This is a genomic window from Bradyrhizobium sp. 76 (assembly GCF_023073025.1).
Taxonomy (GTDB): Bacteria; Pseudomonadota; Alphaproteobacteria; order Rhizobiales; family Xanthobacteraceae; genus Bradyrhizobium.
Genome location: NZ_JADPIS010000109.1, coordinates 112,904 through 169,208, shown reverse-complemented (window position 1 = coordinate 169,208; position 56,305 = coordinate 112,904). Strand labels below are relative to the sequence as shown.

52 protein-coding genes (1 of these 52 only partly in view) are annotated in these 56,305 nt (G+C 63.3%); 24 read left to right on the top strand and 28 right to left on the bottom strand.

The window, feature by feature from the left end; translation table 11 throughout:
* Positions 1 to 155, bottom strand: the start of a protein-coding gene (locus tag IVB48_RS30545) for an MBL fold metallo-hydrolase (protein ID WP_247405949.1). Its footprint begins 619 nt before the window's first position; only the first 155 of its 774 coding nucleotides appear in the window; its start codon is at positions 153 to 155; its stop codon lies beyond the left edge, outside the window.
* 12 nt (positions 156 to 167) lie between these two features.
* Positions 168 to 1,079, bottom strand: coding sequence for a DMT family transporter (locus IVB48_RS30540; protein ID WP_247405948.1), 912 nt, complete (start codon positions 1,077 to 1,079; stop codon positions 168 to 170).
* Between the two features lie 99 nt (positions 1,080 to 1,178).
* Here IVB48_RS30540 and IVB48_RS30535 point away from each other — a divergent pair, with 99 nt between their 5' ends.
* Positions 1,179 to 2,042 (top strand): LysR family transcriptional regulator, encoded by an 864-nt coding sequence (locus IVB48_RS30535; RefSeq protein WP_247405946.1) that lies wholly within the window; start codon positions 1,179 to 1,181, stop codon positions 2,040 to 2,042.
* Here the strand turns inward: IVB48_RS30535 and pdeM are convergent.
* The 4 genes from pdeM to IVB48_RS30515 all read right to left on the bottom strand — a co-directional run bounded on the left by pdeM (position 2,039) and on the right by IVB48_RS30515 (position 7,715).
* A complete protein-coding gene (gene pdeM / locus IVB48_RS30530) occupies positions 2,039 to 2,710 on the bottom strand; it encodes a ligase-associated DNA damage response endonuclease PdeM (protein ID WP_247283134.1) in 672 nt (223 codons plus the stop codon). The genes IVB48_RS30535 and pdeM overlap by 4 nt on opposite strands.
* Before the next feature lie 53 nt (positions 2,711 to 2,763).
* A complete protein-coding gene (locus tag IVB48_RS30525; protein ID WP_247405944.1) occupies positions 2,764 to 5,340 on the bottom strand; it encodes a ligase-associated DNA damage response DEXH box helicase in 2,577 nt (858 codons plus the stop codon).
* 104 nt (positions 5,341 to 5,444) lie between these two features.
* Positions 5,445 to 6,674 (bottom strand): ABC transporter substrate-binding protein, encoded by a 1,230-nt coding sequence (locus tag IVB48_RS30520; RefSeq protein WP_247405942.1) that lies wholly within the window; start codon positions 6,672 to 6,674, stop codon positions 5,445 to 5,447.
* 114 nt (positions 6,675 to 6,788) lie between these two features.
* Positions 6,789 to 7,715 (bottom strand): methyltransferase domain-containing protein, encoded by a 927-nt coding sequence (locus tag IVB48_RS30515; protein WP_247405940.1) that lies wholly within the window; start codon positions 7,713 to 7,715, stop codon positions 6,789 to 6,791.
* Positions 7,716 to 7,781: 66 nt separating this feature from the next.
* Here IVB48_RS30515 and IVB48_RS30510 point away from each other — a divergent pair, with 66 nt between their 5' ends.
* From IVB48_RS30510 to IVB48_RS30490, 5 genes are all read left to right on the top strand, one after another.
* Positions 7,782 to 8,819, top strand: a complete 1,038-nt coding sequence (locus IVB48_RS30510; protein ID WP_247362990.1) for a ligase-associated DNA damage response exonuclease — start codon at positions 7,782 to 7,784, stop codon at positions 8,817 to 8,819.
* Entirely contained in the window at positions 8,816 to 10,474 is a 1,659-nt protein-coding gene (locus IVB48_RS30505; RefSeq protein WP_247362991.1) for a cisplatin damage response ATP-dependent DNA ligase, read from the top strand. Before IVB48_RS30510 ends, IVB48_RS30505 begins: the two co-directional genes overlap by 4 nt.
* Positions 10,475 to 10,595: 121 nt before the next feature.
* On the top strand, positions 10,596 to 10,898 hold the full coding sequence (locus IVB48_RS30500; RefSeq protein WP_247362992.1) for a DUF6460 domain-containing protein: 303 nt from the start codon (positions 10,596 to 10,598) through the stop codon (positions 10,896 to 10,898).
* 78 nt (positions 10,899 to 10,976) lie between these two features.
* Positions 10,977 to 11,711 carry an MBL fold metallo-hydrolase gene (locus IVB48_RS30495; RefSeq protein ID WP_027570008.1) on the top strand — a complete coding sequence of 245 codons (735 nt, stop codon included), beginning with the start codon at positions 10,977 to 10,979 and terminating at the stop codon, positions 11,709 to 11,711.
* Position 11,712: 1 nt separating this feature from the next.
* Positions 11,713 to 13,044 (top strand): MATE family efflux transporter, encoded by a 1,332-nt coding sequence (locus IVB48_RS30490; protein ID WP_247405937.1) that lies wholly within the window; start codon positions 11,713 to 11,715, stop codon positions 13,042 to 13,044.
* A 100-nt stretch (positions 13,045 to 13,144) separates the two neighbouring features.
* On the opposite strand, the gene IVB48_RS30485 is transcribed toward IVB48_RS30490, so the two are convergent.
* Positions 13,145 to 14,242, bottom strand: coding sequence for a quinone-dependent dihydroorotate dehydrogenase (locus tag IVB48_RS30485; protein ID WP_247405935.1), 1,098 nt, complete (start codon positions 14,240 to 14,242; stop codon positions 13,145 to 13,147).
* Positions 14,239 to 14,583 carry a DUF952 domain-containing protein gene (locus tag IVB48_RS30480; RefSeq protein WP_247405932.1) on the bottom strand — a complete coding sequence of 115 codons (345 nt, stop codon included), beginning with the start codon at positions 14,581 to 14,583 and terminating at the stop codon, positions 14,239 to 14,241. Before IVB48_RS30480 ends, IVB48_RS30485 begins: the two co-directional genes overlap by 4 nt.
* Before the next feature lie 289 nt (positions 14,584 to 14,872).
* On the opposite strand from IVB48_RS30480, the gene IVB48_RS30475 reads away from it, so the two are divergent.
* Positions 14,873 to 15,526, top strand: coding sequence for a helix-turn-helix transcriptional regulator (locus IVB48_RS30475; RefSeq protein ID WP_247405930.1), 654 nt, complete (start codon positions 14,873 to 14,875; stop codon positions 15,524 to 15,526).
* 127 nt (positions 15,527 to 15,653) lie between these two features.
* Here IVB48_RS30475 and IVB48_RS30470 read toward each other — a convergent pair whose 3' ends face one another.
* The 5 genes from IVB48_RS30470 to IVB48_RS30450 all read right to left on the bottom strand — a co-directional run bounded on the left by IVB48_RS30470 (position 15,654) and on the right by IVB48_RS30450 (position 20,080).
* Positions 15,654 to 17,297 (bottom strand): lysine--tRNA ligase, encoded by a 1,644-nt coding sequence (locus IVB48_RS30470; protein WP_027570003.1) that lies wholly within the window; start codon positions 17,295 to 17,297, stop codon positions 15,654 to 15,656.
* A gap of 171 nt (positions 17,298 to 17,468) precedes the next feature.
* Positions 17,469 to 18,404, bottom strand: coding sequence for a transporter substrate-binding domain-containing protein (locus IVB48_RS30465; protein WP_027570002.1), 936 nt, complete (start codon positions 18,402 to 18,404; stop codon positions 17,469 to 17,471).
* 92 nt (positions 18,405 to 18,496) lie between these two features.
* Positions 18,497 to 19,087 (bottom strand): SCO family protein, encoded by a 591-nt coding sequence (locus IVB48_RS30460; RefSeq protein WP_247283115.1) that lies wholly within the window; start codon positions 19,085 to 19,087, stop codon positions 18,497 to 18,499.
* A gap of 23 nt (positions 19,088 to 19,110) precedes the next feature.
* Positions 19,111 to 19,305 (bottom strand): hypothetical protein, encoded by a 195-nt coding sequence (locus IVB48_RS30455; protein WP_027570000.1) that lies wholly within the window; start codon positions 19,303 to 19,305, stop codon positions 19,111 to 19,113.
* A 304-nt stretch (positions 19,306 to 19,609) separates the two neighbouring features.
* On the bottom strand, positions 19,610 to 20,080 hold the full coding sequence (locus tag IVB48_RS30450) for a hypothetical protein (protein ID WP_027569999.1): 471 nt from the start codon (positions 20,078 to 20,080) through the stop codon (positions 19,610 to 19,612).
* A 292-nt stretch (positions 20,081 to 20,372) separates the two neighbouring features.
* Between IVB48_RS30450 and IVB48_RS30445 the strand changes: the two genes are divergently transcribed.
* The 4 genes from IVB48_RS30445 (at position 20,373) to IVB48_RS30430 (ending at position 23,942) form a co-directional block, all read left to right on the top strand.
* Complete coding sequence (locus tag IVB48_RS30445; protein ID WP_247406462.1) at positions 20,373 to 22,031, top strand: FAD-binding dehydrogenase; 1,659 nt, start codon at positions 20,373 to 20,375, stop codon at positions 22,029 to 22,031.
* The gene (locus IVB48_RS30440) at positions 22,032 to 22,952 is read left to right on the top strand and encodes a PHB depolymerase family esterase (RefSeq protein WP_247283113.1); all 921 of its coding nucleotides are present in this window, start codon (positions 22,032 to 22,034) and stop codon (positions 22,950 to 22,952) included. It abuts the gene before it with no gap.
* Positions 22,953 to 23,067: 115 nt separating this feature from the next.
* Positions 23,068 to 23,418, top strand: a complete 351-nt coding sequence (locus IVB48_RS30435) for a RidA family protein (protein ID WP_007599359.1) — start codon at positions 23,068 to 23,070, stop codon at positions 23,416 to 23,418.
* A gap of 158 nt (positions 23,419 to 23,576) precedes the next feature.
* Positions 23,577 to 23,942 (top strand): nuclear transport factor 2 family protein, encoded by a 366-nt coding sequence (locus IVB48_RS30430; RefSeq protein ID WP_027569996.1) that lies wholly within the window; start codon positions 23,577 to 23,579, stop codon positions 23,940 to 23,942.
* A gap of 72 nt (positions 23,943 to 24,014) precedes the next feature.
* On the opposite strand, the gene IVB48_RS30425 is transcribed toward IVB48_RS30430, so the two are convergent.
* Together IVB48_RS30425 and IVB48_RS30420 are read right to left on the bottom strand one after the other, a co-directional pair.
* On the bottom strand, positions 24,015 to 24,935 hold the full coding sequence (locus tag IVB48_RS30425; protein WP_247405924.1) for an amino acid ABC transporter substrate-binding protein: 921 nt from the start codon (positions 24,933 to 24,935) through the stop codon (positions 24,015 to 24,017).
* Between the two features lie 12 nt (positions 24,936 to 24,947).
* Positions 24,948 to 26,243 (bottom strand): dicarboxylate/amino acid:cation symporter, encoded by a 1,296-nt coding sequence (locus IVB48_RS30420; protein WP_027569994.1) that lies wholly within the window; start codon positions 26,241 to 26,243, stop codon positions 24,948 to 24,950.
* 208 nt (positions 26,244 to 26,451) lie between these two features.
* Between IVB48_RS30420 and IVB48_RS30415 the strand changes: the two genes are divergently transcribed.
* From IVB48_RS30415 to IVB48_RS30400, 4 genes are all read left to right on the top strand, one after another.
* Entirely contained in the window at positions 26,452 to 27,453 is a 1,002-nt protein-coding gene (locus tag IVB48_RS30415) for an NADP-dependent oxidoreductase (protein ID WP_247405921.1), read from the top strand.
* A 152-nt stretch (positions 27,454 to 27,605) separates the two neighbouring features.
* Complete coding sequence (locus tag IVB48_RS30410) at positions 27,606 to 28,460, top strand: cysteine rich repeat-containing protein (protein WP_247405919.1); 855 nt, start codon at positions 27,606 to 27,608, stop codon at positions 28,458 to 28,460.
* A 267-nt stretch (positions 28,461 to 28,727) separates the two neighbouring features.
* Positions 28,728 to 29,867, top strand: a complete 1,140-nt coding sequence (locus tag IVB48_RS30405; protein ID WP_027515222.1) for an FAD-dependent monooxygenase — start codon at positions 28,728 to 28,730, stop codon at positions 29,865 to 29,867.
* Entirely contained in the window at positions 29,864 to 31,477 is a 1,614-nt protein-coding gene (locus IVB48_RS30400; RefSeq protein WP_247405916.1) for a benzoate-CoA ligase family protein, read from the top strand. Before IVB48_RS30405 ends, IVB48_RS30400 begins: the two co-directional genes overlap by 4 nt.
* Before the next feature lie 167 nt (positions 31,478 to 31,644).
* Here IVB48_RS30400 and IVB48_RS30395 read toward each other — a convergent pair whose 3' ends face one another.
* The gene (locus IVB48_RS30395; RefSeq protein ID WP_247405913.1) at positions 31,645 to 32,154 is read right to left on the bottom strand and encodes a MarR family transcriptional regulator; all 510 of its coding nucleotides are present in this window, start codon (positions 32,152 to 32,154) and stop codon (positions 31,645 to 31,647) included.
* Entirely contained in the window at positions 32,144 to 32,776 is a 633-nt protein-coding gene (gene maiA, locus IVB48_RS30390; protein ID WP_247405910.1) for a maleylacetoacetate isomerase, read from the bottom strand. Before maiA ends, IVB48_RS30395 begins: the two co-directional genes overlap by 11 nt.
* An 89-nt stretch (positions 32,777 to 32,865) precedes the next feature.
* Between maiA and gtdA the strand changes: the two genes are divergently transcribed.
* Entirely contained in the window at positions 32,866 to 33,906 is a 1,041-nt protein-coding gene (gene gtdA, locus IVB48_RS30385) for a gentisate 1,2-dioxygenase (protein ID WP_247405907.1), read from the top strand.
* Positions 33,907 to 34,014: 108 nt separating this feature from the next.
* Here the strand turns inward: gtdA and IVB48_RS30380 are convergent, their stop codons facing one another.
* From IVB48_RS30380 to IVB48_RS30365, 4 genes are read right to left on the bottom strand one after another with little or no spacing between them, the layout of a single operon-like run.
* A complete protein-coding gene (locus IVB48_RS30380; protein WP_247405903.1) occupies positions 34,015 to 34,839 on the bottom strand; it encodes an ABC transporter permease in 825 nt (274 codons plus the stop codon).
* Positions 34,832 to 35,605: an ABC transporter ATP-binding protein gene (locus IVB48_RS30375; protein ID WP_247405900.1), complete on the bottom strand. Its 774-nt coding sequence runs from the start codon at positions 35,603 to 35,605 to the stop codon at positions 34,832 to 34,834. Before IVB48_RS30375 ends, IVB48_RS30380 begins: the two co-directional genes overlap by 8 nt.
* A gap of 16 nt (positions 35,606 to 35,621) precedes the next feature.
* Positions 35,622 to 36,626 carry an ABC transporter substrate-binding protein gene (locus tag IVB48_RS30370; RefSeq protein ID WP_247405897.1) on the bottom strand — a complete coding sequence of 335 codons (1,005 nt, stop codon included), beginning with the start codon at positions 36,624 to 36,626 and terminating at the stop codon, positions 35,622 to 35,624.
* Positions 36,627 to 36,659: 33 nt separating this feature from the next.
* A complete protein-coding gene (locus IVB48_RS30365; protein WP_247405894.1) occupies positions 36,660 to 38,024 on the bottom strand; it encodes an FAD-dependent oxidoreductase in 1,365 nt (454 codons plus the stop codon).
* Between the two features lie 112 nt (positions 38,025 to 38,136).
* Between IVB48_RS30365 and IVB48_RS30360 the strand changes: the two genes are divergently transcribed.
* Positions 38,137 to 39,021 (top strand): LysR family transcriptional regulator, encoded by an 885-nt coding sequence (locus IVB48_RS30360; protein WP_247405892.1) that lies wholly within the window; start codon positions 38,137 to 38,139, stop codon positions 39,019 to 39,021.
* Positions 39,022 to 39,067: 46 nt separating this feature from the next.
* Here IVB48_RS30360 and IVB48_RS30355 read toward each other — a convergent pair whose 3' ends face one another.
* From IVB48_RS30355 to IVB48_RS30345, 3 genes are all read right to left on the bottom strand, one after another.
* Positions 39,068 to 41,104: a HAMP domain-containing methyl-accepting chemotaxis protein gene (locus IVB48_RS30355; RefSeq protein ID WP_247405890.1), complete on the bottom strand. Its 2,037-nt coding sequence runs from the start codon at positions 41,102 to 41,104 to the stop codon at positions 39,068 to 39,070.
* A gap of 16 nt (positions 41,105 to 41,120) precedes the next feature.
* Positions 41,121 to 42,107: a TRAP transporter substrate-binding protein gene (locus IVB48_RS30350; protein WP_027569980.1), complete on the bottom strand. Its 987-nt coding sequence runs from the start codon at positions 42,105 to 42,107 to the stop codon at positions 41,121 to 41,123.
* 162 nt (positions 42,108 to 42,269) lie between these two features.
* On the bottom strand, positions 42,270 to 43,073 hold the full coding sequence (locus IVB48_RS30345) for an enoyl-CoA hydratase-related protein (RefSeq protein ID WP_247405888.1): 804 nt from the start codon (positions 43,071 to 43,073) through the stop codon (positions 42,270 to 42,272).
* Positions 43,074 to 43,227: 154 nt separating this feature from the next.
* On the opposite strand from IVB48_RS30345, the gene IVB48_RS30340 reads away from it, so the two are divergent.
* The gene (locus IVB48_RS30340) at positions 43,228 to 44,202 is read left to right on the top strand and encodes a ketopantoate reductase family protein (RefSeq protein WP_247405886.1); all 975 of its coding nucleotides are present in this window, start codon (positions 43,228 to 43,230) and stop codon (positions 44,200 to 44,202) included.
* 4 nt (positions 44,203 to 44,206) lie between these two features.
* Here the strand turns inward: IVB48_RS30340 and IVB48_RS30335 are convergent, their stop codons facing one another.
* Positions 44,207 to 44,884 (bottom strand): alpha/beta family hydrolase, encoded by a 678-nt coding sequence (locus IVB48_RS30335; protein WP_247363021.1) that lies wholly within the window; start codon positions 44,882 to 44,884, stop codon positions 44,207 to 44,209.
* A gap of 126 nt (positions 44,885 to 45,010) precedes the next feature.
* On the opposite strand from IVB48_RS30335, the gene IVB48_RS30330 reads away from it, so the two are divergent.
* Positions 45,011 to 46,156 (top strand): acyl-CoA dehydrogenase family protein, encoded by a 1,146-nt coding sequence (locus tag IVB48_RS30330; protein ID WP_247405884.1) that lies wholly within the window; start codon positions 45,011 to 45,013, stop codon positions 46,154 to 46,156.
* A gap of 26 nt (positions 46,157 to 46,182) precedes the next feature.
* Here IVB48_RS30330 and IVB48_RS30325 read toward each other — a convergent pair whose 3' ends face one another.
* Complete coding sequence (locus IVB48_RS30325; protein ID WP_247405882.1) at positions 46,183 to 47,322, bottom strand: amidohydrolase/deacetylase family metallohydrolase; 1,140 nt, start codon at positions 47,320 to 47,322, stop codon at positions 46,183 to 46,185.
* Between the two features lie 346 nt (positions 47,323 to 47,668).
* Between IVB48_RS30325 and IVB48_RS30320 the strand changes: the two genes are divergently transcribed.
* From IVB48_RS30320 to IVB48_RS30300, 5 genes are all read left to right on the top strand, one after another.
* The gene (locus IVB48_RS30320) at positions 47,669 to 49,006 is read left to right on the top strand and encodes a site-specific integrase (protein WP_247405880.1); all 1,338 of its coding nucleotides are present in this window, start codon (positions 47,669 to 47,671) and stop codon (positions 49,004 to 49,006) included.
* Complete coding sequence (locus tag IVB48_RS30315) at positions 49,003 to 49,527, top strand: hypothetical protein (RefSeq protein WP_247405877.1); 525 nt, start codon at positions 49,003 to 49,005, stop codon at positions 49,525 to 49,527. Before IVB48_RS30320 ends, IVB48_RS30315 begins: the two co-directional genes overlap by 4 nt.
* 576 nt (positions 49,528 to 50,103) lie before the next feature.
* On the top strand, positions 50,104 to 50,943 hold the full coding sequence (locus tag IVB48_RS30310; RefSeq protein WP_247405875.1) for a nucleotide kinase domain-containing protein: 840 nt from the start codon (positions 50,104 to 50,106) through the stop codon (positions 50,941 to 50,943).
* Between the two features lie 174 nt (positions 50,944 to 51,117).
* The gene (locus IVB48_RS30305) at positions 51,118 to 51,384 is read left to right on the top strand and encodes a hypothetical protein (protein ID WP_247405874.1); all 267 of its coding nucleotides are present in this window, start codon (positions 51,118 to 51,120) and stop codon (positions 51,382 to 51,384) included.
* A gap of 466 nt (positions 51,385 to 51,850) precedes the next feature.
* On the top strand, positions 51,851 to 53,854 hold the full coding sequence (locus tag IVB48_RS30300) for an alpha/beta fold hydrolase (protein ID WP_247405873.1): 2,004 nt from the start codon (positions 51,851 to 51,853) through the stop codon (positions 53,852 to 53,854).
* 436 nt (positions 53,855 to 54,290) lie between these two features.
* Here IVB48_RS30300 and IVB48_RS30295 read toward each other — a convergent pair whose 3' ends face one another.
* A complete protein-coding gene (locus IVB48_RS30295; RefSeq protein WP_247405872.1) occupies positions 54,291 to 55,685 on the bottom strand; it encodes a DUF5906 domain-containing protein in 1,395 nt (464 codons plus the stop codon).
* Positions 55,685 to 56,101, bottom strand: coding sequence for a PriCT-2 domain-containing protein (locus tag IVB48_RS30290; RefSeq protein ID WP_247406460.1), 417 nt, complete (start codon positions 56,099 to 56,101; stop codon positions 55,685 to 55,687). Before IVB48_RS30290 ends, IVB48_RS30295 begins: the two co-directional genes overlap by 1 nt.
* Positions 56,102 to 56,305: the final 204 nt, after the last annotated feature.

Here is a 56,305-nt window from a genome sequence, read left to right as displayed (position 1 = left end):
TCTGCCTTCAGCGCGGGTCCAATCGTCTTCTCCAGCTTCACGTGCGGCAGTTGATAGGCGCCCGGCGCATCGAAGGTCGGATCAGTGAGCAGGCGAAAGCCATCGATCTCGATCAGGGCAGTGGGACCGCCGATCAGGGTGATGGAAATGGGCATGATGGACTCCTGTTACGAGACGGATTTGGCGGGCCGCGTCACCAGGTAGATGCCGAGTGCGACCGGAATGATTCCGAGCAGATCGCGCGCCTCGACGTGCTCGCCGAGCACGAGATACGCAAACAGCATGCCGAGCGGCGGCATCAGGAAATGATAGGCACTCGCAGCCGTCGCGCCACACACTTTCAGGAGATGAAACCAGAGCCAGTACGCCAGGATCGAGCCACCGAGCACGAGGAAAGCAAAGGCGCCGATCAGGCCCGACGTGAAGTCGATGGCATGAACATCGGCGAAGGTCACCGCGACCGGCGTCAGCACGATGCCGGCGGCGAGATTCTGCACGCCATTGCCGATCCACAACGAGCCTTTTGGCGCGAGCAGCTTGAACAAAATGGTGCCGGCGACGAGGGAGGCGAGCGAGGCCAGCGTGAACACGATGCCGTGTAATGAGTCTGTGCCGACAGACAGCCTGTGCCAGACGATCAAGGTCACCCCGATGATGCCGAGCAGGAGGCCGCTCGCCTTGCGCCACGTCATGCCTTCGCCGAGCAGCAGCGCGGCGAGGCCGGCCGTGAACACCGGATTGGCCGACACGATCAGGCCGCCGAGGCCGGCCGAAACCGACTGCAGGCCGGTGTAGCCGAGCCCGAGATAGAGCGCGTTGTTGGCGACGCCGAGCACGGCGAAGATCGCGGCATCGCGCCACGACAGCGACCAGTCATCGCCGCGAACCAGCGTGGCGCCGAGGATCAGGATGCCGGCCAGCGAGAAGCGCGCGGCGAGCAGGATCAGCGGCGGGCAATGGGTCACGCCGATCTTGCCGGCGACGAAGGCGTAGCTCCAGAGCAGGCAGAACAGGCCGATCGCAAGCGGCAGCGTGTTGAAGCGACTGCGGGGAACGGAGATCGAAGGGGCGAGCGACATGAGGGACATTCTCCTAGCCCTCGATCTAGAGAGCCCGCTTGCCATTTGGAAATTAAATGATTAACTACCGATCAGTGGATTTTCGAATGGAGGCCGTCCATGCTCGATCTGGAGCTCCTGCGCAGCTTCGTCTCGGTGGTCGATGCCGGCGGCTTCACCCGCGCCGGCGAGCGCGTCCATCGCACCCAATCGACCGTCAGCCAGCAGATCAAGCGGCTGGAGGAGGATGTCGGCCAGGTGCTGCTGCATCGCGACGGCAAGGACGTGCGCCCGACCGAAGCCGGCGAGCGGCTGCTGTCCTATGCGCGGCGGTTGTTGTCGCTTGCGGAAGAGGCGCGCGACGTGCTGCGCGAGCCCGACGGCGAAGGCGCGATCCGGCTCGGCATTCCCGAGGATTTCGCGGCGTATCGGCTGGCGAAGCTGCTCGGCGCCTTCTCGCGCTCGCATCCGGGTCTGCGGCTCGATGTGCGCGCCGACCAGAGCAAGCATCTGGCGCGCGATCTCGATCGCGGCGAACTGGATCTGGCGCTGTTCAAGCGCGCGGCCGGTGAGAAGGGCGCCATTGCGGTGTGGCCGGAGCAGGTGCACTGGGTCACCAGCAAGAGCCATCCGATCCATGCCGATGTCGCCTCGGTGCCGCTGATCGGCTTTCCGCTCGGCTGCCTCTACCGCGCCGGCGCCATCCACGCGCTGGAAAGCGCGGGCCGCATTTGGCACATGTCCTATACGTCATCGAGCCTCGCCGGCATCCAGGCCGCGGTCGCCGCCGGCATGGGCTTGAGCATCCTGTCGGAGATGGCGATCCAGTCCGACCATCGCGTGCTGACCGCAAAGGACGGCTTTGCGCCAATCAACCGGACGGAAGTCGCGTTGATGGCCGCGCCGGGCGCAAGTCCCGCGACGCTGCGGCTCGCCGATCGGCTGGCTGAGTTCTGCGACGATGTGCAGGCGAAGGCGGCTTAACTGCACCGTGACGCGGCGATCGCGTGGACGCGGCGGTCGCCGAGCAAATGCGCGACAAAACCGTTCTTTGGAAAGATCTTTGCAAACGCCGCGTCGCGGATGCTGAGGCCGCCGGCATAGGCGCCGAAGGCGGGCATCACGGCGCGCATCCCGTCGCAGGCGAAGCAGCGGCGCTCCATCGAACGGCCGCGCGCGGAGACGCGAGCCTTGGGATGAAGATGGCCGGCGATCTCGCCGCTCGCGCCGGTCGGTTCGTGGCGGAAGGTGATCGCGCCGATCGCGACTTCGTCGGCGACGGTGCCGCCGAGATCACGCGGCAGCGCCGGATCGTGATTGCCTGAGATCCAGATCCAGTCACGGCCGGCCTGCATGGCGGCGACCGCGTCGCGATCCTCCGCCGACAGCCGTCCATGCGCGGTGCGATCGTGAAAACTGTCGCCGAGCGCAATGACGATTCGCGGATCATGGCGGGAGATGACAGCAGCGAGACGACTGAGCGTCGCGATGGTGTCGTAAGGCGGCAGCAGCACGCCGCGCATGGCGAAGCTGGAACCTTTTTCCAGATGCAGATCGGAGACGACGAGCAGGCGCTGCTCTTCCCAGAACAGCGCGCCGGAAAGATCGGCCGCGAACGTCACGCTGCTGATGCTGACATTCGAAACGCGCATGTCCTCGATATCCCCTGAACCCAGCGCGCCTGCCGTCACGTCAAAACCTGCTGTTATCCCATCGCCTCTTTGACCAGCTCGTCGGCGGCTTCGGCCAGGAGCTCGTCTCCAGCTTCGCCATAGACTGACTCGCGGCCGATTTCCAGCATCACGGGGACGGCGAGCGGGGAGACACGGTCGAGTTCCCGATGCGTGATGCGGCCCTGGATGCGGGTGAGCATGTCGCTGAGGCGGCGCAGATCGAGCAGGCCGGTGGCGGCATCGGCCCGTGCGGCACGCAATAGCACGTGATCGGCCTGGTGCTTGCGCAAGACATCGTAGACGAGATCGGTCGAGAACAGCACCTGGCGACGGCTCTTCTCCTCGCCAGTGTGCCGGCGCGCGATCAGGCCGGAGATGATCGCGCAATTGCGGAACGTGCGCTTCATCAGCGCGGATTCGGCAAGCCAGGCTTCGAGATCGTCGCCGAGCATGTCGGGATCGAACAGCGCGTCGAGGTCGATCCTGCCGTCCCGGATCATGAAGGACAGGTCGCCGAGCGCCCAGACCGCGATCGCATATTCGTTGGCGACGAAACCGAGCGGCCGGGCGCGGGCGCGCTCCAGCCGCCGAGTCAACAGCATGCCGAGCGTCTGGTGCGCGAGACGGCCTTCGAAGGGGTAGCAGACGATGTAATGCTTGTTGGCACGGGGAAAACTCTCGACCAGCAGCTCGCGCACTTCAGGCACGCGCGAGACATCCTTCTGCAACGACAGCCAATCGCGCACCTGCTCCGGCAAGGCGCCCCACGCGCGCCCGTCATCGAGCAGGCGGCGGACCCGTTCGGCAAGGTAGGTCGACAGCGGAAACTTGCCGCCCATATAGGACGGCACTTTCGGGTCCTTGTCGTTGGCGCGCGAGACATAGACCTGGTCCTCGACCAGGGTTTCGTACCGCACCACCTCGCCTGAGAACACGAAAGTGTCGCCGGGGCTGAGGCCCTCGATGAAGGCCTCCTCGATCTCGCCGAGCAGCCTGCCACCGCGCGCGATCACGCCCGTCGAGCCGCCTGCCTTGCCTTGGCCGCCGCCGCGCGAGCGCACCAGCCGCACCTTCAGCATGTCGTCCTCGACGATGGTGCCGACATTCATCCGGTAGCTCTGCCGCACCTTGGGATTGGCGACGCGCCAGCGCCCCTCCTTGTCCTGCTTGATGCGGGCGAAGCGCTCATAGGTCTTCAGCGCGTAGCCGCCGGAGGCGACGAAATCGACCACGTCGTCGAAATCCTGCCACGTGAGATCGGCGTAGGGCGCGGCGGTGCGCACCTCGTCGTAGAGCTCGTCGGAGAAAAACGGTTCGCCGCAGGCGCAGCCGAGCACGTGCTGGGCCAGCACGTCGAGTGCCCCGATCCGCAGCGGCGGCGTGTCCTGCGCATTCTCCGCGATGGCGTCGATCGCGACGCGGCACTCCAGCACCTCGAAGCGGTTCGCGGGCACCAGCACCGCGCGCGAAGCTTCGTCGAGCCGGTGGTTGGCGCGGCCGATGCGCTGCATCAGGCGCGAGGAGCCCTTGGGCGCGCCGATATTGACGACCAGATCGACGTCGCCCCAGTCGACGCCGAGGTCGAGCGAGGAGGTGCAGACCACGCCGCGCAGTTTGCCCGCCGACATCGCATCCTCGACCTTGCGACGTTGCGCGACGTCGAGCGAGCCGTGATGCAGCGCGATGGCGAGGTTGTCGTCGTTCATGCTCCAGAGGTTCTGGAACAGCATCTCGGCCTGGCTGCGGGTGTTGACGAAAACAAGCGTGGTCTTGTTGGCCTTGATCAGCTCGTAGATCTCGGGAAGCGCATGGCGCGCGCTGTGGCCGGCCCAGGGCAGGCGCTCGCGCGTGTCCATCATCTCGACCAGCGGCGGCGCCGCGCCGCCGGCAATGACGATGTCGGCCGCCGCTTCCTTGCCGCCGGGCTGCGGCACCAGGAAGCGCGCCAGCGATTCCGGCTCGGCCACGGTCGCCGACAGGCCGATGGCGCGCATCTGCGGCGCCAATCGCCACAGCCGCGCGAGCCCAAGAGACAGAAGATCACCGCGCTTGGACGTCACCAGCGCATGCAGCTCGTCGAACACGATGCGCTTCAAGGAGGAGAACAGGAACGGCGCGTCGTCGGACGACAGCAGCAGCGCGAGCTGTTCGGGCGTCGTCAGCAGGATATCAGGCGGATAGCGCCGCTGCCGCTGCCGCCGCGATGTTGGCGTGTCGCCGGTGCGGGTCTCGATCTTGATCGGCAGCGCCATCTCGGCGACGGGACGCTCGAGGTTGCGCGCGATATCGACGGCGAGCGCCTTGAGCGGTGAGATGTAGAGGGTGTGCAGGCCGCCGCTGCGTTGCAGGCTGCGGTCGGTGGAGACGACGGATTTCGCTGGAGCTGCGGGCGCGGAACTCAGCTCCACCAGCGTCGGCAAAAAACCGGCCAGCGTCTTGCCGGCGCCGGTCGGCGCGATCAGCAGCGCGGAACGGTCCTCGCGGGCTTTCTCCAGCAGCGCCAATTGATGTTCGCGCGGCGACCAGCCGCGGGCCGCGAACCACGCCTGGAAGCGGTCGGGCAACAGCGTGGCCGGCTGGGCCGATATTTTGCGGATACGGGGAGGCACGGCATGACAGGTAAGCCGTGGGGCGGGGTTCGTCGAGGGGTGGGAGACCTTCCTTACCCTCTCCCCGCTTGCGGGGAGAGGGTAAGATACAGCAGTGCTCGCCTCTACTCCGTCACAGGCTTGTCGGACACGATCCAATCCTTGCCGTTGAAGGTCGAGATGAACAACGTCTTCATCGGGGTGTAGTCGCCGGGCGTGTAGTTGTAATTGACGCCGTCGAGGAAGAACGGCGAATGGAAGCCGTCGAGGGTCGATGCCTGCTTGAGCACGTTTTCGCGCGTGAGCTCATCGCCGCAGCGGCGCAGAATCTCGCCCATGGTCACCGCCTGGCCGTAACCGGCGTAGGCGATGGTGTTGTCGGGATCGACGCTCGGCAAATAGGCTTTCCGCAGCGCGTCGAACGCCATCACGTCCTTATCCGCCTCCCAGGGGCCGGGCCCGGCATCCTTGGAGTAACGGATCGCGACGATGCCGGTCGCATTCTCGAGTCCGGCGGCACTGAGGATCGAGCGGCCGGTGGAGCCGGCCGACAGCAGTTGCAGCGGCTTCCAGCCGAGCTCGGTGACCTTGCGGATCGACTGCGACGAGGCCTTGCCGGTGGAGATGTTGTAGAAGACGTCGGCGCCGGACTTCGAGAGATTGATGAGCTGGGAATCGACGGTCGGATCGGTCAGATCGTAGGTCTGCTCCATGATCACCTTTGCGGCCCCGCCGGCGTCTTCCAAGACTTTCTTGAAGGGCCCGAGGAAGTCGCGGCCAAAATCGTCGTTCTGATAGAGGATGCCGACCTTGGCATTCGGCTTCACGCTGAGGACGTGCCGCGCCAGGATGCGGGCTTCGGTCGGATAGAGCGGCAGGCCCGCCATCGTCCATTTGAACTCTTTCGGATTATTCCACTTGGAGGCGCCGGTGTTGAGCAAAAGCTGCGGCACGCCCTTTGAGTTCAGATATTTGTGCACGGCGGTTTGCGGCGCGGTGCCGAGCGAGCCGTAGAGCGCGAGCACCTCTTCCTGTTCGACCAGGCGCCGCGTCGCCTCGACGCATTTCGGCGCGCTGTAGGCATCGTCCATGGTGAGGAATTTGACCTTGCGTCCGTTGATGCCGCCCTTCTCGTTCAGCATCTGGAAATAGGCTTCGCCGATGCGCCCGAGCACGCCGTAGAGCGAGCCGGGGCCGGAATGCGGCACGGTCTGCCCGATCTTGATCTCGGTGTCGCTGGCCCCCGCATCGTATTTCTTCTCCGCCGCCCAGACGGAGGGCGCGGGCAAGGTGGATGCCGCGATGGTGGCGAGCGCGGCGGCGCTGAAATCGCGCCGCGATGGATTCTTCGTCATTATTCGTTTCTCCCTGGTGCGCGCATTGTGCTGGCATCGCCGCACGGCTCGCAAGTGGGAAGTCACGGCTTTGCGACGCAATGACGCTTAAAGCGCCGCATATAGCGCCTAGACTCAAGTTTTCTCGGCGACCACGACGAGGCCGCGCACCGGCTCGTTGTTCTCGGTGCGTGGCGAAGCCTGCTCCAAAGTGAGGAGCTTGAAGCCGGCCTGCGCCATCGTATCGCGCACATATTCCGCCGAATGGGCATAGCGCAGGCCTTCGCCGAGCACGATGCCGCTGCCGTCATGGGTCTCCAGCGTGAACGCAAGCACGCCGCCGGGCGCGAGCACGCGCCTGGCTTCACTGAGCACCGGGGCGAGATCGGGGAGATAGACGAACGCATCGGCCGCGACGACGAGGTTTGCGCTCCCATCGCTCCTGCTGCGCAGGCCCTCGATCATGTCGGCGACGTCGAGCTCGGCATAGAGGCCGGTGGCGCGCGCCTCCTTGACCATGCCGGGCGACAGATCGATGCCGATGAACTGGTCGACCTGTTTTGCGAAGGCGGCGGCCGCAAGCCCCGTCCCACATCCGAGATCGATGGCGCGCTTGAACAGGGCGGGCTTCTTCGCGGCGACGCGGGCAGCCACCACCGCCTTGAAGATCAACGACGGCGCGCGATAGCCGAGATCGTTGATCAGAACGTGCTCGAAGCGCGGCGCGTATTGATCGAACAAGGCCTGCACATAGGCCTTTGGCATCTCGGACAATTGCGCGTCGCCGAGGCGCATCAGATGCAGATGAGCGCCGTGCTGATCGCTCGGGTCGGACTCGCGCGATTTGCGAAAGGCCGCAATGGCCTTGTCGCGCTCGCCGAGTTGCGCGCAGATTTCGCCGAGCGTGAACCAGGCCGAGGTGAAATTCGGCGCAAGCTCGATGGTCTGCTCCAGCAGATCGGCAGCGGCCGCCAGATCGCCCTTGAGCTGAAGATCGCGCGCGAACTCGAAGCGCCGGTCGGCCATGAGATCGCCGGAAGTCAGGAACAGGCGCAGGGGCATTGGGGAACCAGGAAGCGAAGTGAGCGGGTGACTCGAAGATGCGGGGTCGCGACCTATATAACAGGCATGCGTCCGCAAGACATCCTGCTGCCAGTTGCCGCCGGCCTATGCTGCAAGCCGGGCGGCTTCCATATCGACCCCGTCCGGCCGGTCGAGCGGGCCGTGATCACCCACGGCCATTCCGACCATGCCCGCGCCGGCCACGGCGCGGTGCTGGCGACGCAGGAAACGCTGGACATGATGCGGCTGCGCTATGGCGAGAATTTCGCCGGCTCGACGCAGGCGATCCGCTATGGCGAGGAGATCCGGCTCGGCGACGTCAGCGTGAAGTTTCACCCGGCCGGCCATGTGCTCGGTTCGGCGCAGGTCGCGGTCACCTGCAAGGACACCTGCATCGTCGCCTCCGGCGACTACAAGGATGCACCCGACCCGACCTGCACGCCGTTCGAGCTCGTGCCCTGCGACGTCTTCATCACCGAGGCGACGTTCGGTCTGCCGGTGTTTCGCCATGGCGATGCGGCCGACGAGGTCAAGAAGCTGCTGGCTTCGGTGGCGCTGTTTCCGGAGCGCGCGCATCTCGTCGGCGCCTATTCGCTCGGCAAGGCGCAGCGCGTGATCGCGCTGCTGCGCCAAACCGGCTACGACGCGCCGATCTATCTGCATGGCGCGATGGAGAAGATCACGCATTACTATCAGAGCCGCGGGATCGAGCTCGGCGAGTTGCGGCCGGTGAAGGGGGTGAAGAAGGCGGCGCTCGCCGGCACCATCACGCTGGCGCCGCCCTCTGCGACATCCGATCTCTGGACCCGGCGGTTTCCCGATCCGGTCACGGCATTCGCCTCCGGCTGGATGCGGGTGCGCGCCCGCGCGCGGCAACGCGGCATCGAGCTGCCGCTGGTGATCTCGGATCATGCCGATTGGGACGGCCTCACCGCCACGATCGCGGCGACCGGTGCCGGCGAGATCTGGGTCACCCACGGCCAGGAAGACGCGCTGGTGCATTGGTGCCAAAGCAAGGGCTTGCGGGCGCGGCCGCTCGATCTGGTCGGCTATGGCGACGAGGAGGAGACCGAGACCCCGCTCGCTGACGAGGCCGAAGCATGAACCGCTTCGCCGAACTGCTCGACCGCCTCGCCTACGAGCCCGGCCGCAACAACAAGCTGCGCCTGATCACCAGCTATTTTCGCGAGGTCGCCGATCCCGACCGCGGCTACGCGCTGGCCGCGCTGACCGGTGCGCTCAGCTTCAAGCACGCCAAGCCCGCATTGATCCGCGACCTGATCGCCTCGCGCACCGATCCGGTGCTGTTCGGGCTGAGTTACGATTATGTCGGCGATCTCTCCGAGACGGTGGCGCTGATGTGGCCGAAGGCCATGGGTGTCCACAACAACCCGCCACCCCCAACCCTCACCGAGGTCGTCACCACGCTGCGCACGCTCGGCAAGACCGAGCTGCCAAAACAGCTCGAGCGCTGGCTCGACGAGCTGGACGAGACCGGCCGCTGGGCGCTGTTGAAGCTCGTCACCGGCGCGTTGCGCATCGGCATCTCCGCGCGCCTGGCCAAGACTGCGGCCGCGGCACTCGGCGACAAGGACCCGCATGAGGTCGAGCTGATCTGGCCCGGTCTCGCGCCGCCCTATCTCGACCTGTTCGCCTGGCTGGAAGGCCGCGGCGACAAGCCGGTCAATCGCGATCCCGCCCCGTTCCGCCCCGTGATGCTGGCGCATGCGATCGAGGACACCGATTTCGCCGCGCTCGATCCCGCCGACTACATCGCCGAATGGAAATGGGACGGCATCCGCGTGCAGGCGGTCGCCGGCCGCGACGAGCACGGCCAGATCACCGCGCGGCTCTATTCGCGCACCGGCGAGGACATCACCGGAAGCTTTCCGGATCTCGTGCCATCGTTGCGGCTACCCGGCGCCATTGACGGCGAGCTTCTGATTCTGCGCGAAGGGCGCGTGCAGAGTTTCAATGTTCTGCAACAGCGGCTCAACCGCAAGGTCGTGTCTCCGAAGCTGATCAAGGAGTTTCCAATTCATCTGCGCGCCTACGATCTGCTCGGGGACGACGAGAATGATCTGCGCGAGCTGCCGTTCGCGGAGCGCCGCGAGCGACTGGAGACCTTCATCGGCAAGCTCGACGATTCCCGCATCGATCTCTCGCCCACCGTGCCCTTCGCAAGCTGGGAGGCGCTGACCGCCGCACGCGCCGATCCCGCCAGCGCCGGTGCGGGCGAAGACGCGGACGCCGTCGAAGGCGTGATGCTGAAGCGGCGCGATGCCCCCTATCTGCCGGGACGGCCGAAGGGACAGTGGTGGAAGTGGAAGCGCGATCCGCACATCATCGACGCCGTGCTGATGTATGCGCAGCGCGGCCACGGCAAACGCTCGTCCTACTATTCCGACTACACCTTCGGTGTCTGGACCGCAGGCGCGGGCGGTGACGAGCTGGTGCCGGTCGGGAAAGCCTATTTCGGCTTCACTGACGAGGAGCTGCTCCAGATCGACCGCTTCGTGCGTCGCAATACAACCGAAAAATTCGGTCCCGTCCGCCACGTCGTGCACGAGCCGGACAAAGGCCTGGTGCTGGAGGTCGCCTTCGAGGGGCTGCAGCGCTCACCACGGCACAAATCCGGCGTCGCGATGCGCTTTCCCCGCATCAGCCGCTTGCGCTGGGACAAGCCGCCGCGGGAGGCCGACCGGCTGGAAACGCTGGAAAAGATGCTGAAAGCGGAGGCGGCGGAGATTGAGGCTTAAGAAGCCCCGGGCGTGTGCTTGCCCGAATTAAAATCCCGTAAGCCGATTGACGCCCCCTCACGGGTTCCCCATGTCCACCGCCTTGCCCTATGATAGGGTCGAATCCCCTGAGGAGTTTGAGATGGCCCACGACGTCAGAGATTTGCCGGCCGGCCGCAGTGATGGCCTGAACCGCTTTCTCGGCGGCTCGCCGCTGGCGGTCGCGTTTCGCCTGGTGCTGCTCTCGATCCTGGTCGGCGTCGTGCTGGCGACGATCGGCTTCGATCCCTGGAATATTCTCTACAGCATTCGTCTCTTGTTCCAGCGGTTGTGGGATCTCGGCTTCGATACCGTGAACTGGCTGTGGCGCTACTTCCTGCTCGGCGCTGTCATCGTGATCCCGATCTGGCTGCTGATGCGCGTTTTCGGCGCGCCGCGCAGGTAGGCCGTTAGTTTTGAGCATGATCTTGTCGGAAAACCGCTTCACACTTTTCCGGATCATGCTCTAGGGAGCTCGCAGCCGATGCAATTGCGCTTTGTCGGCTGCGGCGACGCCTTCGGATCGGGGGGCAGGCTCAACACCTGCTTCCACGTCTCGGGGCGCGAAGCCAACTTCCTGATCGATTGTGGCGCGTCGGCTTTGCCGGCGCTGAAGCGGCTTGAGATCGACTGCAATGAGATCGATCTCATCCTGATCACGCATTTCCACGGCGACCATTTTGCGGGGCTGCCGTTTGTTCTGCTCGACGCGCAATTCTCGCGGCGGACGCGGCCGCTCACGATCGCCGGCCCCAAAGGCATCGAGACGCGGCTGCGTGCAGTGATGGAGGCTCTGTTCGAGCACTCCTCGAAGACGAAACAGCGCTTCGAGCTGTCGGTCGTCGAGCTCGCGCCCGAGCAGAGCCAAAGCTTCGGCGCGGTGACGGTGACGCCCTACCCCGTCGTGCACGGTGAATCCGGCGGACCGTTCCTCGCTTATCGCGTCGAAGCGGAAGGCCGCACGCTGGCCTACAGCGCCGATACCGAATGGACGGAGACGCTCATTCCGTTGGCGCATGGCGCGGACCTTTTCATCGCCGAGGCCTATATGTACGAGAAGGTGGTCAAGAATCACCTCAGCCTGAAGACCTTGGAACAGCACCTTCCCGAAATCGGCGCAAAACGGCTCGTGCTCACCCATATGAGCGAAGACGTGCTGTCGCGCCTCGACGACATCGCCCATCTCGCCGCCGAAGACGGCATGGTGCTCGTGTTCTGACATGCACGCACCCGTTCACGTGAAGATCGGTTCCCGTCAGGTCTTCGCCATCGCAGGACCTGCGATGGTCGCGAACCTCACCACGCCGCTGATCGGCGTGGTCTCGACCACCGCGATCGGACGGCTGGACGATGCCGCGCTGCTCGGCGGCGTCGCCATCGCGTCCGTCATCTTCGATTGCCTGTTCTGGCTATTCGGCTTCCTTCGCATGAGCACGCTCGCCTTCACGGCGCAGGCGCTCGGCGCCGGCGAGACGCGCGAGCTGACCGCGATTCTGGTGCGCGGCTTCATCGTCGCGGGCCTGATCGGCATAGCCCTGATCGCGCTGCAACTGCCGCTGGCCGCCGTGCTGTTCGACCTGATGGGCGGCAGCGAAGGCGTTACGCGCGCGGCGAAAACCTATTTCGTGATCCGGATCTGGTCGGCGCCACTGGCGCTCGCCAATTATGTCATCCTCGGCTGGCTGGTCGGCCAGGCCCGCGCCAATCCGGCGCTCGCGCTCCAGGTCGTCATCAATCTCGTCAACGCGGCGGCGACGATCCTGCTGGTGCTGGTCTACGACACCGGCATCGCGGGTGCTGCGATCGCCGCACTGCTGTCTGAAGCGGTCGGATTCGGGCTCGGCATGATGGTCTGCCGCCGCTATGCGGACGGCGGGTTCGCGGTGCCATACGCAGAGCTGTTCGACCGGACCAAGCTGATGCGGCTGCTGGCGGTGAATTCCGACATCCTGATCCGCACCGCGGCACTGATCGCCGTGTTCCTGTTTTTCACCGCCAAGGGCGCACGGGCCGGCGACGTCACGCTAGCCGCCAACTCCGTGCTCAACAATTTTCTGCTGGTCAGCGCCTTCTTCCTCGACGGTCTAGCGAACGCAGCCCAGCAGCTTTGCGGCCGTACGCTCGGCGCACGCGACGCGAGGGGATTTGCGGATTCGACCCGGCTGGTGCTGCTATGGGGCCTCGGCTTCGCGCTGGTCGTGTCCGCGCTGTTCGCGCTGCTCGGGCCGAATTTGATCGATTTCATGACGGCGAGCGAAAGCGTCCGTCGCGGCGCGCGGGAATTCCTGCCGTTCGTCGTGCTCGCGCCCATTCCCGGCGTGTTCGCCTTCGGCTTCGACGGCATCTATATCGGCGCGACCTGGGCGCGCGAGATGCGCAATCTGATGCTGGCCTCGCTCGCGATCTTCCTCGCCACATGGTGGGCGCTGCAATCGTTCGGCAATGCCGGGCTGTGGAGCGCGCTGATCGCCTCCTACGTCTCGCGCGGCGGCTTGCAGGCCGCGCGCTATCCGGCGCTGTACAGGAAGACGTTTTCGAAGCAGTCGCTGTAACGCGTAGCCCGGATGGAGCGAAAGCGTAATCCGGGGCCTTCGCGTCCGCGGATCGAATCCCGGATTGCGCTTCGCTCCATCCGGGCTACGCGGCGAAGAGCTACATCCCCGGCCAGGCTTCCGCCGTCAACGTGGCGGCGTCGGAGCCGACGATCTCGGAGAGAGAATCCCGCCCGGTGCGCAATAGGGTCGAGGTGAGGTCGCGCTTGATCTCGTCGACGAGGCCTAGGCCCTTGTAGACCAGCGACGAATAGAGCTGGATCAGGCTTGCGCCGGCGCGGATCTTCGTCAGCGCGGCGCCGCCCGAATCCACGCCGCCGACGCCGATCAGGGGGAATGCGCCCTCGACGCGCACATAGGTCTCGGCGACCATCCGCGTCGACAGCCGGAACAGCGGCCGGCCGGACAGGCCGCCCTGCTCCTTGGCGCGCATCTCCTCGCGCAGCGTGCTCGGCCGCGCGATGGTGGTGTTCGACACGATCATGCCGTCGACCCGGCGCGAGCGCGCGACCTGCACGACGTCGTCGAGCTGGGCGAGGCTCAGATCCGGCGCGATCTTGAGCAGCACCGGCGTGTCGCCGGCGCTCTCGCGCACCCGCTGGCGCGCGTCGATCACCCTGGCGAGCAGATCGTCGAGCAGCGCGCCTTCCTGCAAATTGCGCAGGCCCGGCGTGTTCGGCGAGGAGACGTTGACGGTGAAATAGCTCGCGACCGGCGCAAAGGTCTCGATCAGCTTGACGTAGTCATTGACGCGATCGGGCGAATCCTTGTTGGCGCCGACATTGACGCCGACGATGCCGCCGTGCTGCGCGCGCGCCGCGAGCCGGCGCAGGGCGGTCTCCGCGCCGTCATTGTTGAAGCCCATGCGGTTGATCACGGCCTCGTCGCGCTCCAGACGAAACAGCCGCGGCCGCGGATTGCCGCTTTGCGGTTTCGGCGTCACCGAGCCGATCTCGACGAAGCCGAAGCCGAGCCGCAGCAGCGCATCCGGCACTTCGGCGCTCTTGTCGAAGCCCGCGGCCATGCCGATCGGATTGGGGAAGTTGAGCCCAAAGGCACGTACCGCGAGCTTGGGATCGTCAGCGTGCGGCTTGCCCGGCGGCAGGAAGCGCAGGCCCTGGATCGCGAGGCGATGCGCATCCTCCGGATCGAGCCAACGCAACACCGGCAGCGAGAGAGCGTCGAAAGCGCGGATCACGGGGCAAGCTCCGGAACGTCGTGGCCACCGTCGGAGCGCGTGTTGAGGTTCATCACGGCCATCACAGCGCCGAGATCGAGCTCGCCATAGAGATGCGGAAACAGCTCCTCATTGCGCGAACGCTCCCAGCGCAATGCGCTGCCGAGCGCATCGCCGTCGACCTCGACCAGGAACAGCGCGCGCTGCCCGACATAATGCTTCTGCAGGGTCTCGGGAACCTGGGATGCGGTCGAGAAATGGATGAATCCGTCGCGCGAATCGTCCGCGCTGCCGCGGTAGACACCCTGCCGTTCCGCCTCACGCCAGGCCGAGGCCGGACAGATTTTGTAGATCTTGACCACCGCCTACGCAGTCCTGTTTGCTCGTTGAGTCTTTTGGGGTTTTTGGGTCGTGCGGGTCCCTGAAACCCGGGCGCGACCGTAATGGCCGCCCCCTCCGAACTCAAGACTTAGAGCCATTCCGGTCCGATGAAATCGAAGCGGGGCTCCAAATTCCTGTTTTGACGCGTTTCCCGGCGCGAACCGGTATCCACTTGGCTCGACAACACGCTCACCGCGCCCCTTGCACGAAAAGCGGAAAACCGATTGATTTGAGGATAGTTTTCCTGAGTTGCGACGGGCTGGACCTTCCATGGTCAGACAGGCCAAAGCGCAGAGGATGCTCACCCACGACCAGATCTGGGGCGCGCTGGATCGGCTGGCGGAGCGTGCCGGCCTGTCACCGTCGGGCCTTGCCAAGCGCGCCGGGCTCGATCCCACCACCTTCAACAAGTCCAAGCGCGTCACCTCCGACGGCCGCGAGCGCTGGCCCTCGACCGAATCGATCGCGAAAGCGCTGGCGGCGGCAGATTCCTCGATCGACACCTTTGCCAGGCTGGTCGGCGACGAGACGGGCGGCGGCCGCTCGGTGCCGCTGCTCGGCTTCGCGCTGGCGAGCGCGAGCGGCGCCTTCGACGAGTCCGGCTTTCCCATCGGCAAGAGCTGGACCGAGTTTGCGCTTCCCACCGCCGAAGACAGCCACAGCTTCGCGCTGCAGATTTCCGGCGAAGCGCTACAGCCCGCCTATCGCGACGGCGACGTCATCCTGGTCTCACCCGGCACACCGGTCCGCAAAGGCGATCGCGTGGTGGTGAAGACCAAAGCGGGCGAGGTCACGGTGGCAACGCTGAAGCGCCGCACAGCAAAGGTTCTGGATTTGCAGCCGCTCGATCCGCCACAGCCCGAGCGGACGATGGCAGCGAGCGAGGTTGCGTGGATCGCAAGGATCGTGTGGGCGAGCCAGTGAGGGGTGCTCCGCTGTCATTCCCCGCGAAAGCGGGGAATCCAGTACGCCGCGGCGTCTCGGTTCAGCACGGCGGTCTCTGGAATACTGGATCGTCCGCCTTCGCGGACGATGACGGTGAGTGCTGGACTCACGCACTCCGCGCCAGCGCGCCGTCGATCATGTTCACCGCGTTCTGCACGCCATACACCGCGACAAAGGAGCCGAAGCGCGGGCCCTTTTCCTGGCCGAGCAGCACCTGGTAGAGCATGTTGAACCAGTCGAGTGTCACGCCGGGACGGCCGTCCTTGCCCTTCTTGACCTGGTCGAGGAACGGCTCGCGGCGGCCGATCTCGTAGACGACGTTCTGGATGTCCTCGGCCGAGGCGTCCTGCGGAAGCTGCGATAATGCATCCCGCAAATCCTGCAGCGCCGCGCGCTCGGTCTCGGTCGGTTCGCGGAACGTCTTTGTCGGCGCGACGAAGTCGCGATAATAGTTGATGGCATAGCCGACCATCGCATCGAGCTTGGGATGCGTCTGCGGGCTCACGCCGGGCCGATAGCGGCCAATGAAACCCCACAGCGTCTCGGCATTCTCCGCGTTCGACGACGACACCAGCGTCAGCAAGAGCTGGAACGTGACGGGCATATCGAACTTCGGCGGATGGCCGCTGTGGACATGCCAGACCGGATTGCCGAGCTGCTGCTTGGCGTCCTGCTTGGCAAAGCCGTCGATGAACTGCTGGTAGTCGTCGACGTTGCGCGGGATGACGTCGAAATACAGCCGCTTGGCCGCCTTCGGCTCGCGATACATGAACAGCGACAGCGATTCCGGCGAGGCGTAGCGCAGCCATTCGTCGATGGTGAGGCCGTTGCCCTTCGACTTCGAAATCTTCTGGCCCTTGTCGTCGAGGAAGAGCTCGTAGTTGAAGCCCTCCGGCGGCGTGGCGCCGAGTGCCCTCGCGATCGCGCCGGACAGCTTGACCGAGTCGATCAAATCCTTGCCGGCCATCTCGTAATCGACGCCGAGCGCGACCCAGCGCATCGCCCAGTCGGCCTTCCATTGGCACTTGACGTTGCCGCCGGTGACCGGCGTCTCGACTTCCTGGTTGGTATCGGGATCGAGATAGGTCACCGTGCCGGCCGCAACGTCGCGGCGGATCATCGGCACCTGCAGCACGACACCCGTGGTCTTGCTGATGGGGAGGAACGGCGAATAGGTCGCGCGGCGGTCGGGTCCGAGCGTCGGCAGGATGATCGCCATCACCTTGTCGTAGGCAGCTAACATCTTGAGCAGCGTCGCGTCGAAACGTCCGGACGTATAATAGTCGGTCGAGCTCGCGAATTCGTAGTCGAAGCCGAAATGATCGAGGAAGGCGCGCAGCCGCGCATTGTTGTGGTGCCCGAACGACGGATATTCATTGGAGAACGGATCCGGCACGCGGGTCAGCGGCTTGCCGAGATGCGCCGCCAGCATCTCCTTGTTGGGGACGTTGTCGGGCACTTTCCGAAACCCGTCCATGTCATCGGAGAACGCGAGCAGGCGGGTCTTGATCTTGTTTTCGGTCAGCACATGAAAAGCGTGCCGCACCATCGAGGTGCGCGCGACCTCGCCGAAGGTGCCGATATGCGGCAGGCCTGATGGCCCGTAGCCGGTCTCGAACAGCACCTCGTCCTTCGGGCTTTTCTTCAGCCGCGCGACAATGGCCTTCGCCTGCTCGAATGGCCAGGCGTTGGATTGTTCGGCGAGCGCACGCAGATCGCTCGGGTTCGCGGCAAGATCGATAACGGACATCTAAGGGGCCTCCGGGGCGCGGAAAATAGCGATTTCCAGGCAGAATGCAATTTTGCGGGGTACTGCCACCGCGCTGTCATTGCGAGCGAAGCGAAGCATTCCACTGCGGAAACAGCCTGGATTGCTTCATCGCAAGGGCTCCTCGCAATGACGGCAGAGCAGACAGCGAAGCTAAAACGGGCTCACCGAGAAGTACCGCAGCCACAGATCCGTGTAGCGGCCCTTTTCCCAGACGCGGAACATCGCCCAGTTCAGGGCCTGGCGCAGCACGTCGTTGCCCTTGCGCACGGCGATGCCGATGCCTTCGCCGAAGAAGCGGCTTTCGACGAAGGGACCGCCGGAGAAGGCACAGCAATCGCCGGAATCGGTGCCGTTGATCCAGAACGCGAGCGCGATGGCGTCGCCGAAGATGAAATCGACCTCGCCCTTGCGCAAGGCGCCGCGCATGGCATCGTCGTTGGGATAGGGGTGCAGCTCGGCGTCGGTGAACATCGCCTTGAGATAGGCTTCATGCGCGGAGCCGGCGATGACGCCGACCTTCTTGCCCTCGAGATATTCGGGACGGATCTCCGGCATCACCGCGTCCTTGCGCGAGGCGAAGCGCGCCGGCACGCGGTAATAGGGGTCGGTGAAATCGACCCGGGCGCGGAGCTGCGGGCTCACCGCCATCGAGGCGATGATGGCGTCGCCCCGGTTGGAGGCGAGCGCATCGACCAGCGTCTCGAAGCGGCGCATCTGCACCGTGCAGGTGACCTTGATCTCCTCGCACAGCGCGCGGGCGAAGTCGACGTTGAAGCCGGCCGGATTGCCGTCGGCGCCGGTATAGTTGAAGGGCGGATAATCAGTCTCGGTCAGGAAGCGGATCACGGTCAGGCGCGACAAATCCGGCCGCTCCGGCCGCCGCCGCGGGTCCCAAAAGCCCGGCACGGCCTGCGGGGCGGCTTGCGGCGCGACCTGGGGTGAGGCTTGCGGCGCCGTTGGGGGCTGCTTGGCCGGGGCCTGCGCCTGCGCGCGCGGCGCGGCAGCGAGCAGGCAGACGCCGACGACCAGCCCGGTCAGCAAGCCACGGGCGGATTTGGACGATTTCGCCTGTTGCGATGGGGCCATCGGCTGAAAATGAACGAATTTCGTTGGGATCGGAGGGCCTTATAGCCCATCCGGCCGGGAACGCGAGCGCGGATTGCGGCCAATAGGGAAGCCTACAGATACCGCTTCAAGTCCACCGCGGCCTCTTCAGGCGTGCGCTTCAGGTTGAATGGCGAGACGAAGCGGCCGTCGCGGTCCATCAGATAGATCAGCGCGGTGTGGTCCATGGTGTAGTCGCCGTCCTTGGTCGGGACCTTCTTGGCGTAGACCCGGTAGGAGGTGATCACCTTGGCGGTCTCGGCAGGATCGCCGCTGAGGCCCTCGAGGTGCGGGTCGAAGCTCGACAGATAATCCTTCATCGCCGCCGGCGTATCGCGCTCGGGATCGACCGAGATGAAGACAGCATTGACCTTGTCGGCGTCCTTGCCCAACGCGCGCAGCACTTCCGAGATCTCGAACAGCGAGGTCGGGCAGACGTCGGGGCAATGGGTGTAGCCGAAGAAGATCAGGGTCGGCTTGCCCTTGAGGTTCTTGTCGGTGACGGCCTTGCCGTTCTGGTCAGTGAGTTGGAACGGGCCGCCGATCGCGGCCGGCTGCGCCACCTTGCTGACCCCGCCCATGGCCCAGAATACGATCAGCAGCCCGAGGATGAGGCTTGCGGCGAAGGCGGTCGCGATCACCAGCGGACGGGCGGCGGAGCTCATGGCGGAAAACTTCCTGTCGCGGGTCAGAAGCAGGCGGCGAAACCGGTCCTGATCATTTCGAAGAACACCTGGCTGCCGTAGTGGAACCAGAGCGCGAGCACGCCGAGCACGACCAGGCCGCCGACGCCAGCACCCGCCAACAGCAGCACGAACGGCATCCGGCCGGCAGTGGGCGAATTGTCCGATACAGGATGTGCGGGGTGCAGTGGTTGAGCCATGACAACGATCGGGGTGAAGGCCGGAATTCCCTGCCTTTCAAATAGGCGCTGGGACGGGACCGGGCAAGCGCAGCCGGCGGGCCGGAGATCAATTGGGGCGGAGGATCTCCATCATGCCCGGGCTTGTCCCGCCTGCGCGGCCGAAGCCGCTCCGGCGAGGCGAAGTCCCGGGCATCCACGGACTTTCCAGCCGGGCCAAAAACGTGGATGGCCGGGACATAGGCGAGCGAAAGCGACGCCGTCCTTCGGACGGCTACGCCCGGCCATGACGATCAATTAGTGAAAGGCGAATGACTGCCGCGCCCTACCGCGGCGATGGCTTGTTGGCGGAGGCCTGCGCGTCGAGGTAGCAGGGCTTGTACATGGCCTGGAGCTGCCTGCCCTTCAGGAAGAGCATATGCGGGGTGAGGCCGCCGCGCTGATTGATCCAGCGTTTCACCTGCGAAGGATACATCGCATAGAGCATCTGGGTCGCTTCGGTATTGGTGACGGCGCGGCCGTTGCTGCCGAAATCCCACGCGGCGTGGAAGCCCAGTGTCGCGTGCGACGTCACGCAGATGCGGTCAGGCGGGATGGCGCCGAGGACGATGGTGCAGGCAGAGGCGCAGAGACCGTCAATGATGACGGTGTCGCCCGACTGTCGCAGGTCCTGGTATTTGTCGACGTAGGTTCCGATCCGGCCACCGCGGTCATCCGCGATCCGAACCACCGCGTGAGAAGCGCCCATGCTCGCGATCAGGAGAACCGCCGCAAGCAACCCCGTCAGAAACTTCATTGGCCCCCGCCCCAGTCGAATTCGAATCTGTGTGTCAGGTGGTGATGCCCTGCTAGGGTCCGTCGTAACCGCGGTTTTGTCTAGGCATGCCGGCTCGCTCAAAACAAATTCACATCCAGTGTTGCGCCGGCGCTGCACTCAGCCGGTCTTTTTCCCGAAGTGGAACAAGTTAACGATGTCTTACGCGGCACACTCTTGATCTCAGTTGCAACCGCCGGCTTCAATCCGGGCAACTACAGGGGGGAACCTGTGAAGGGGAGACACATGAAGGGGGAAACATATGGCCGAACAGATGGCTGAAGAGACTGACGTCATCGTTGTCGGCGCAGGACTGTCGGGCCTCGTGGCCGCAACCGAGATCGCGGACGCCGGCAAGCGCGTGATCGTGGTCGACCAGGAGGCCGAGCAGTCGCTGGGCGGCCAGGCGTTCTGGTCGTTCGGCGGATTGTTCCTGGTCGATTCGCCGGAGCAGCGCCGGCTCGGCATCAAGGACTCCTTCGACCTCGCGATGCAGGACTGGCTCGGCACCGCCGGCTTCGACCGTGACGAGGATTTCTGGCCGCGGCAATGGGCCGAGGCCTATGTGGCGTTCGCGGCCGGCGAGAAGCGTGCGTGGCTGCGCGCGATGGGCCATCGCATTTTCCCCGTGGTCGGATGGGCCGAGCGCGGCGGCTATGACGCGATGGGCCACGGCAATTCGGTGCCGCGCTTTCATGTCACCTGGGGCACCGGGCCCGGCATCGTCGAGCCGTTCGAGCGCCGCGCGCGCGAGGCCGTCAGAACCGGCCGGCTGAGCTTTCGGTTCCGCCATCGCGTCGATGCGCTCTCGATCACCAACGGCACGGTGGATGGCGTCAGCGGCGCCATTCTCGCCCCCGATAATGTCGAGCGCGGCAAGAGCTCATCGCGCAACGTCGTCGGCGAGTTTGCGTTGAAGGCCCAAGCCGTGATCGTGGCGTCCGGCGGCATTGGCGGCAATCACGAGCTGGTGCGGCAGAACTGGCCGAAGCGGCTCGGTGCGCCGCCGAAATTCATGATCTCCGGCGTGCCCGAGCATGTCGACGGTCGCATGATCGGCATCACCGAGAAAGCAGGCGCGCGGCTGATCAACCGCGACCGCATGTGGCATTATGTCGAAGGCATCCAGAACTGGTCACCGATCTGGCCGCGCCACGGCATCCGCATCCTGCCCGGCCCCTCCTCGATGTGGTTCGATGCCACCGGCACGCGCTTGCCGGCGCCGTTGTTTCCCGGCTCCGACACGCTCGGCCAGCTCCAATACATCATGTCCACCGGGTACGATTATTCCTGGTTCATCCTGACCCAGAGCATCATCAAGAAGGAGTTTGCGCTGTCGGGCTCGGAGCAGAACCCCGACCTCACCGGCAAGAGCTGGCGCATGACCATCAAGCGCGCCACCAACAAGGGCGCGCCGGCGCCGGTGGAAGCGTTCAAAAGCCATGGTGTCGACTTCATCGTGCGCGACAAGATCGAGGACCTCGTTGCGGCCATGAACAAGCTGACCGGCAGCGACCTCCTCAAGCTCGAGCACATCAAGATGCAGATCGAGGCGCGCGACCGTGAGATCGCCAATCCTTACGTCAAGGATGCGCAGGTGATGAACATCCACAATGCGCGGCGCTATATCGGCGACAGGCTGATCCGCACCGCCTCCCCGCACCGCATCCTCGATCCCGCTCAAGGGCCACTGATCGCGGTCAAGCTCAACATCCTCACCCGCAAGACGCTGGGCGGTTTCGAGACCGACCTCTCTTCGCGCGTGTTCGGCGAGGAGGGCAGCGTCATCCCCGGTCTCTATGCAGCGGGCGAAGCCGCCGGCTTCGGCGGCGGCGGCGTGCACGGCTATCGCTCGCTGGAAGGCACGTTCCTCGGCGGCTGCCTGTTCTCGGGCCGCAATGCGGGCCGCGCCGCGGCGAAAGCCGTGGGCTAGATGATGCGGCGGCGAACGCGCATCGCGGCGTTTGTCGCGGCATTGGCCGCCACTTCGGCTGCGTCCGCCGACACGATCGACATCGACGGCGTGAAGCGGTCCTACACTGTGCAACTGCCAACGAAGCGGCTCGTGCCGCTCGTCGTCGTGCTGCATGGCAAGACCCAGCGCGGCGCCGACATGATGACACGGACGGCGTGGCCGCAGGTCGCAAAGCGCGAAGGGTTTGCCGTGGTCTTTCCTGATGGCCTCAACCACGCATGGGCCGATGCGAGGACCAAGGCGGGACCGGCGCTCCGTGGCCCGCCCGCGGGCACCGACGACGTCGCCTTCATCGCAAAGCTCGTCGAGAAGCTGGTGGCGAGCGGCACCGCCGATCCTCGCCGCGTCTATGTCACCGGCATCTCCAATGGCGGCGCCATGGCCATGACGCTGGTCTGTGCCCGCGCTGATCTGTTTGCTGCCGGCGCGAGCGTGAGCATGAACCTCACCGATGAGGCCGCGGTCACGTGCCATCCGTCGCGGCCGCTGCCGATGCTGCTGATGAACGGCACCGCCGATCCGCTGGTCCCCTACGAAGGCGGCCGCGGATCGAGCTATTATGCCGCAGACGGGTTCTGGTCCACCGACGAGACGCTTGCGTTCTGGCGCAAGCTCAACGGCTGCGAGACCGACAATGCCGACGCGACCGATTTGCCCGACAGGGCGCCCGCAGATCAGTCCACGGTGACACGGATCTCGTCGCGCTGTCCTGGAGGGCACGACGTCGTGCTTTATCGCATCAATCAAGGCGGTCACCGCATGCCCGGATTTTCTCCGGATGCCCGCTTCCCGAAGGTCGCCGCCAGCTTGCTCGGATCGCAGAACGGCGACATCGACGCCGCCGAGACGATCTGGACGTTCTTCGGCCAGTTTCCTTGAAGTGCAGCGCATGCATAGCCGGCGACGCATGCGTGCCTGGCAACGCATGCGTGCCTGGGGTGGCACGAGGCAGGCCGCTGCGCTAGACAGAGCCGCCATTCAAAGGAGACTCCCAATGAGCATTCAGCGTCTTGAAACCGGCCCGCGCATGAGCCAGGTCGTCGTGCACGGCAACACCGTCTATCTCGCCGGTGTCGTCGCCAACAACGCCGCCGGCGAAAGCGTGACGAAGCAGACCCAGGACATCCTGGCGACCATCGACAGCCATCTCGCCAAAGCGGGCACCGACAAGTCGAAGCTCCTCTCGGCCACGATCTACATCACCGACATGAAGACGTTTGGCGAGATGAACGCGGTGTGGGACGCCTGGGTCTCGCCCGGCAACACGCCCGCACGCGCCACCGTCGAAGCCAAGCTCGCGGCAGCCCAATACACCGTCGAAATCATGGTCACCGCGGCGAAGTAAGCTCGCGACGACATTTGCGCGCGCTTGTCGACGCATGATCCGATCGGGAAACCGCCTTCCCGGATCATGCGCATGACCTCCGAGGTAATCGATCAGCGCGCGCAAACCTTCGATAGTCAGGTTAGCCGAACGACACGGCGCCATCGAAGGAGACGACAATGACCGACCCCATCACCATCGCCCGCCGCTACATCGATCTCTGGAACGAGCGTGCAGCCGGCCGCCGGCGCGAACTGCTGAGCCAGAACTGGACCGCGGATGCGAGCTATGTCGATCCCCTGATGAAGGGCGACGGCCATGACGGCGTCGATGCGCTGATCGCAGGCGTGCAGCAGCGCTTCCCCGATTTCAAGTTCAAGCTGATCGGCGAGCCCAACGGCTACGGCGACCATGTCCGCTTCAGTTGGGGCCTTGGTCCCGATGGCATCGACAGCCCGATCAAGGGGACGGATTTCGCCGTGCTGAAGGACGGCCGTATCAGGAGCATCACGGGATTTCTGGACCAGGTGCCCGCAGGCGCGTGAGCACGCGCTGATCGTTGCCAGGCCCTCTCCGTTGTAAAGGGAGAGGGCGCACTTTCGCTCGTCGCACAGGCGCTAGTTATTCGCGCTCGCGGAATCGTCCATTGCCTTGAAGGCTTCCTCCAGCTGCAGCGAGATCGGCACGTTCAGCCGTTCGCCGGTCGGAAGCCTTGCGGTGAACCATTTATTGTAGAGCGGAACGAGGTCGTGGTTGGAGCCGAGCTTGCGGAAGGTGCGGTCGACCACGGCCGTCAGTTGCGGCTCGCCCTTGCGGAACATGATGCCGTAGGGGTCGTAGGACAGGTAATCGCCGGTGACGCGGAACTTGTCCTGTGCCTTGTGGCGCACGATCAGGCTGGACAGCAGGATGTCGTCGGTCGCAAACGCATCGGCTTTGCCGTCGACGAGCATCTGGTATGACTGTTCGTGATCAGCACCGACAACGATGGTCAGTCCCAACGAGGACTTCTTGTCGGCCGCCTGGATCGCCTGCTCGTTGGTGGTGCCCTTCGTCACCACGATAGTTTTGCCCTTCAGATCAGCCAGCGACTGGACGCTGGACGCCTTCGGCACCATCAGTTTGGTGCCGGCGACGAACATCAGCGGCGAGAAGGCGACGCGCTTGCCGCGCTCGGCATTGGCCGTGGTCGAGCCGCATTCCAGGTCGATCTTGTTCTGGAGCACGGCGTCGATGCGGTCATCCGAGGTGACCTTGACGTAGGCGATCTTGAGATTGGGATCGTCGACCTCGACGCCGATCTCCTCGACGATGGCCTCGCAAAGCTCGAGGCTGTAGCCGATCGGCCGGTTGGCCTGATCGAGGAAGGAGAACGGCGGCGAGCTCTCGCGATAGCCGAGCCGCACGGTGTGCGTGGTCTTGATCGCTGACAGCGTCGGGCTAAGCCCTTCGCTGCCACCGGTCTGGGCGGAGGCACCCGTGGCCAGCTGGCACGCTGCCAGCAACAAGCCGCCCGATATCGCCATTGAAAGGCGCATGATGCACTCCGATCAATGGCCGGCCATCGCAGGCACTTCGCCGGGGATCATGTCCCCCGGCACGGCATCGCCCGGCTCAAGCTCGTGCTCGGGCCCGAGCTCGCCTTCCCACTTGGCCACCACCGAGGTCGCGAGCGTGTTGCCGATCACGTTGGTGGCGCTGCGGCCCATGTCGAGGAAGGTGTCGATACCCATGATCATCAACAGCCCCGCCTCGGGGATGCCGAACTGCGACAGCGTCGAGGCGATCACCACGAGGGAGGCGCGCGGCACGCCGGCGACGCCCTTCGAGGTGATCATCAGGGTCGCCAGCATCGCGAGCTGGGTGCCGAGCGGCATGTCGATGTGGTAGCTCTGCGCGATGAAGACGCTCGCGAAGGTGCAGTACATCATGGTGCCGTCGAGATTGAAGGAATAGCCGAGCGGCAGCACGAAGCTCGATATCCGCGACGAGGCGCCGAACTTGTTCAGCCCCTCCAGGGTTTTCGGATAGGCCGCTTCGGAGCTCGCGGTGGAGAACGCGATCATCAGCGGCTCGCGGATCAGCTTCAGCAGATGGGCGTAGCGCGGCCCGATCACGATGAAGCCCACGACCACCAGGATGCCCCACAGCAGCGCGAGCGAGAGATAGAAGCCACCCATGAAGACGATGAGCTTCCAGAGCACCAGCAGGCCGTTCTTGGCAACCGTCGCGGTGATGGCGGCCCAGACCGCGAACGGCGCGAACAGCATCACATAGCCCGTCACCTTGAGCATGATGTGGCCGATATCGTCGATCAGCGCCAGGATCGGCTTGGAGCGCTCGGGCATCGAACCCATCGCCACCGAGAAGAACACGGCGAAGATCACGATCTGCAGGATCTCGTTCTGCGCCATCGCGTCCGCGATCGAGGTCGGGATCAGATGGGTCAGGAATTTTTCGATCGAGAAGGCGGAAACCGGCAGGCCGGTCGACTGCGCCTTGTCAGGCAGCGTACCCGGGAAATTCGCGCCGGGCTGGAGCAGATTGACCATCACGAGGCCGAGCATCAGCGAGACGAAAGAGGCGCTGACGAACCAGCCCATGGTCTTGGCGAAGATGCGGCCGAGCTTGGAGCCCGAACCCATATGAGCAATGCCGCCGACCAGGGTCGCAAACACCAGCGGCGCGATGATCATCTTGATCAGGCGCAGGAAAATCACGGCGATCAGGTTGATGGACGAGGCCCAATCGCCCCGCGTATCGGGCAGGAAATTGTAGATCGCCGCGCCCATGATGATGCCGAGCACCATCGCCACCAGAATGAATTGCGTAAACCTGTTCGACATTGAACACCCCCGCTACACCGACCGCTTCATGATGTCGCAGATATGACGGCTGCGCAACACGCTTGGCGTGCGATCGTCGGGGCGGATGTTCCCGTTGCGAAACTGGCGCCCGCGATCTAGCCTTCATGCAGCGCACAACGAAAGCGGCTTGCACGTTTTTCTTGCGGCAGCTGCATCAATAATCGTCAAACGATCGAGGGGAAACATCATGAGCGGCAGCGTCAATCGTCAGATTCTTTTGGTGGAAAAGCCCAGCGGCAAGCTCGGTCCCGAGCACTTCAAGCTGGTCGAAGGTGCGGTGCCCGAGCCGAAGGACGGCGAGGCCTTGCTGCGCGTGCGTTACATCTCGCTCGACGCCGCCAACCGCGCCTGGATGCACGGCGCGACCTACCGTTCAGCAGTCGAAGCCAACAGCGTGATGGCCGGCGGCGCCATCGCCGAGGTCGTCAGCTCGAAGGCGCCGGGGCTTGCGCCGGGCGACATCGTGTTCGGCGACACCGGCTGGCAGGAGTTGGCGGCAGTGCCCGCCAAGCACCTCACCAAGATGCCGAAGCTCGAGCCGATGACGCATCTGCTCAGCGTGTTCGGCATCGCCGGCCTCACGGCCTATTTCGGCCTGCTGGAGATCGGCAAGCCCAAAGAGGGCGAGACGGTCGTGGTCTCCGCGGCCGCAGGCTCGGTCGGCTCGATCGTCGGGCAGATCGCGAAGATCAAGGGATGCCGCGTGGTCGGCATCGCCGGCGGCGCCGACAAGTGCAACTGGCTGACCTCCGAGCTCGGCTTCGATGCCGCCGTCGACTACAAGGACGGCGCGGTGTTCAAGGCGTTACGCGCGGCGGCGCCGAAGGGCATCGACGTCTATTTCGACAATGTCGGCGGCGACATTCTCGAGGCCTGTCTGCCGCAGATGAACAATTACGGCCGCATCGCCTGCTGCGGCGCGATCTCGCAATATGACGGCGCGCCCTCGGCACACGGCCCGCGCGGCGTGCCCGGCCTGATCGTGGTGAAACGGCTCGTCATGCAGGGCTTCATCGTGATGGACTACATGAAGGAAAGCCAGCGCGCGCTCGCCGACCTCCAGGCATGGGTCACATCCGGCAAGCTGAAGGTTCAGGAGGACATCATCGACGGCCTCGAGAACACGCCGAAGGCGCTGATCGGATTGCTGGCGGGCGACAACCGCGGCAAGCGGATGGTCAAGCTCTGACGACGTAGTTACGTCGCAATTGCAAAGCCAATATCTACTTGCGGTAGAGGTCGCGGCGGCCAATGATGCCGCGCGCGGCATCACTCGCGACGATTGTTTGCATCACATTTGAAAAATTGTCGGCATTACCGATAGGGCGGGAATTCACTCAGATGTTCAACATGTTGAAACATGCGTCGGCACGCGGGACGTTGCTGGCGGCGACTCTCTTCGCAACTGCAGCAGGCGCATTCGCACCGGCACCGACCGAGGCGCAGAAGAGCGCGATCCGCTCCGCATGCCGTTCGGATTTCATGGCGCACTGCGCGAGCGTCACGCCGGGCGGTGTGGAAGCGTATCAATGTTTGCAGAAGAACATGTCGGGCCTGTCCTCCGGATGCCAATCCGCGGTTCGCGCCGTCGAGCCTGCTGCGGCGCCGAAGACCGAAGCCGCGCCGAAAACCGAGGCTGCACCCAAGGAGGCTGCACCGAAGGCGGAGGCCACGCCTGCCGCGCCGAAGGCTGAAACCGCTCCCGCCGCAAAGCCGGCTGCCGCGCCCAAGGCTGCCGCAGCCGCCCCGGCGACCAAACAGCCGAGCAGCGCGCAGGTCGCTGCCGTCAAGAGCGCGTGCCGCGCCGATTATCCCAAGGTGTGCGCCAGCGTCCCGCCGGGCGGCGCGCCCGCGCTCGAATGCCTGGAGAAGAACAAGGCAAAGGTTTCGCCGGCCTGCGAGAAGGCCGTGAGCGCCGCGGCCGGCGGCGGTGGCGCGGCAGCAACAGCGGCACCTGCGGGCGCAGCTCCTGCGGCGGCAGCAGCACCGGCAGCCGCGCCCGCCGTGATCGTGCTGCGCCCGCTGCGGCCACGCGAAGAGCTGTTCATCGTCCAGTCCGCATGTCGCGAGGATGTCCGCGCGCTGTGCGGCAGCGTGGCGCCAGGTGGCGGTCGGATCATCCAATGCGTTGCCAACAATGCCGCTTCGCTGTCGCCCGCCTGCAAGGACGTGCTGGCGCCGTTTGCTGCACGCTAGAGAAGCAAGCCATCCGGCGGCCCGCCGCACCACGGCGCTGGTGAACGGCGGCTGGATCAAGCGCTGCGTCTGACGGTGCGGATGGCCAAGCCGGCGCGGTTTGGCTATGCTTCGCACGTCACTGCTTCGGACACGCGCCAAACGCGCGTCCGGACATGAGCTTCGGCGTGCCGCGCGCTTCGCCGATAATTCCGCTGGCGCGGGAAGCCGGAGCACATTAGTCTACCCTTAGATAGTAAGTATACTGTCAATCAGGGAGGACAGACGTTGCGGATCGCCGTGATTGGCGGGGGGCCCGGTGGGCTCTACTTCGCCTATCTCTGGAAGAAGCGTCATCCCGAGGATCAGGTCGACCTGTTCGAACAGAACCCGGCCGACGCGACCTGGGGCTTTGGCGTCGTGTTCTCGGACCAGGCCCTGGAATTCTTGCGTGCCGACGACCCCGAGACGGTCGACGCGATCGCGCCGCACATGGAGAGCTGGGAGAACATCACGCTGAACCTGAGCGGCGACAGCGTGGCCATCGACGGTGTCGGCTTCTCCTCGATCGGCCGGCTCGAACTCTTGCGATTCCTGCAGCAGCGCGCGCTCGATGCCGGCGTCACCCCACGCTTCGACACGCCGATCCACTCCATCGACCAGCTCAACGGCCATGATCTGATCGTCGCCGCCGACGGGCTGAACTCGCTGGTACGCCGCGCCTTCGAGGGCGATTTCGGCACCTCGCTGTCCTACTCCTCCAACAAGTTCGTCTGGTACGGCACCTCCAAGCGCTTCGACACGCTGTCGCAGACCTTCGTCAAGACTGACCGCGGCGCCTTCAACGCCCACCACTACCGCTACTCGCCGACCATGAGCACGTTCCTGGTCGAATGCGACCACGCGACCTGGCAGGCCTACGGTTTCGCCTACAAGGACGTGGAGCAGTCCAAGGGTGTCTGCGAGGAGGTGTTCGCCGACACGCTCGGCGGCCGCTCGCTGGTCTCCAATAAATCGGTCTGGCGCAACTTCCCCTGGGTCTGGAACGAGCACTGGTCGTTCAAGAACATGGTGCTGCTCGGTGACGCCCTGCACTCGGCGCATTTCTCGATCGGCTCGGGCACGCGGCTCGCAATCGAGGACGCCATTGCGCTGGTCAAGGCGCTGGAATCGGATGCCCATCTCTCCACCGCCCTGCATCGCTACCAGGCCGCGCGAAAGCCGGTGGTGCAGAAGCTCGTCAACGCCGCGCGGACCAGCGCGTTCTGGTACGAGCACTTTGCTCAGCACATGCAGCAGGGCCTGATGGACTTTGCCTACAGCTACATCACCCGCTCCGGCCGCATCGACGACTCCCGCCTGCGCGCAATGTCGCCGGCCTTCATGGCGCGCTACGAAGCCGCCAAGAACGGTGGGGATGAGGCATGAGCGGGCAGATTAAGGATCAGGTGCCCGCCGACAGCGCGGGCGCGCGCGAGATCGGCTTTTCCGTTCCGCAGGTCTACAATGCCAGCCGCGTGCTGTTCGACAATCTCGCAAGAGGATGCGGCGACAAGCTCGCGCTCATTGGCCCTGCGGGCACGCGCACCTACGCGGAGCTCTGCGCGGAAGCCGGGCGTTGGGGCAACGGCTTTGCCTCGCTCGGCCTCGAGCGCGGCAACCGCGTGCTGCTGTTCCTCGACGATACCCCGGCCTATCCGGCAGCGTTCTTCGGCGCGGTGCGCGCCGGCTTCGTGCCGCTGCTGATCAACACGCTGACGCCGCCGGATCTGCTGCAATTCTATCTCGCCGATTCCGGCGCTTCTGTCGCGGTGGCGGATGCCGAGTTCTGTGCACGTTTCAACGCCGAGGCCTGCAAGGACACGGCCCTGCATACGCTGGTCGTCGTCAATGGCGCGGTGAGCGATCACGCAGCACCAAACGCCATTTCTGCCGCCGGCTGGCTCCCGCAATTTCCGACTGAGCTCGCGGAAGCCGACACGCACCGCAACGAGATGGCGTTCTGGATGTACTCGTCCGGATCGACCGGCCGGCCCAAGGGCATCGTGCATCTCCAGCACGACATGGCCTATAGCGAGGCCGCCTTTGCCCGGGACGTGCTGAAGCTGGCTCCCGGCGACATCTGCTTCTCGGTGCCGAAAATCTTCTTCGCCTATGGCTTTGGCAACGCGATCACCTTCCCGTTCTCGGCGGGCGCGACGACGCTGCTGTTGCCGGGCCAGCCGAAGCCCGCGGCGATCTTCAAGGCGATCGAGCAATACAAGCCGACGGTCTTCTTCGGCCTGCCGACGCTTTATACGTCGCTGACCAAGGCCGAGGGTGCGGACAGGACCGACTTCTCGTCCCTGCGCATGGCGCTCTCAGCCGCAGAGGTGCTCTCGGCCGACGTTTTCAACGGCTGGAAGACGCTCACCGGTCTCGAGATCGTCGAAGGCCTCGGCTCGACCGAGGTGCTGCACATCTATCTCTCCAATCGCCCCGAGCGGAAGAAGCTCGGAGCCGCCGGCCTGCGCGTGCCCGGCTACGAGGTCGCGCTGCGCGACAAGGACGGCCGGCACGTCGCCGACGACGAGGAAGGCGTCTTGTGGGTGCGCGGCGATTCCAACACGCCGCTGTACTGGAACCGGCCGGACAAATCCGCCGAGACCATCCGCGAAGGCGGCTGGATCTACACCGGCGACCGCTTCGTCCGCGATGCCGACGGCTTTCACTTCTTCCGCGGCCGCGCCGACGATCTCATCAAGATCTCCGGCCAGTGGGTCTACCCGCTTGAGGTCGAGCTGTGCCTCGCCGATCACCCGGACATCCGCGAATGCGCGGTGTTCGCGGCCGAGCTGCCGGACCGGCGCATGACGCTGAAGGCAGTCGTGGTGATGAACAGCCGCGCGGCGGATCAGAGCGAGACGACCCGCAGGCTGCAGGACTACGTGAAAGGCAAGCTGCTTCCGTACAAATATCCGCGTGAGGTGATCTTCATCGACGAGTTGCCGAAGACGGGGACAGGGAAGATCGACCGGCAGGCGCTGTTGCGGATGTGAGGAAGGATGTGGCCACACTCTCGCTGTCGTCCCGGCGAAGGCCGGGACCCATACGCCGAGTGAGAGTTATTGCGCGAGCTGGTCACCACCTGTCTTCGCCAAACCCAACTAGGTGGTTATGGGTCCCGGCCTTCGCCGGGACGACGGCGGTATTTGACGCCCCACCCTCACCCCGCCTTCCCCAGATGCTCCAGCGCGTCCTCAGCCCGGAGCGGCACCCGCGATGCCTCGTTGTTGAGATCGACGAGCTGCACCAGGAGCCCCATCAGCGCCTTGCGGTCCGCCGGCTTGAGCGGTTCGAGCATCCGCGCCTGGGCGCGTTCGACGGCGGGAACGATGTCGCGCAGGATCGCCGCGCCTGATTTGGTCAAATAGAGCAGCTTGATCCGCTTGTCTTCCGGCGCTGGCCTGCGCTCGACGAAATCCTTGGCCTGAAGCCGCTCGATCACGCTGCCCAGCGTGGAGCGATCGAAGGCGATCACCGCGGACAGCCGCGTCGCGTCGATGCCGGGGTGGGTGTGGATCGCGATCAGCGCCGCGTATTGCACCGGCGTGAGGTCGAACGCCTTGCACTCCTCCATGAAGATCGAGACCGCGATCTGCTGCATGCGCCGGAACAGATAGCCCGGCGCGGCATAGACCGCGTCTATCGTGATCGGAGGCGGCTTACTCGGCATCGGGCTGCTTCTCCGGCGCGGCGTTGACGAACGGCGGCAGCGCCTTGGCCGCAGCTTCCGCTTCAAGCAGGCGCGGATAGGCGGAGACGTCGACGCCGAAGCGGCGCGCATTGGCGAGTTGCGGCACCAGGCAGAGGTCGGCGAGCGTCGGCGCATCCCCGAAGCAGAACGGGCCCGGCTCGGCGCTGATCAGCGTCTCGCAGGCCGCGAGCCCCTCGCGGTTGACCCAGGCCGCCCAGTCCTGAACCTTCTCCTCAGGCAGCCCGAGCTCGCGCAGCCGCGCCAGCACCTTCAGATTCTGCACGGGGTGAGTGTCGCAGGCGATCGCCAAGGCGAACGCCCTCACCTTGGCGCGCTGCAAAATATCCTTCGGCAGCAGCGGCGGGTTGGGATGGGTCTCGTCGAGCCATTCGATGATGGCAACCGATTGGGTCAGCACTGCGCCCGCATCGTTCTCCAGCGCGGGCACCAGGCCCTGCGGATTGATGGCGAGATAGGCGGGCGCGCATTGCTCGCCCTTGCGAAGGTGATGCGGCAGGTGCTCGGCACCGAGACCCTTGAGGTTCAGTGCGATCCGTACCCGGTAGGCGGCGCTGGAGCGGAAATAGCCGTGCAGCTTCATCGGAACCCTCCCGTTTCGTTCTCGTTCGCACGTTGACGCTACCTAGATCGTAAGTATACTGTCAATCAACAAAACGACGGGAGCGCACCATGGAAGCCGTGCCCAAGACGCCGGAACGCGAGGCGTTCTACAAGAAGATCGACGGCGAGAATCTCACCGCGCTCTGGACCGTCATGAGCGATTTGATCACGCCGGAGCCGAAGAGCGCCTGCCGGCCCCATCTGTGGAAGTTCGACATCATCCGCGACTACATGACGGAAGCCGGCAAGCTGATCACGGCGAAAGAAGCCGAGCGGCGCGTACTGGTGCTGGAAAATCCCGGCCTGCGCGGGCAGTCGAAAATCACCACGTCGCTCTATGCCGGCGTGCAGATGGTGGTGCCCGGCGACGTCGCGCCCGCCCACCGGCACAGCCAATCGGCACTGCGCTTCGTGCTCGAAGGCAAGGGCGCCCACACAGCGGTTGACGGCGAGCGCACCGCGATGGAGCCCGGCGACTTCATCATCACGCCGTCGATGACCTGGCACGATCATTCCAACGAGACCGACCAGCCGATGTTCTGGCTCGACGGTCTCGACATTCCGCTGGTGCAGTTCTTCGACTGCTCCTTCGCGGAAGGCTCCAACGAGGATCAGCAGAAGATTACAAGGCCCGCCGGCGACAGCTTCGCGCGCTACGGCCACAATTTGCTGCCAGTCGACGTGAAGCGGAGCTCGAAGACCTCGCCGATCTTCAGCTATCCCTATGCCTACACGCGCGAGGCACTGGAGAAAGCCCGCGCGAGCCAGGAGTGGGACGCATGTCACGGGCTGAAGCTGAAGTTCAGCAACCCCGAGACCGGCGACTTCGCGATGCCGACCATCGGTACTTTCATCCAGTTGCTGCCCAAGGGCTTCAAGACCGCGCGCTATCGCGCGACGGACGCAACGGTGTTCTGTCCGATCGAAGGCCACGGCCGTACCCGCATCGGGGAAGCGACCTTCGAATGGGGCCCGCGCGATTTGTTCGTGGTGCCGAGCTGGCAATGGGTGACGCACGAGGCTGACATGGATGCGGTGCTGTTCAGCTTCTCGGATCGGCCCGTGCAGCAGAAGCTGGATCTGTTCCGCGAGGATCGTGGGAACGTTTAGGCTGCGCTGTCAGCCCCATCGTCATTGCGAGCGCAGCGAAGCAATCCAGAATCTTTCTGGGGCGACAGTCTGGATTGCTTCGCTGCGCTCGCAATGACGGAGTAAACCTCACCGCCAGTGCAACAGCCGTGTCTCCAGCCAGTTGATCACCCGCCCCACCATCAATCCAAACACCGACAAAATCACCACGCCCGCGAGCAGCTGATCCGTCTGCATCAAATTGCCGGCCTGCAGCACGAACGCGCCGATGCCGTATTGCGCGCCGATCATCTCGGCGCTGACGACGAGCAGCAGCGCCACCGACGACGTGATGCGGAAGCCGGCGAGGATCGCGGGCAGCGCGCCCGGCCAGACCACCTTGCGCACGATGGTGGCGAACGGCACGTTGAAGCTTTGTGCCATGCGGATCAGGTTGCGCGGCACCGCATCGACACCGCTATAGACCGAGATCGCGGTCGAGAAGAACACCCCGAGCGCAATGGTCGCGATCTTGGGCTCTTCACCGATGCCGAGCCAGAGGATCAACAGCGGCAGCAGCGCGATTTTCGGGATCGGAAACAGCGCCGAGATGAAAGTGATGCCGACGCTGCGCGCCAGCCGCGACAGGCCGATGGCAAAGCCAACCGCGACACCGGCCGCCGTGCCGAGCAGCCAGCCGACACCGATGCGCAGGAGCGACGCGGAAAGGTGCTGCCACAGCGCACCCGAGATCGCGAGCTGGTAGATCGCACGCGCGATCGCCGATGGTGGTGGCAGGAACAGCGGATTGACGAGACCGCCGCTGCCCGCCGCCTGCCAGATCGCAATGACCAGCACGAGCGCGATCCAGCCGCCGAAACGGCTGCTCTCCGGCACGAAGCCGGCGCCGCGAAAACGGACGCGCCGGACCAATTCATCCTTCACAGATGTTCCCGCCGGAGCGCGATCAAGCATGCTGAACCTCGCGCTCGGCATCGATCGCCTCGTTGCGGATCAGCGACCAGATCTGGTTCTGCAGCGCGAGCAGCTTTTCACGGGCTGCAATGTCACCGCGCTCGGTGCGCGTCATCGGCACGCTCACGACCTCGCGAATGCGGCCAGGACGCCGCGACAGCACCACGATGCGATCGGCAAGCCGCGCCGCCTCTTCGAGATTATGTGTGACATAGACCGCCCCCATGCCGCCATCGGCGAGCAGCCGGACGAAATCCTCCATCAGCAGTTCGCGGGTCTGCGAATCCAGCGCCGACAACGGCTCGTCCATCAGGAGAATGGCCGGCCTGACAGCAAGCGCACGCGAAATGCCGACGCGCTGGCGCATGCCGCCGGAAAGCTGCTTTGGATAGGTTTTGCGAAAATCGGTCAGGCCGGTGCGGCGCAAGGCGTCGTCGACCAGCGCGCGGCGCTGCACGGCCGAGAGCTGGGTGTGCAGCAGCGCGAATTCGACGTTCTCCTCCACATTGGCCCAGGGCAGCAGCGCGAAGTCCTGGAACACGAAGGTGAGCGGATTGAGACTGTCCGCCGGCGGCGATCCACGCAGCTCGGGCGCGCCGGAGGTCGGCAGCAACAGCCCGCCCAGAATCGACAGCAGCGTGCTCTTGCCGCAGCCCGAGGGCCCTACGATCGCCACCACCTCGCCCGCGCTGACGGTGAACGAGACGTCGTTGAGCACCGCGAGTTCGCCGAAACGATGGGTGATGTGGTTGGCGATCAGGTCCATAGGCTGCGTTCTACTCTCAATCCGCCTTCACGAATTCTTTTGCGATGATCGCATTCGCGTCGAAGCCCTTGTCGGCAAAACCCTGCTCCTGGAGCCATTTGATCTGGTTGTCGACGTTCTTCACATCCAGCTTGCCGTCGGGATCGATATAGGCGCAGTTGCCGACCACCTGCTCGACCGGGAGGTTCGTATATTTGGCGATGATCTCCAGCAGCGGCTTTGTCTTGTCGTTGATCGGCGCGACGCCGTCCTTCATCGCGGCAAGGATGACGTCGTGATATTCGCGGTCGGCTTTTGCCAAAGCGCCGAGCAGCTTCGTCACCAGCACCTTGTTGGTCAGCGTCTTCGGCGAGGCGAACACCGCGCCCAATTGCCAGGGCGTCTCGTCGCCGACCCAGCCGAGAAACTTCGCACCGCCGTCGTCCATCAGCTTTCGCGCGGTGGAGATCGGCAGCAGCGCGGCATCCACGGTCTCGCCCTTCAGCGCCGCCGCCGCATTCGACAGCGATTGCAGCGGCACGATCTTCACGTCGGCGAGCTTGAAGCCGTATTTGTCGGCAAGCAGGCCGAGCGAATAGTGAAAGGAGGAGCCGACCTGCGTCATCGCCACGCGCTTGCCCGCGAGATCCTTCGGCGTCTTCAGGCCGCTCGCATAGGCGTTGTTGCTGGCGAAATAGCCGATCAGGGGATAGCCGGCCTTCTCGCGGCTCATGCCGCCGATCACCTTCAGCACGCCCTTGCCGGCGAGATTGTAGAGACCGGCGGTGAAGGCGGTGACGCCGAAATCGATGTCGCCTGAGGTGGTGGCCACCGCGATCGGCTGCGCCGCATCGAAGAACTTCAGCTCGACGTCGAGGCCGGCCTCGCGGAAATAGCCCTTGTCCTGCGCGATGAAGACTGGCGCGGAGGAGGATAGCCTGAGCACCCCGATCCTGGCTTTCAGCGCGTCCTCGGCTCGGGCCGTGCCCATCGCTGTGATCGCCATCAGGCCAGCTAGCGCGAGCCGCACAATTCCGGTCATTTCGTTTCCTTGCCGTCGTTATCTTGCAGTCGGTTACAGGCCCTCGGGCACGGGCTGGTCCCGTCCGATGAAGGCGCCCTGTTGTTTCAACGTTTCCTGCAGCTTTTCAACGGGGATGTCACGTGGGATCCGGTTTCCGGAGAGCGCCAGCGCGGCGGCGGAACCGGCGGCCTCCCCCATCACGAAGCAGGCACCGGAGACCCGGGCCGCCGACTGGCCCTCATGGGTCATCGAGGCGCAGCGGCCGGCGACCAGCAGATTGTCGACGCCTTCGGGCACCAGCATGCGGTAAGGCAGCTCGTTATAGCCGCGCGATTCCGGGATCGGCGGGAAGGTGAAGACGACGTCGCCGGGGACATGGGCCTCGATCGGCCAGCCATTGACCCCGATGGAATCCTCGAACGAGGCGCAGCCGAGCACGTCCTCGCCGCTAAGCTGATAGCCGCCGGTGATGCGGCGGGTTTCGCGGATGCCGAGCTGCGGCGGCAGGTCGACGATGTAGGATTTTTCAAAGCCCGGCACGGTGCGCAGGAATTCGAATGCGGCGAGCGCTTGCTTGCGGCCCTCGATCTCGCCGCGGGTGAGATCGTCAGGCTCGATGCCGTTGATGGCATGGCCGTCCTCGCGCGCCACTTGCGTGAAGTTCACCCGCCATTCGATGCCGGACTTCTGCGGCCGCACGATCGCGCTCTTGCGCGGGAATGTGTGGGTGCCGGCGGCGGTTGCCTTCTCCATCAATTGCGGGATGGTGCGCCAGGCATCGCCGGCCTTCGCGGGATCGATGCCGTTGAGACGGAGCATCATCGACGGGTACATCGGATGACCGTGCTCGTCGCCGAATTCGAACGGCGCGCCGGCCCAGACCGCAAGATCGCCGTCGCCGGAGCAATCGATGAAGATCTCCGATCGCACCGCCTGCCGGCCGGCCTTGGTCTCGACCATCAGCGCATCGATGCGGCTGTTATCACCCATCACGACGCCGGCACCGAGCGCGTGGAAAAGGATGTGCACCTTGTGGCTGGCGAGCAGCTGGTCGGCCGCGATCTTGTAGGCGGCGGTGTCGTAAGCCTGGGCGAAGACCTTGCCGAGAATCAGATGCGGCGCATTGAGGCCGTTCAAGCGATCGATCCGCGCCAGCATCTCGGACGCCATGCCCTGCACCAGCCGGTGGGCCTCGCCGTAAACATTGCCGTGCAGGCCGCAGAAATTGGTGACGCCGGCAGCAGTGCCCATGCCGCCAAGAAAGCCGTAGCGCTCGATCAGCAGCGTCTTCCGTCCCGCGCGTGCGCTTGAGGCCGCCGCCACGATGCCGGCCGGACCGCCGCCGAGCACGACCACTTCATATTCGCCATAGATCGGCACATGGCGCGCCGGTTCTTCGATGGTCATGGCCTGCATGGCGCGTTCTGCTCCCGAAATCTCTTGCTTAAGCCGACTATGAATTAACGCGTGCCGGGCTACAATCCACCAAAATACACGATCAGCTTTCGCGAATCGAGAAAGGTGAAAAATGGACGTCCTCGTGAACCTCCAAGCCTTCCTCGCCACCGCGGACGCCGCCGGATTTTCCGCCGCGGCGAGAAAACTCAACGTCGCGACTTCGGTGGTCGCAAAGCGGGTCACCCAATTGGAGGCGCGGATCGGCACGCCGCTGTTTCATCGCTCGACGCGGCAATTGCGGCTGACCGCGGCCGGCCAGGAATATGTCCAGAGGGCGCGGAGCGTGGTCGCCGATGTCGGCGATCTCCTGTCGCGCATGGGCGAGAAAGGACATGATCTCATCGATCATTTGCGTATCAAGGCACCGACATCGCTGACCATCGCCCGGCTTGCCGATGTGTTCAGCGCGTTCCAGACCCAAAACCCGAAGCTGAAACTCGAAATCGTCTTGATCGACCGTCCCGTCGATCCGGTGACGGAAGGATTCGATATCGCCATCGGCGCGTTCCCGCATTCGTTTGGCGGCGTGGTCGACGAACCCCTATGCCGATTGAAGCGCTTGTTATGCGCGTCGCCGGCCTATCTCGGCGCACACGGGATGCCGCGCCACCCGCGCGATCTGGTCGATCATCGTTGCCTGAGTTTTCTTCCCACTGGCCCGGACTGGGTGTTCGACGGGCCGCGCGACCGTATCACCGTTCAGGTCCGCCCGCTGTTGAGTTCGAACGAAGGCCACGTGCTCGTGAAGAGCGCGATCGCCGGCAACGGCATCGCCTTCATCTCGCACTACCTTGTGGAAGAGGCCCTACGCCAAGGCACGTTGCAGGTCGTGTTGCCGGATTTTCCAATCCCCGATTTATGGGTCAAGGCAACCATTCCCGAGCGACGGGTCCAGGCTGCAGCGGTTCAGGCGCTATTGCGCGAATTGAAGAGTTCGCTGTTGCCGGTGCTGTAAGGCCCGTTTCGTTTGCACCGGCGGCGTCGCCGATCTCTCCGGGAATTCAGGCCGCCGAGCGGATGGTGTGGAGGAAATCGTCGACGTTCGACTTCATTGAATCCGCTTGCTGCTTGAGGGCCGCCGCGACCGTAAGAGCGGCTTCAGCACCGGCGTCGGTCTCGCCCGCCACCGCGCGCACCTGACCGATTTCCCGCGTCACCGCCGTGGTGCCGTTGGCCGCCTCTTCGACGTTGCGGGCGATTTCGCCCGTTGCCGCGCCCTGCTCTTCGACCGCCGCGGCGATCGCGGTGGCGATGTCAGCCATTTCCTTGACGGTGGTGCCGAACTGCTTGATCGCCTGGACCGATTGGCCGGTCGCGCTCTGGATCGTCGCGATCTGGCTGGCGATCTGCTCGGTCGCCTGCGCTGTCTGGGTGGCGAGACTCTTGACCTCGCTGGCGACAATCGCGAAGCCCCGGCCGGCGTCACCGGCGCGGGCCGCTTCGATGGTCGCGTTCAGTGCCAGCAGATTGGTCTGACTGGCGATGGCCTGAATCAATTGAATGATGGTGCCGATCTTTTCGGCTGCGTCCGAGAGCCCATGGATCAAATCGGAGGTGCGGTTGGTCTCGTCGGTCGCCCGGTTCGAGACCGCGACGGAGCGATGCACCTGGCTCGAGATTTCGCGGATCGAGGCCGCGAGCTGCTGGGTGGCGGAGGCGACGGTCTGCACGTTCATCGATGCCTGCTCGGCGCGGGTCGCGACCGCTTCGGCGAGCCCGCGACCACGCTCGGCGACCTTTGCCAACTCCTCGGCGCTGCGCCCCATGTCGTCGGCGCGACCACCGACACCGGCAATCACCCCCTGCATGCCCTGCCCGAAGCGGCCGGCAAGATCAGACATCATGCGGGCACGGTCGGCCTCGGTAGCTTCGCGCTGTGCCGTGGCTTCGCCTTCCATACGACGAACCGCCAGTGCGTTTTCGCGGAACACCTCGACGGCACGCGCCATGCGGCCGATTTCGTCGCGCGATTCGCCGTCCGGAATGGGATCATCGAGCTCGCCCGCCGCCAGCGATTGCATCCGGTCTGTCATGCCGCGAATCGGGCCGGATACGCTGGCGCCGATCAGCCATGCGAGCACCGCTCCCAGCAGCAGCGCGCCGACCGCGGTCGCGATGACGGTCTGTTTGGTTTGATCGACCGCTGCCGAGGTCTTGTCACCCTGCTCGGCGCGCACGGTGCCGAGCTTCGCATTGATCTTGTTGACCTGATCGTCGATCGCCGCACTCGCCTTCTTCAGTTCGGCCTGCCTGGCGCGCAGATCGGCGGCAACCTTGATGACCTCTTCGAGCGCCGTCGTGTCGGCGGCGATCGCGGTCTTGAGTGCTGCGACCAGCGTCTTCAATTTGGGGGCGTCCGCCGTCGCCAGCTCAGCCTCGGTGTCTGCGATCGCCAACCGGGCGTAGGACAACGCCTGCCTGGCGTCGTCGGCATCGCCCGTCGACAAAGTGGATCCGTAGCGCATCACGGTGACGCGCAGCGCGTCGACGACGCCGGCCAGCCGCATCGGGTTGACAAGCCGTTCCGCATCATCCGAGCGATTGGCAAGCGCAACCTGAATGCCGCTGACATTGAGGCCGGCGGCCGCGCCCTGGGCGTCGGTCTTCGTGGTGGCGGCGCGCAGCCGATCCGCGGCATCCGCCGCCGCGGTGAACGACGAACGATAGGTTTCCAGCGCCGTCTTGACCGGGCCGATGCCTTCCGCGATCGCTTGCAGTTTGCCGAATTGCCGATCGGCCTGATCGGCCAGTTTGCCCACGCCGTCGATCGCCTTGGCCGCGGCATCCTTGTCGCCGACATTCCAGGTTCGGATGAATTTCTCGACCGCCGAGTTCGCTTCCAAAAGCGCGGCACGCGCCTGTGACATGCCGGCGTCGCCAGCAGCGCTGGTCACGAGGTCATTGACCGTTCCTCCGATCCGCTCGACCTGGACTACGGCAAAGCCCGCCAGCAGGACCAGAAAGCTGAGAACCAGCGCGAAACCGCCAAACACGCGCGGACGGATGCCGACCCGGGACATCATGTGCGATAATTTCATGGGAATCCCGAAATTCTTACTGGGTGGACCGGATGGTGGCGAGCAGATCCTTGCCGAACCGCTTCTCGAATTCCTGATCGAGCGGCTTGACCGCGTCGACGAAGGGTTGGCGATCGAATTTCTCGATCACGTCCATGCCGCCGTTGCGCACCTGCTCGAGCGACGCGGCATCGAGCTTTGCCTGCCATGTCGCCTCCGCCCCCGCCTTTGCCTGCGCGATCAGCGTTGCCTGGTCGGCCGGAGTGAGCTGCTCGAACATGGCACGGTTGGCGATGAACACGATCGGCGCGAAGAAGTGGCCGGTCAATGTGAGGTATTTCTGGACTTCATAGAGACGGGAGCCGGCAATGGTTGGCACCGGATTTTCCTGCCCATCGAGCCGGCCGTCCTTGAGCGCGGTATAGACCAGCGGAAATTCCATCGGGACCACTTCGGCACCGAGCGCCTTGAACGTCATCTGATAGATCGGGTTCGGGATGACACGAATCTTCAGACCCTTGATATCGTCGGGGCTACGAACGGGCCGTTTTGAATTCGTGACGTTGCGGAAGCCCTGTCGGCCAATCGCCAGCAGGGTCAGCCCCTTATCGCCGAATTTGGCGGCGATTGCCGCGCCGGCCGGACCTTGCGCCACGGCCTTGGCGTGAGCCGTATCGCGAAACAGGAAGGGAATGTCGAACACGCCGAGTTCGGGGACGACCGCACTGACCACCGAACCCGACAGCACCGCCATATCGACGGCGCCGGACTGCGTCGCTGCGAGAATGGCGTTCTCGCTCCCGAGCGCATTGGTGGCGCGCTGGTCGATCACGATGTGCTTGCCGGACAATGCCACCAGCTTCTGGCGAAACTCATCCGCCCCGATCTGCTGCGGGCTTCCGAGCTGGGAATTGAACGCCAGAGAGACCAGCCGAGGTGAAGCGGCAACCGGATGCAGGACCAGCAGCGTTGCCGCCGCGACGATCGATCCGGCCTTCCAAAACCCCAGAACTTCTCTGTGCATTCGACACCATGGCGTGACAATTGTCGTAACCATAATGGCCGGGAATGATTGAACTCTTAAGGATGGCCCCGCGGAATTACGGGGATTCGAATCGGTCCCGCGGACAAGATTTGGGGATGATGCACGATGCAGATCGTATCGGGCTGCCGCAGAGCGGCGCGCTCATGCCTTGCCGCCGCTCCAATTCGCCGCGCGCTTTTCGGCGAACGACGCCAGCCCTTCCGCGGCTTCCGCACTCTGTCGCTTGACCGAATGCAGGTGCACGAGCCGCTTGTAAGCGGCATCGTCGACTGCCATTCCGCCGAACGAGCTCTCCAGCGCCAGCCGCTTGGTCTCGGCCATCGCTTCAGGTCCGTTGGCAAGCAACTGCTCGACCACCTTGGCGCCGGCGGCCTCGAGATCGGCGAGCGGCACGACCTCGTGGACGAGGCCGATGCGGCGGGCGTCCTCGGCGCCGAAACGTTCACCTGTCAGCGCGTAGCGGCGGACTTGCCGTACGCCGATGGCATCGCAGAGCTGCGGAATGATGATGGCCGCGGTCAGGCCCCAGCGCACTTCGGTGATCGAGAACAGGGCGTTGTCGGCCGCGATCACGACGTCGCAGGCTGCGATCACGCCGGTGCCGCCGCCGAAGCAGCCGCCCTGCACTAGCGCAACCGTCGGGATCGGCAGCGTGTTGAGCCGCTGCACGGCCTCGAACGTCGCACGCGACGCGGCCTCGTTCGCCTCAGTCGATTGCGGCCGGACGCCGTTGATCCATTTGAGGTCGGCGCCGGCCTGGAAATGCTTGCCATTGCCCCGGAGCACGACGACGCGAAGGTTGGGCTTGCTGCCGAGATCGTCCATGGCCGCAAGCACGCCCGCGATCAATGCGCCGTCATAGGCGTTGTTGACCTCCGGCCGGTTCAACGTGACGGTCGCAACCCCACGCGCGTCCAGGGTCCACAGGACGGGGCTGTCGGTCATTGGTGTTCCTCCGCTCGTTTGTTTGGCGCGCACTATGACCGAGGCTCCGCACCTTGATCCATATCTTTCGAGCGTAGGGCAGCCGCGTCCATCGCATGGCGGCTTGTGTCATGCTGCCGCGGGGCGGCATCAAGGGATCAGGGACGGACATTACATGCGCATCTGCATTTTCGGCGCGGGCGCCGTCGGCAGCCATCTCGCGGTCAGGCTGGCCCGCGCCGGCCACGAGGTCTCGTGCGTGATGCGCGGCGCCCACCTGGAGGCGGTCCGGGCCAACGGCCTCAAGCTGCGCGTCGGCGATTCCGAGGTCTCCGCCAAAGTGAACGCCTCCGGCGATCCGGCCCAGCTCGGCCCACAGGACGTCGTGATCAGCACCTTGAAGGCAACCGCGTTGACCGGGCTGGTCTCCAGTCTCAAGCCGCTGCTGCAGGACGACACCGCCATCGTGTTCGCGCAGAACGGCATTCCCTGGTGGTACGGGATCGGCCTGCCGCCGCGACACCCGACTCCGCCCGACATTTCCTTCCTCGACCCGGGCGGGCGCTTGCGCGCCTGCATTCCGAAGGAGCGGATCATCGGTGGCGTGGTCTTCTCCTCGAACGAGGTGATCGCGCCCGGTGTGGTGCAGAACCTGACGCCGGACCGCAACCGCCTGCTGATCGGCGAATGCGACGATCGCAATTGCGAGCGCATCACGACGCTGCGCGGTGTCTTCACAGACGCGAGGCTGGAATCGCCGCCGGTCGCCGAGATCCGCGAGGCGATCTGGTCAAAGCTGCTGACCAACATGTCGTTGTCGGTGCTGTGCCTGCTCACCGGCCAGACCGCGCGCGGCGTGCGCGACGATCCTGCGTTCGCCGAGGTTATCCCGCGGATGCTGAACGAGGCCAACGAGATCGCCCAGCACTTCATCCCCGAGGTCAAGCGCGTATCACGCAGCGGCCCCGCCCCCAATCACAAGCCGTCGCTGCTGCAGGATTACGAGCTCGGCCGCGCCATGGAGATCGACGTCCTGGTGAAGGCGCCCCAAGCCTTCGCGCGCACCGCCGGCCTGTCCACGCCAACGCTCGACCTGATCGCCGCCCTCGCGATCCAGAAAGCGCGCGACAAAGGGCTTTATTCGTCGTGAGATTTCAGGCGAGCTTGTCGATCCAGACCACCAGCGCATCAAGCACCTCCGCAAGCGCCTCCTCATTGCTGCGGCCGGACCTTTTGAGCACCGCGAAGGAGTGATCGCCGCCTTCGACCTCGTGCAGCGTCGCTTTCGGGGCAAGAGCGGCGATGACGGGCTTGAGGAGGCCGAGATCGGCGAGCCCGTCGCGGGTGCCTTGCAGGAACAGCATCGGGATCTCGACACGGGCCAGGTGCTCGGCGCGCTCCGTCGACGGCTTCTTGTCGGCGTGCAGGGGAAAGCCGAGGAAGGCGAGCCCTTTGACATCAGGCAGCGGCGTCTTGGACTGCGCCTGCGATGTCATGCGCCCGCCGAAGGATTTTCCGCCCGCGACGAGCTTCACACCTGGGCAGAGCCGCGCGGCTTCCTCGACTGCCGCGCGGATCGTGGCATGGGCGACCGCCGGCTGGTCGGGACGGCCCAGCTTGTTCTCCATGTAGGGAAAATTGAAGCGGAAAGTCGCGATGCCGCGAGCAGCGAGCCCCTCCGCAATCTTGTCCATCGATGCGTGCCGCATCCCTGCACCGGCACCATGCGCCAGCACGTAGCAGCCGCGCGCCTTGTCCGGCTGCATCAGGATCGCGGAGACCGTGCCGATGCGCGCGATGTCGAGCTTGAGCTCTTTGGTTTTGGCAGCCACAATCAACCATTCCGACAGACGCTACTCCGGCCGCCTTGGTAGCGTCACCGGCGCAGCCTGAAAACACAATAATTGCCGCTGCCGACTGGCCTACCAAGCCGGCCAGCCGCATCAACCGAGGTTTCCATGTCCTACCGCTCCTCCTGGATGACCGAAGAGCTCGAAATCTTCCGCGACCAGTTCCGGAAATACCTTGCCAAGGATCTGGCCCCGCATGCCGAAAAATGGCGCGAGCAGAAGATGGTCGACCGCTTTGCCTGGCGCGGGCTCGGCGAGATGGGCGCGCTGCTGGCGAGCGTGCCAGAGGAATATGGCGGCCTCGGCGCGACGTTCGCCTATGACGCCGCCGTGCTCGACGACCTCGAAAGCACGGTACCGGAGCTGACGACCGGCGTCTCCGTGCACAGCGCCATCGTCGCCCACTACATCCTCAATTACGGCTCCGAGGAGCAGAAGAAGCGTTGGCTGCCGAAGATGGCCACCGGCGAGATGGTCGGCGCTATCGCCATGACCGAGCCCGGCACCGGCTCGGATTTGCAGGCCGTCAAGACCACCGCCAGGAAGCAGGGCAATTCCTACGTCATCAACGGACAGAAGACTTTCATCACCAACGGCCAGGCCGCCGATCTCGTCATCGTGGTCGCGCGCACCGGCGATGTCGGCGCCAAGGGAATTTCGCTGATCGTGGTCGAAACCTCAGGAGCGGATGGATACAAGCGCGGGCGCAACCTCGACAAGATCGGCCTGCATGCCTCCGACACGTCCGAGCTGTTCTTCGACAACGTCGCGGTCCCGCCAGACAATTTGCTCGGCGGCGAGGAAGGCCAGGGCTTCGTGCAGCTGATGCAGCAATTGCCGCAGGAGCGCCTCGCGCTCGCCGTCGGCGCGGTCGCCGCGATGGAGCGCGCGATAAAACTCACCGTCGACTACACCAAGGAGCGAAAGGCGTTCGGCAAGCCGCTGATGGATTTCCAGAACACCGCCTTCAAGCTCGCCGAGCGCAAGACCGAAGCGATGATCGCGCGCGTCTTCGTCGACTGGTGCATCGAGCGACTGGTCGCCAAGGACCTCGACACCGTCACGGCGTCGATGGCGAAATACTGGTGCTCGGAGAAGCAGGTCGAGACCGCCGACGAATGCCTCCAGCTGTTCGGCGGTTACGGCTACATGCAGGAATATCCGATCTCGCGCATCTTCATCGATTCCCGCATCCAGAAGATCTATGGCGGCACGAACGAGATCATGAAGCTGTTGATCGCGAGGTCGCTGTAATCAGGTCGCTGTGAGCGGCCTGCCGCTCAATTCGGATGCCACCAGCGGCCGCCGATGACGACGCCTTCGGACGTGATCTTGCGATCACCGATCAGGTGCTCGCCGACGACGTCCTCATAGTCGAACTGGCCTTCCCTCACCGAGATCAGCGTGGCGTCGCCGACGCTGCCCGGCTTGAGGCTGCCGAGTTCGGGCCGCCGCAGCGCCATCGCGGCGTTGACGGTCGAGGTTGCGATGACGTCGGATAGCGGCATGCCCATGCACAGGAATTTCGACAGGGTCGTCACCTGGTCGAAGGCCGGGCCGTCGATGCAGAGCTGATGAATGTCGGACGAGATGGTGTCCGGATAGAAGCCGTTGGCGAGCATGGCACGCGCGGTCTTGAACGCGAACGAGCCCTTGCCGTGGCCGATGTCGAACAGCACGCCGCGCTCTCGCGCGTCGAGCACCGCCCGCTTCACCGTGCCCTGCGCGGTCGCGGGCGTGTTGGGGAAGGGCCGGAACGCGTGGGTGAGCACGTCGCCGGGGCGCAGGCGCGCCAGCACCTCCTCGTAGCTCGGCGGCGGATGATCGATATGCGCCATCAGCGGCATGCCGACCTCGTTCGCGACCTCGAGCGCGATGTCGAGCGGCACGACGCCCGACGTGCCCGAGGAGTGCAAGCCCACGCGCACCTTGATGCCGACGATGAGATCGCGGTTGGCATCGGCCACCTTGGCCGCCTCGATCGGATTCATCAGCCGCAATTCCTCGCTCTCGCCCACCATGATCCGGTGCGAGAAGCCGAAAATGCCGGCATGCGAGACGTGAAGATAAGCGAGAATGCGGACCTGGCTTGGCTCGATCACATGCTTGCGGAAGCCCGCGAAATTGCCGGGCCCCGCGCTGCCGGTATCGACCGCGGTGGTGACGCCGGAGAGACGGCAGAATTCCTCGGCATCGATGCCGAGAGAAGTGCCGCCCCAATAGACATGGGTGTGGAGATCGATCAGCCCCGGCGTCACGATGAACTGCGAGACGTCGCGCACGTCAGTGCCCGGATCGGCCTTGAGCCCGGCGCCGATCGCAGCGACCTTGCCCCCGGAAAAGGCGACATCGGTCACGGCGTCGAGCTTCTGGGACGGATCGACCACACGGCCGCCGCGCAGGATCAAGTCGAAAGGCATCGTGGTCTCCGGATGGGGCGGTGAGGCGGGCCGGCAGTCAGTCCGGGCCAGGAAGGAAGCTTCGCGCTTCTAGCAATTTTTGCGCCGACAAGCGTGGCAAACGCGACGATTGCTCACTGAAAAACTGGCGATCCCGGCATGACTCGAACATGCGACCTACGGTTTAGGAATTAGGCAGTCATGGTTAACGAGGATTAACCTAAGCTAACCTTTTTGGAGCAAATCCAGCGTTATACAGGGCTAAGTCGCTGATTTCACGGTATAAGTAAAGTCGTGAATACCAATTGGCGTAACGAGCCAAAACGCACCGGTTGCGTTACCCGCCCGTTACCCGGCGTAGGTCTAAATGGCTAAATCCCTTACTGCGGCGGCCGTTAATAAGTTTTGCAAAGGCGCGGTCCGACGGGAAATTCCTGATGGCGGATGCCAGGGATTGTACCTCATCATCCAACCAAGCGGCGCCAAGTCTTGGGCCTTGCGATATCGGAGACCAGATAAGCGGCCAGCAAAACTCGTGCTTGGTCCGGTTGTCGAATTAGCGAAGGGAGCAACCGAGGAGCCGCCCGTAATCGGCGGACATCTAACACTGGCCGGCGCGCGCAGCCTCGTCGCCAAATTGCAGCATCAGATTGCTCAGGGTCGCGATCCTGCTGCGATTCATTTCGCGGAAAAAGACTCCGCCCGCGCAACTTTTGCCGATCGTTTGAAAAATACCTTCGACAACTCGGCGCGTGAATTTATCGAGCAACATGCGCGCAAGAAAACGCGCCGCTGGCACGAACAGGCCCGCCTCCTTGGATTCCGACCCGATGACCTTTTATTGATCCCTAATGGCCTTGCAAGCAGGTGGGCCAAACGTCCTGTCGTCGAGATTGACGGTTTTGACATTCACTCGATTGTTGACGAGACGCGCCACAGCGGCGCTCCTGGACTTCGGAGACGGAGCGAGGCTCCCACGGAGGCCCGCGCCCGAGCCATGTTTAGCGTCTTGTCGAAAATGTTCCGTTGGCTTGTTCAGCACCGACGGCTGTTGCAGAATCCTTGCGTAGGCGTGCATCGCCCCGACACCCCCAAATCCCGCGACAGAGTGCTGTCCGACCCGGAGATTATAGTGTTTTGGGAAGCTGCTGATGCGGAGCCGACAGTTTTTGCTGCACCTCTAAAATTATTGCTGCTGACTGGATGCCGCCTCAACGAGGTTGCAGGCATGCAATTATCTGAGCTGAATAGCGATCAATCCACATGGATTATTCCCGGTGGGCGAACCAAAAATGGACGAGCGCACTCTGTACCCCTATCTCAATTCGCCCAGACAATTCTCCAAGGTGCCCTGGAACAGCGAGGATCGAACGAACTGGCATTTTCTACGACGAACAAGTCTCCCGTTAGCGGCTGGTCCAAGGTCAAACGGCGTCTAGATCACCGAATGAAGGTGGCTGATTGGCGATTGCATGACCTTCGCCGCACCACAGCAACGGGCATGGCTGATATCGGCATTCAACCACATATAGTAGAGGCAGCTCTCAATCATATAAGTGGAACCAAATCCGGCGTTGCCGGTGTTTACAACAGAGCGCTGTACGCCGCAGAAAAGAAAGTGGCCTTAGAATGCTGGGCCAAGCATGTAGAGAGCATCATTTGCGGCGCAGCGAACGTAGTAGCGTTCAAGCGAGGCCGAGTATGAAACCAATGCCGCCGGAATTTTTTAGACCGAAAAAGGGAGCAAGTCTCAAGACTCAGCGGGCGAACAACGACGCTATGCTGGATTGGCTTGACCTGGAGTTGGAGCAACAAACCTCGCGCGAGCTATCCGATGCTTCGGCAAACTGGCGGCTCATGCCCCTTGGCGAAGATTATGATATTCTGTTGGCGCGACATGGGAAGCCGGAGAAGCTACGAGAACGCTATCCGAAATTCGCAGATTGCATTCAATCTCCTAAAAGGCGCGGCAAGCCACCTCAACTCCGATATAGCATTTCATCAGTTAAGTTTGTTGTTGGTCTTGCAAAGCGCATTCGGAAGCTCTGGCGTGACAACTACGGCCTAGTCGTTCGAAAGCGGGGCGAGAAAACTGCTGAGCAATTCGCATTGGACATTTATAATGGCTGGGTAGGCAACTCCGGCTTGACGATGCGCGCCGTTTTGGCAGCCAAAAAGCCGAGCGGCAAGCGCAAGAGCTCCCGAACGAATTCCCGCCTTAAATAGGATATTTAACGCGGTAGATTGCCCTATTCCGATCCAGCACAGTTCGATCCATCAACATGCTGGAGCAATCGATGCTAAACGCCCCCAATACACCCTCTTGTCCAGACCACTTGGTTCCAGACCCGATCATTGCGAAGGAATTTAGCGTCACACTCATGACGCTTTGGCGATGGTCTCGCGATCGCAATCTGACGTTCCCGCCCGTTATCAAGATCCGCGGCAAGAATTACCGTTCTCGCTTGGCAATTGAAGATTTCAAGGGCCGGTTGCTTATGGGAGCAATTCGAGCTCGCTCCGAGCGGAGTGAACTTTCATGAAGAACACGCCCGAGATCTTAGATAGATGCCGCAGGGCCGAGGCTGAGCGCATCAAGAGCGACAAGATTATCCTAGACCGCCAAATCGCAATTCTGAAATCCTTTAATGCGCAGAGCGTGAGCGGAGAGGTGGTGTTTACATGTGCAAATTGCGGCGCGCAGATTTGGGTGAACCAAGACGATGAGCTTAAACACAATCTCCGTAGTTGCCCAACCGTTCGACAGATCCTTTCGGAGCTACACGCGAAGGGAGCTGATCAATGAACATCGATCACGCCGTACACTGGATTACCGAGCGCGAAGCTATTCGCAAGCGTCGAGAGGCGGGCGAGTTAGCACCATGGACCAATGACCCGATCCTACGAAATTACCGATTTTGCAACGTGCGCAGGGAGTACGACACCGTAACACGTCACATTGCTAAGACATTGCGGGAGCCCCACAAAGAAGATCCACATCTTTGGTTCGCTATGGCGCTCGCGCGTCTTATCAATTGGCCGGATACACTCGACGAATTAGGCTATCTTGTACCATGGAATCGAGAGCATTTCAAAAATGTGCTCTCATCGAGGATGCAACGCGGCCAGTTAGTCTTCGGCCCGGCTTACGTAATCCCGAACGGCGGCAGCAGCAAGCCGAAGGTCGACTACCTTGCTGATGCTATATTGCATCGACTATGGAAAGCGCGCGAGCACATGTCTCCAAGAGGCGGGACGCTCGCTGCATACTGCGCGCGTCTGATGGAATTTGATGGTGTTGGTAGCTTCCTGGCAGCTCAGGTTGTCGCGGATTTGAAATATGTTGAGCCGTTGCGTTCCGCGGAGGACTGGACGTCGTTTGTCATAAGCGGCCCGGGCAGTAGGCGGGGGCTTAACAGAATTATGGGCAATCCGACCGATGCGCATTGGACCGAGCCGGCCTGGCGACGCGCGTTTAGTCAATTCGAAGTTGCCATCAGGCCGGAACTGAAACGGCTAGGTCTTGGCGATTTGCACTGCCAAGATCTTCAGAACTGCCTTTGTGAGATCGACAAATATTTGCGCGGCACTCTCGGCGAGGGAAAGCCGAAGCGGAAATTTAGACCAACGCGGCTACGTTAATGCAGTCCGAGAATATCGGCACCGGGACTGGTGGTCTGGCAGCGTGAGATGAGGGCGGAGCTTGGATGCTCTTCCGGGAAGCCGGGTCGGGAGCTGTGGTGCGTAGCGGGGATCGCTTCCGCATCACGACCGCGATGGGCAAGAACGGCATCTTGGAGCGATAGGAGCATGGGCATGATCTTCAAGGTGAAGGACAAGAAAGACGCGACCTCTGTTCTCGCCAGACATCCTGCCCACGACGGCCGCGATCGGCTGCGCTTCTTCGCGGCCGAGCTGGTCAAGGCCAAGGCGGCCGTCGAGGAGCTTGAGGCGCGCATTGGCCGGCTCGTCGGCATCTCCGTCGCGCTGTCGTCGTCGGGCGCGTACGACGGAGAGATCAGGATGAGCGAAATCCCGGTCAACGTTCCGCGCTTCAATCTGCCATCCACCCGGCGATCCTAACGAATTCCTGCCGACGATGGATCACATGGCGAGCGAACATGCCGTCGAGGAGTCGGCCGTAAACTGGCTGGAGGCCCGCAGTCGCCTTGCTGCGGACGCGGAGGCTGAGTTGGACGATCTCATCGGCCCGCAGTTCGAAGAATAAAGACGCGTTCTGATCTGCACATTCATCAGACCTCTACCCGCCTTGAGCACTCCAACAAACAGCCGATCTGTCAATTCGTGCCTCCTGGAACGGGAAAAAGCTTACGGTAGAAAAAGGCTCGTGGCCAAGCACGAAATGCTCGCCGGGGTAGAATTTGGCCTCTTACGCGACTAGCATAGCTTGCTGCACCGGAGGTAGCTAAAAGTGTTGCCTGCTCAGCAGCATCGTTCCTTGCGAGCTGCCGTGAGTTGCGAAAGAATGGTCGGGTATTTTTGCTGACTAATTCCGTGGCTAAGGCAGCACGAAAAATTGGGGAAAGCGATGAAATTTGCGTATTTGCTCGGGCTCAGTCTTTTGTTGCTCGGCACCGCAGCGGGGTATTCGCAAACAATTCCACCGAACGCTTCGGTAGACCTCAAGTCGTTGAATATATCGCAGTCGGCCCAAGACGACTTTTATTCAACCCGGCGTGAGACATTGCGAAAGAGCGTGCCACGCATCCTTTTTGTGCCCGGCATCCTTGGTTCCAAGATCGACGAGTGTCGCGCGGATGGCAGTCAATGCAAGAGTATCTGGGGCACTGTCGACGCGATTCGGCGAAGGGACGTCGATTTGGGTTTAAGAACGGACCGAGTCTACCGTACCGACGTTGTCGACAGCTTGCTCTTCAAGGACGTCTACGGCGGGATAATCGACTATATCAGGCAACGGGCCGAAACACTTGTCGCCGAGAGTGTAAGCGATCCGCTTGTTACCATATTTCCTTACGACTGGCGGGCGTCCAATGCAGAAAATGCGAACCTCCTGCGCCAGCGCATCTGCGACATGCGCGCGCACGCCGGATCTTCACCGATCGTCATCATCGCACATAGCATGGGTGGCCTCGTAACTAAAGTGTGGGCGGCAAAGCATGCAAAAGAACCTTGCGCCCATGGAACAGCGCCAGCCGTTTCGCAGATAGTCTTCGTGGCGACGCCGCACCTCGGTTCGCCTAAGTCCGTTAAGGCAATTGCAGAAGGTTATAACATCTTCTTCGATGAGTTGACCGGATTGAAGCGTTACTTGGGTTGGTTCGAGCGCAATTACCTACTCGATGCAATAAACCAAGCTGGTGTCGCATTTCCTAGTTTGTACGAGCTGCTTCCCATCCGAAGCAGCGAATACTGTATGAAACTGAAGCCTGTTCTTGCCAAGGCATCTGTCCCGGTCGCCGGCGACAATAATGCGCCGGTGAATCTGTTCGACATTGAGACCTGGCGAAGATACGACCTGCTACGCCGGATTGGCGCACCGGTAGTGCGCCGCAGTTACTACGATCATGATCTCGCACCGTTATTGGCCAACGCGGAGCGGCTGCTGTGCGACATCGCCGATTTCGATCCTGCTTCTGTAGCGGATGTCGTCTACTTGTATGGCCGAGAGAAAGACGTCACGACGTACGGCTGGTTTCATCTTCACTCAGGCGCATCAGACTCGATTGACAATTCAGTCATGACTGAGGGGGACGGAACAGTCCCTATTTATAGCGCCCAAAATTACTTAATGAGTAGCACGCGGCAGACTACGGAGGTGCAAGCCGATCACGTTTCGATAATCAACAGCTCTGCCGTGCTTCAACTGATTGACGATTTGTATGCCAATGCAACCCGGCGCGCGGATCTTCAGATGGTCAATGGAAATACGCAATTTGCCTCTCTTCTAACGGTGGAGACCGCAGCATCTGGAAAGCTAATTCCGGTGTCGCTTGACCCGACAGTCTGGTCGAAAGGAGATGACAAGGCCGCTATTGAAATTAATACAAAGGCGCTCGCGTTAATGGGATACAAGACTAACGATGTTGCGTTGTATGCTGCCGGAGTGCCCGATCCCATCCAGAGCGCTAAACTCTACGCGGTGGCAGCGTCGAGCACGAGTGAACCGTCACAGCAGCTGATTTGGGTCAAGAACGTGGCGCGCTCGTCTTATGGAGCGCGACGCTATTCCGAAACAATTAGCAGCGCCACATTCATCGATGCTGCCACGCAAAAGCTACCATCCAAAGGTCCCGAGGTATTGAACCTGCAGAAAGCTGCAAAGCAGCTTGAGGGTTGGGCTTATCTGCGAGAGGGAGACGTAGGAAAGTTCAACGAACTCGCTACCTCTTTTTCAACCAAATACGCGGTAGCTAAAGAGGAGTTTAGGGAGCCGAACGCTTGGGAAGACTTCGCCCCGGTGATCAAGGATGTAGTTGGGCACACCACTATCTCGGTAGTACCCGCAGCACAGGGAATTCCCGGAGGAAAGATTGAGTTTTTGCGCGACAGTCTTCCCCCCGGGCACCATTAGTGTTCCACGCTTGGGGGCTCTGCTGTTGGCGCTGTGGGCCTTCCGGCAGCAAGCTCGCGCTATGGCGGCCGCGTTAGTCTGAAGCTTCGTGTTCCAGCAACGGATGAACCCGGCACGAAATCTATTTTTGTTGCACGGCGTTTGCCCGGAGGAGCAAAGCACCGTTAGGCGCTCAATCATGCAGCGCCTTCGCAAGCCCATCGCTGGCGGTTTACCTACGACGCGGTCCCGCGTAACCAACGGGACGCAACTGCTCATGGGCGTGGACGGGCGCAGCCCAGCCGCTCGCGCTTCAGGAACCTGATCCGGGCGTACGAGCAGGACTTCGCTTGCTCTTGAGAAGAGTCTGCCGTCCGGAGCGGACGTGTGCACTTACATACCCAACTCCGAAAGTGCCAAAGGGTTGAAAGTTGGCTCGCTGCCCGCAAGCGGGCGGTTAGATATGCGATGCTTCCTCCTGCACCGTGACCCATTCGGCATCGGAATCGTCCCACTTGATTTCATGTTTCACCTTCTTCGCAAACAGGGCACGGCACTCCGCGAGTGATGGGAATTCGTAAACCCCTCCGAAGTCTGGCAGTAGGGTCATTCTATCCTCACTGAGGCGCCGGTACTTTGTTCTGCGCGTTATCACCTTAGCGTTCTTGCTTAAAAAGATACCAAGCATGGTTGACATCGACTTGTGTCCGACGCCCCGCTTGCGGCTGCGCGTGAGATAATCTTCGTAGATCGCTGCCTTGGGAGCATATCCTGGCTCTGAACAACCGAACGGCAAGCGCCCTGCTTGCAGAAAATCCATCCACCACTTCTGTTCCGGCGTCATGGTTTCGAGCTTCTGCTCAAGCAACGCCATCGTTTCAGGTATCTTGCGAATGTTGGTTTGATTGAGATCGAAGTTCAGCATTTCCCACATGAGCGCCTCGCGGCCGCCGTTCTCCATCTCCTCGTCGATAGCCCTGAAGTACTCGGCATCCTGGACGCGACCTTCGCCGACATCGAGAACGGCCCAGCGACGCTCTCCGAAGCCGCTCGGCACAAGCCATTCCGCATTCCCGTTAATTAGAAATCTCATGTAGTTGCGCATTCGGATTGAATCGACGTATTTCTGGGTGACCCAATGAGTGTCTCCCGTGACGAGATCTTTCAAGATGCCCTCTGCCTCCTTGCTGCCGGCCCAGAATGCCTCCTCGGCCTGAAAGAGGAGCGTGGATCGGAGGTGCATGTTGAAAGTACCGGTTATGAGACTCGGTTTTGCGACGGACGTGAAATAGTCGCCGAGCAGTGACCCGAAGACCTCACCTACTTTCGACTTTCCGGCGCCCTGCGGGCCGCGCAGGACTAGAGAGGTCCCGCTTTTTTTGTTCGGAGCTCTCGGCGCCGGGTTTTGGAATATGTCGGCAAACCATCCCAAGACCCAGAGATAAAGCTCCTCCTCACCACGGCATATGTTGTCGCGGATATGCTGTAGAAACTTCTCGCAGGAGCCCTTCCTGGGCTGAATCGGGAAGCCGCGCCAGAGATTGTACTTGCCGGGCGTATCCCGCAGCGGCTCGAATACAATGCCACTGTACTGGCGTCTGTCGGGATGCTCCATCCAATATTTGGCCATAGCAATAACGCTCCGTTTGCCGCTGCCATCTTCGAGGTAAGCCTTACGGTTGGCCACCCATTTGCTGAAGCTCTCTACTGTCATCAGCTCGAATTCGGGACCATCGACCAGTATGGCCACGCCGCTCCCAGTTCTCACCAGGGCGTATAACCTGTTCATCTCGCCGATGTGGTCGACCTGAGAGACAAGCTGCTCACGCTCCGCTCTAGTATGCCGCGTCATCACTGTCCTCCTCTCGCGAGGATGCACCGCGCCTGATCGGCTCTGAGCTGGTTGGCATGCGCTGTTGCGTAGGCCATGCGCCACACTCGACGGCTGTCAAACTTGTCGGCGAGCATAAATATCGACGCGCCGTCCCGTCCGAACTCAGTGAACTTGCAGCATTCGATCCACTTGTCGCGGCAGCTTTCTTCTCCCAAGTAAGTTCCCGGTTCGCCTGCTGCGCTCCACTCGTGCCATATGTCGAAACCGTCCTCCCCGACAGCACAGAAGATCATTCCGCCGATCTTAACCCAGTCCAAATAGCCGATGTTGCTTCGCGACTTTGGGATAGCGTCGAGTGCGTATTGAATCTTGAGCTCAATGTCGTCGCTATCGCGAGGATCAAACGAGAGGCCTAGGCCAGCATGGCGAATCATCGCACGCACCCACCACTTCGGGGGTGGGGGTGGAGGGTTCCGTCGTACAGGCGCAGCCCGCCTCTGACTAAGATGAGAACCTGGCGTTGCCGAGCGCTGTACCCGCCGTACTTCGCAGACGATGTTGAGCAGCCAAGAAGGTGCGGCTGCAATGGGAGTCTTAGGATCGCGCCACGCTCGGCCACGCGATGGTACGGTAACCAC

Excerpts from the sequence above, each read along its gene's own strand:
- IVB48_RS30325 (WP_247405882.1), bottom strand. The coding sequence starts at position 47,322 with ATGCCTTTCGACTTGATCCTGCGCGGCGGCCGTGTGGTCGATCCGTCC.
- IVB48_RS30535 (WP_247405946.1), top strand. The coding sequence starts at position 1,179 with ATGCTCGATCTGGAGCTCCTGCGCAGCTTCGTCTCGGTGGTCGATGCC.
- IVB48_RS30410 (WP_247405919.1), top strand. The coding sequence starts at position 27,606 with ATGTTCAACATGTTGAAACATGCGTCGGCACGCGGGACGTTGCTGGCG.
- IVB48_RS30505 (WP_247362991.1), top strand. The coding sequence starts at position 8,816 with ATGAACCGCTTCGCCGAACTGCTCGACCGCCTCGCCTACGAGCCCGGC.
- IVB48_RS30365 (WP_247405894.1), bottom strand. The coding sequence starts at position 38,024 with ATGCAGGCCATGACCATCGAAGAACCGGCGCGCCATGTGCCGATCTAT.
- gtdA (WP_247405907.1), top strand. The coding sequence starts at position 32,866 with ATGGAAGCCGTGCCCAAGACGCCGGAACGCGAGGCGTTCTACAAGAAG.
- IVB48_RS30340 (WP_247405886.1), top strand. The coding sequence starts at position 43,228 with ATGCGCATCTGCATTTTCGGCGCGGGCGCCGTCGGCAGCCATCTCGCG.
- IVB48_RS30475 (WP_247405930.1), top strand. The coding sequence starts at position 14,873 with ATGGTCAGACAGGCCAAAGCGCAGAGGATGCTCACCCACGACCAGATC.
- IVB48_RS30350 (WP_027569980.1), bottom strand. The coding sequence starts at position 42,107 with ATGCACAGAGAAGTTCTGGGGTTTTGGAAGGCCGGATCGATCGTCGCG.
- IVB48_RS30435 (WP_007599359.1), top strand. The coding sequence starts at position 23,068 with ATGAGCATTCAGCGTCTTGAAACCGGCCCGCGCATGAGCCAGGTCGTC.
- maiA (WP_247405910.1), bottom strand. The coding sequence starts at position 32,776 with ATGAAGCTGCACGGCTATTTCCGCTCCAGCGCCGCCTACCGGGTACGG.
- IVB48_RS30400 (WP_247405916.1), top strand. The coding sequence starts at position 29,864 with ATGAGCGGGCAGATTAAGGATCAGGTGCCCGCCGACAGCGCGGGCGCG.
- IVB48_RS30455 (WP_027570000.1), bottom strand. The coding sequence starts at position 19,305 with ATGGCTCAACCACTGCACCCCGCACATCCTGTATCGGACAATTCGCCC.
- IVB48_RS30330 (WP_247405884.1), top strand. The coding sequence starts at position 45,011 with ATGTCCTACCGCTCCTCCTGGATGACCGAAGAGCTCGAAATCTTCCGC.
- IVB48_RS30360 (WP_247405892.1), top strand. The coding sequence starts at position 38,137 with ATGGACGTCCTCGTGAACCTCCAAGCCTTCCTCGCCACCGCGGACGCC.
- IVB48_RS30290 (WP_247406460.1), bottom strand. The coding sequence starts at position 56,101 with ATGATTCGCCATGCTGGCCTAGGCCTCTCGTTTGATCCTCGCGATAGC.
- pdeM (WP_247283134.1), bottom strand. The coding sequence starts at position 2,710 with ATGCGCGTTTCGAATGTCAGCATCAGCAGCGTGACGTTCGCGGCCGAT.
- IVB48_RS30460 (WP_247283115.1), bottom strand. The coding sequence starts at position 19,087 with ATGAGCTCCGCCGCCCGTCCGCTGGTGATCGCGACCGCCTTCGCCGCA.
- IVB48_RS30445 (WP_247406462.1), top strand. The coding sequence starts at position 20,373 with ATGGCTGAAGAGACTGACGTCATCGTTGTCGGCGCAGGACTGTCGGGC.
- IVB48_RS30370 (WP_247405897.1), bottom strand. The coding sequence starts at position 36,626 with ATGACCGGAATTGTGCGGCTCGCGCTAGCTGGCCTGATGGCGATCACA.
- IVB48_RS30510 (WP_247362990.1), top strand. The coding sequence starts at position 7,782 with ATGCGTCCGCAAGACATCCTGCTGCCAGTTGCCGCCGGCCTATGCTGC.
- IVB48_RS30470 (WP_027570003.1), bottom strand. The coding sequence starts at position 17,297 with ATGTCCGTTATCGATCTTGCCGCGAACCCGAGCGATCTGCGTGCGCTC.
- IVB48_RS30450 (WP_027569999.1), bottom strand. The coding sequence starts at position 20,080 with ATGAAGTTTCTGACGGGGTTGCTTGCGGCGGTTCTCCTGATCGCGAGC.
- IVB48_RS30425 (WP_247405924.1), bottom strand. The coding sequence starts at position 24,935 with ATGCGCCTTTCAATGGCGATATCGGGCGGCTTGTTGCTGGCAGCGTGC.
- IVB48_RS30540 (WP_247405948.1), bottom strand. The coding sequence starts at position 1,079 with ATGTCGCTCGCCCCTTCGATCTCCGTTCCCCGCAGTCGCTTCAACACG.
- IVB48_RS30395 (WP_247405913.1), bottom strand. The coding sequence starts at position 32,154 with ATGCCGAGTAAGCCGCCTCCGATCACGATAGACGCGGTCTATGCCGCG.
- IVB48_RS30305 (WP_247405874.1), top strand. The coding sequence starts at position 51,118 with ATGATCTTCAAGGTGAAGGACAAGAAAGACGCGACCTCTGTTCTCGCC.
- IVB48_RS30380 (WP_247405903.1), bottom strand. The coding sequence starts at position 34,839 with ATGCTTGATCGCGCTCCGGCGGGAACATCTGTGAAGGATGAATTGGTC.
- IVB48_RS30355 (WP_247405890.1), bottom strand. The coding sequence starts at position 41,104 with ATGAAATTATCGCACATGATGTCCCGGGTCGGCATCCGTCCGCGCGTG.
- IVB48_RS30415 (WP_247405921.1), top strand. The coding sequence starts at position 26,452 with ATGAGCGGCAGCGTCAATCGTCAGATTCTTTTGGTGGAAAAGCCCAGC.
- IVB48_RS30495 (WP_027570008.1), top strand. The coding sequence starts at position 10,977 with ATGCAATTGCGCTTTGTCGGCTGCGGCGACGCCTTCGGATCGGGGGGC.
- IVB48_RS30440 (WP_247283113.1), top strand. The coding sequence starts at position 22,032 with ATGATGCGGCGGCGAACGCGCATCGCGGCGTTTGTCGCGGCATTGGCC.
- IVB48_RS30310 (WP_247405875.1), top strand. The coding sequence starts at position 50,104 with ATGAACATCGATCACGCCGTACACTGGATTACCGAGCGCGAAGCTATT.
- IVB48_RS30420 (WP_027569994.1), bottom strand. The coding sequence starts at position 26,243 with ATGTCGAACAGGTTTACGCAATTCATTCTGGTGGCGATGGTGCTCGGC.
- IVB48_RS30300 (WP_247405873.1), top strand. The coding sequence starts at position 51,851 with ATGAAATTTGCGTATTTGCTCGGGCTCAGTCTTTTGTTGCTCGGCACC.
- IVB48_RS30345 (WP_247405888.1), bottom strand. The coding sequence starts at position 43,073 with ATGACCGACAGCCCCGTCCTGTGGACCCTGGACGCGCGTGGGGTTGCG.
- IVB48_RS30430 (WP_027569996.1), top strand. The coding sequence starts at position 23,577 with ATGACCGACCCCATCACCATCGCCCGCCGCTACATCGATCTCTGGAAC.
- IVB48_RS30515 (WP_247405940.1), bottom strand. The coding sequence starts at position 7,715 with ATGCCCCTGCGCCTGTTCCTGACTTCCGGCGATCTCATGGCCGACCGG.
- IVB48_RS30490 (WP_247405937.1), top strand. The coding sequence starts at position 11,713 with ATGCACGCACCCGTTCACGTGAAGATCGGTTCCCGTCAGGTCTTCGCC.
- IVB48_RS30375 (WP_247405900.1), bottom strand. The coding sequence starts at position 35,605 with ATGGACCTGATCGCCAACCACATCACCCATCGTTTCGGCGAACTCGCG.
- IVB48_RS30520 (WP_247405942.1), bottom strand. The coding sequence starts at position 6,674 with ATGACGAAGAATCCATCGCGGCGCGATTTCAGCGCCGCCGCGCTCGCC.
- IVB48_RS30465 (WP_027570002.1), bottom strand. The coding sequence starts at position 18,404 with ATGGCCCCATCGCAACAGGCGAAATCGTCCAAATCCGCCCGTGGCTTG.
- IVB48_RS30320 (WP_247405880.1), top strand. The coding sequence starts at position 47,669 with ATGGCTAAATCCCTTACTGCGGCGGCCGTTAATAAGTTTTGCAAAGGC.
- IVB48_RS30500 (WP_247362992.1), top strand. The coding sequence starts at position 10,596 with ATGGCCCACGACGTCAGAGATTTGCCGGCCGGCCGCAGTGATGGCCTG.
- IVB48_RS30295 (WP_247405872.1), bottom strand. The coding sequence starts at position 55,685 with ATGACGCGGCATACTAGAGCGGAGCGTGAGCAGCTTGTCTCTCAGGTC.
- IVB48_RS30315 (WP_247405877.1), top strand. The coding sequence starts at position 49,003 with ATGAAACCAATGCCGCCGGAATTTTTTAGACCGAAAAAGGGAGCAAGT.